Consider the following 57,671-nt stretch of genomic DNA (forward strand, 5'->3'; position numbering starts at 1 on the left):
TTGATGAAGCGTATATATCTGGAATTATTCTTGGTTTAATTTCAGCATTTCTGGCGGCTGTATTCACCACACTCAATAAAAAGTACATCATCGATGGGAGAGAAAAGGAAATGAGTTTCATCGAGCTTGGTTCAGCTTGGGTTTCGTTATCGTTGTTATTGCCATTGTTTTTTCTTTATGATCCGGTGAGTTCCTTTTTACCGGAAGCCATGGACTGGGTGTATCTTTTAATTCTTGCACTTATTTGTACGACTTTGGCTTACGTCTTAGCATTACGAGCTTTAAATCATATTTCTGCCTTTGCTGCCTCACTCACGGTCAATCTGGAGCCGGTGTATGGAATATTTCTGGCGATTTTTCTATTAAAGGAACACAAAGAACTTAACATCGAATTTTACATGGGTGTGGTCATCATTATCTCGGCGGTTACCCTTTATCCTATTTTATTGAAACGAAAAAAAAGCAAACGGATATGAACAAAACAGAGGAATTAAATACCTACTGTATACAAAACAGTTCAGAGGAAGCACAGTATCTAAGGGAACTAAGAAGAGAAACGCATCTTAAAACGCTTAGACCTCAGATGTTGTCCGGACCGTTGCAGGGTCAGTTGCTGAAAATGCTGGTTCAGTTGTTTAAACCTAAAAACATACTTGAAATCGGGACATTTACGGGTTATGCGACCTTGTGCATGGCGTCAGGTCTGGGTCTGGGTGCCAAAATTTATACCCTGGAACTTGAAGAAGAGTATGCTTATTTTCACCATAAGTATTTTGTGCTTTCCGGCTTGTCTGAACATATAGAATGTATCTATGGCGATGCCAATGCTTTTGTTGAAAACACTGACCTGGCGTTCGATTTTGTTTTTATGGACGCGGGAAAAAAGGATTATCAAAGTCAATTTGATCTATTGCTAAATAAAATGAATTCCGGCGGCATGATTTTAGCGGATAATGTGCTTTGGAAAGGGAGAGTGCTCGAGGAAAAGAAAGATAAGATGACTTCGCAGATTGATGAATTTAATGCATATGTACAACAACACGAAGCAGTTGAAAACGTCATTTTACCGATTAGGGATGGGATCAATCTTATTCGTGTTCTTTGATTTGTACACTTTAATGTTCAAGACAAAATTTTACATGAGATTTTGTCAAGGTATGGATGGCCTTATCCTGTAATTGCTAGCTTTCGAAACAGCTGTGCACCTTTAATAGAATGGCATACGTAAAAGATTAAGAAAAGTAAATGAGAGAAAATTATTCAACGGCAAGAAAAAACCTCTGGATAGCGCTCTCTGAATTGTATGTTGACAATGAAATTCAGGAATACGATCTCCAACAGATAGTAAAGGCTATTGATAAGGGGCAATTCACGCTCAAGGAAGCTAAACGAATTAACAGGGAAGAAGTCTTTTCGGTGTTAAAGTATAACCTCATGGGGATTGCTGGAAACTGGACCGGATTTGACCCGGAATGGTTAATTGGTCGGATTACTCATTACCTGGAATGGAAAGTTCTTTTCCTTAATTGGCCAAATTCAATATTGTATTTTTCCAGGAGGAAAATGTTTAGAAAGGAGTGGCAAATCATTGAAAGTAAACTGAATGAAGAGCGAATGCTTTAATTTTGGATATACTATTTTACGAATAATTATTAGACAAGATAGATTAATATTCAATTTCGATTTCTGAATCCGAAGAAACATCGTTATTTTCCATTTATGAAAATTTATATGTTATGCTTATGCATTTTCCTGGCGATATTTTGTGGTTGTAATTCTTCGGATATTGACATAAAAAACAATAGCAAACCCAATTTTGTATTTCTTTTTGCAGATGATATGACCTATAGTGCGGTAAGCGCATTCGGGAATGATGAAATTTATACGCCAAATCTGGATCGCATGGTTCAGAAAGGGGTCACGTTCACACACACTTACAACATGGGAGGATGGAATGGTGCCATATGTGTAGCAAGCAGAGCAATGATTATATCAGGACGGAGTATTTGGAATGCACGAGATTTTAAGCAAAATTGGGTTAATGGAGACACCACCGCCTATGAAAAAACATGGGGAAGGTTAATGCAGGAGGCTGGTTACGATACCTACATGTCAGGAAAATGGCACGTGGATGCCCCTGCTGATTCTGTTTTCCAGACTGTTCGAAATGTACGTGGAGGAATGCCCGGACATCAATGGAAACACCACGAGGTTCTTGCTGGAATGGAAGATGTTAAAAATAAAAAGAGAATTGACGGACGATTGCTTACAGTAGATGACGTTTTGCCTCTTGGTTACAACAGACCATTAAGCGAAAGTGACACGACTTGGCTTCCCACAGATACTGCTCAAGGCGGGTTTTGGGAAGGTGGTACGCACTGGTCCGAGGTGTTGAGAAATGATGCTTTAGATTACATTAACAGAGCCAAAGAGCGTGATAAGCCATTCTTCATGTACCTGGCCTTCAATGCACCGCATGATCATCGACAGTCCCCTCAAAAATTTATTGACATGTATCCCCTGGATCAAATTTCAATACCGAGCAGTTTTGCACCGGAACATCCATTTAAAGAGGCCATTGGAAATGAAAGAACATTGCGAGATGAAGCGCTTGCTCCGTATCCCAGAACAGAATATGCGGTAAAAGTTCATCTTCAGGAATATTACGCCATTATATCACATCTCGATGAACAAATTGGTTTAATTCTGGATGCTCTGGAAAATTCAGGTCAAATGGAGAATACATATGTTGTTTTTACCGCCGATCATGGATTGGCAGTTGGTAAGCATGGATTACTCGGTAAGCAGTCCATGTACGATCACAGCATCCGAGTACCGATGATCATCATGGGGCCGGATTTGCCTGCCAATCAAAAAGTACAAAATGACATTTATTTACAGGATGTGATGGCAACTGCCTTAGAGCTTGCCGAAATTAGCAAGCCTGATTATGTAGAGTTTAACAGTATAATCGGTCAGGCTAAAGGAGATTCTGAAGAAGGAAATTATGAAGCCATATATGGAGCGTATAGAAATCTTCAACGTATGATCAGGAAGGATGGTTACAAGCTAATCGTCTATCCTGAAGCCGACCAAATAATGCTGTTCAATCTGGAGGAAGATCCTGAGGAAACTAAAAATCTGGCATATGATAAAGATCATGAGGCCAAATTGCGTCAACTCATGGATGAACTATTAGTGCTACAGCAGTCTGTGAATGACGATTTGGACCTTAGTGCGATGTATAAAAAATAGAATACTTTGTGAAAATATAGATATTAAAATTAAGCAATAATGAAAAGAAGAGACGCGATAAATAATATGTTGATCGGCATGGGTGGTATCAGTATTGGCACTCAATTATTGGGAAATAAAACTTTGGCAGGTCATAACGGAAATGTTAATCATTCTGTATGTAGATGGTGTTATGGAGGTATTCCTTGGGAGGAATTTATAGAAGGAATTAAAGGTATTGACGGTTTAAAATCAGTAGAGCTTACTACAGTTGAAGAATGGCCAATGCTCATCAAGAATGGTTTAACTTGCGCATTAGGGACCGGACCTTTTGCTAATATTGTGGAAGGATTTAACGATCCAGGTAATCATGATAAACTGATTCAACCGTATTTGGGATTAATTGATAATGCTGCGGAATACGGAATCCCCAGTATAATAGTTTTCTCAGGAAATCGAAACGGTATGGATGATGAGACCGGGCTGGAAAATTGTGCGGTCGGCCTTGAAAAAGTGGTTAGGCACGCGGAGAAGAAAGGGGTAACTGTTGTCATGGAATTGTTGAATAGTAAGGTGGACCACAAAGACTATATGTGTGATCATACTGCCTGGGGAGTAAAGTTGGCAGAAAAAATAGGGTCAGATCGATTTAAGTTGCTTTATGATATTTATCACATGCAGATCATGGAAGGCGATGTCATTAGGACCATTAAGGATAATCATCAATATATTGCCCATTACCATACAGGAGGTAACCCGGGTAGAAATGAGATTGACGAAACCCAGGAATTGTTTTACCCTGCCATTATGAGAGCTATTGTCGAAACTGGTTATGATGGATGGGTAGCGCAAGAATTTATTCCCACCTGGGACGATAAGATGAAGGCTCTCAATCATGGAGTAAGGACGTGTGATGTGTAACTCATTCATCTTCGTTATTTCACAGCTCGTCTTATAATTTGTTATTTATTTCTAAATTCAACTAAAGATTTCAGGTTTTAGATATAAAACCACTATTTTTTCTGCGAATTAGGGATTGACCTGAAAATTCATTTCAATTAATAGAATCACTTAAATAAACTAAGCTTTGAAAAGAAGAGACTTTATGTACACAGCTGCCTTGGGTGCAGGCGTTCTTGCATCCCCGATACCGATCATAGGCAGAAATATTTTCAGTGAAGAACTACTAAATCCAGGCATGGATGTAGCCACAAAAAAAGCCATGGCTGATGTTGCGTTAAACACTGCTAGAGGTATGGGAGCTACCTACGCAGATGCCAGGATCGGAAGATATTTAAATCAATACGTTTTTACTCGTGAGAACATGGTGCAAAATACCGTGAATACCGAATCTTTTGGTATTGGAATCCGAGTGATTGCCAATGGTACCTGGGGCTTTGCATCTACCAATGATGTTACTCCGGATGGTATTAAGAAAGCAACAGAACTCGCTATTTCTGTAGCAAAAGCAAATTCAAAAATACAAACAGAAGAGATCATATTGGCACCTGTAAAAGGTCATGGCGAAATCTCCTGGAAAACGCCAATTGAAATGAATGCCATGGAGGTACCTGTGTCAGATAAAGTTGATTTGCTTCTGGAGGCCAATGCCAGAGCACTTGAGAATGGAGCAGATTATATTTCATCCGCATTATTTCTCGTCAATGAACAAAAGTACTTTGCATCTACAGAAGGTTCTTATATTGATCAGGATGTTCACAGAATCTGGCCTACATTGAATATTACTGCCATTGATAAATCGTCTGGAAAGTTTAAGAATCGCCAAGGATTAGGAGCACCAATGGGCATGGGATACGAATATATTATTCCGGATAAGGCTGAAGAAATTAAAGGAGCCGGTGATGTTGTCCTTTACCGTCACAGTTATGATATTGTTGCAGATGCCATTGCCGGTGCCAAACAAGCCAAAGAAATGTTGTCAGCAAAATCAGTCGAAGCAGGCAAGTATGACCTTGTTCTTGAGCCTAACCATCTGGGTCTCACCATTCATGAATCGGTCGGTCATCCGCTTGAATTAGATCGCGTTTTGGGGTATGAAGCCAATTACGCGGGAACCAGTTTTGCCACTTTAGACAAATGGGAAAGTGGAGACTTTAATTACGGAAATGAATTGGTTAATCTGGTTGCAGACAAAACACAAAAGCATTCTCTAGGTGCTGTAGGCTATGATGACGAAGGGGTGAAATGTAAGAAGTGGGATTTGGTGCGAGATGGTATTTTAGTCAATTATCAGGCTATTCGTGATCAGGTGCACATGATTGATCAGAATGAATCTCATGGCTGTTGCTACAGTCAGAGTTGGAACGACGTACAGTTCCAAAGAATGCCCAACGTTTCACTGGAGCCCGGCAAGGAGAAGTACTCCATAGATGATATGATCAAGGATGTAGAGAAAGGCATATATCTGGTAGGCAGAGGCTCTTACTCTATTGATCAGCAACGATATAACTTCCAATTTGGAGGAACATTGACCTACGAAATTAAAAACGGTGAGATTACAGGAATGATCAATGATGCGGCATACCAATCCAATACTCAGGAATTTTGGAATTCATGTGCCAAAATTTGCGATAAAGATGACTATCGAATGTTTGGCTCCTTCTTCGACGGAAAAGGTCAACCAGGTCAGGTTAGTGCGGTCTCCCATGGTTGTTCTACTACCAGGTTTAACGGAGTGAATGTGATCAATACTGGTCGTAATATATAATCAATAAATAAGAAAAAATGTCAATATATACTAAAGAGGAAGCCCAGGAGATCATTAATCGGGCACTCAAATTTTCTTCTGCTGATGGTTGCGAGATTAACCTTTCGGGAAATATTAGCGGAAATATTAGATATGCAAGAAATACGGTTTCAACAGCGGGTGTGAACTCTAATCAAAACATGACGGTTCAATCCAATTTTGGAAAGAAAGTAGGAGTTGCAACCATTGATGAGTTTGATGACAAATCGTTAGAGAAGGTGGTCAAAAGATCTGAGGAGCTGGCCAGGTTGTCTCCCGAGTCTCCTGAATTTATGGAACCTCTAGGACCACAAACATATGCTGAATCGAAAACTCACATCCAGAAAACTGCGGATATCACTCCGGACTTCAGAGCACAGGTTGCAGCGGCAAGCATAGATCCTGCAAAGAAAAACGACATAACAGCAGCTGGTTTTTTCGATGATTCTTCTGGTTTCAATGCCATGGCGAATTCTAATGGATTATTCGCTTATAACAAGAATACAGACATGAATTTCACGGTCACCATGCGTACCAATGATGGGACTGGTTCAGGTTGGAGTACGAGGGATTACAACGATGTCTCGATGTTTGACCCAGCAGAGGCTTCCATGATTGCAATTGATAAGGCATTGATGTCCAAAGAAGCTAAAGCCATTGAACCAGGTAAATATACCGTAATTTTAGAGCCTGCAGCTTCTATCGGTCTTCTCCAAAACATGTTTTTCTCGTTCAATGCCAGGAGCGCAGATGAAGGTAGAAGCTTTATGGCTAAAGAAGGTGGAGGAAATAAATTAGGAGAGAAAATAGTAGATGAACGGGTGACCTTATATACTGATCCATTTCATGAAAAAGTGCCTACTGCTACCTGGACTAGTGGAGGAATTCCCAGAAAAAAAATGATGTGGTTAGAGGATGGAGTCGTTAAGAATCTGGCGTATAGCAGATATTGGGCTAAGGAGAAAGGTGTAGAGCCTATTCCTTTTCCTAGCAATGGAATTATGGTGGGAGGTGATGCCAGTCTTGAAGATTTGATTAAGGATACACGCAGAGGAATTCTTGTTACCAGACTATGGTATATCAGAAGTGTGGACCCTCAGACTTTGCTATATACGGGCCTTACAAGAGACGGCACTTTTTATATTGAGAATGGTAAAATTAAACATCCTATCAAGAATTTCCGTTTTAATGAAAGTCCTATCATCATGCTGAATAACCTTGAAACTTTGGGTCAGCAGGTACGCATTGATGGGAATTTGATACCTTATATGAAAATCAGGGATTTTACTTTTACTTCATTATCAGATGCGGTTTAGGACGAATTGTAAATTTAGATGATGCTGTAGGCTTCTCAGATTGATTATGCATAATTACTTAAAGATTGATCGAAAGTAGCTGCGAATTTGATGAGCTAAATCTTATGAATTTAAATTTGCCAAATTTTTATTGCAGGATATTTGAGATAATTAAAGATTTGATGTTAATAATTCACACGAACAATTTATTAACTAAGCCCTTAAGGGGCTCCGAGCCCCTTAAGGGCTAGGCTTAAGGGCTTGGGGCTGAGGCTAGAAAGCTGAGGCTAGGGGAGGCTGAAGCTTGAAAGCTGGATCTAGAATGCTAAGACTGGGGCTGGGGCAAGCTGAGTTAAGCTAGAGTTAATAGCTTGTTGCGGAATAAAATTTTATGACAAAAGAAGTTCAGTACAATAATGAATTCTTCTTTACCAGACTGATGTACGAATCGGGAGATTGGGATGCGGATCAGCGGATGCCCTCTAATCTCCTGCATTCTATTGTGGAATATACAACCATTCCAGTCAATACGACCGAGAACATAGTTTCGCTCAGCAGTGAAAAAGTGTACCAGGCTCCTTTTTGCTACATGACCGGACATAAGTTAGTCGAGTTCACCTCTGAGGAGAAAAAAGTTTTTGAAAACTATGTCAGACGAGGTGGATTTGTTTTCGCTGATGATTGTAATCATGATATTGATGGACTCTTTGCCAAATCTTTCGAGCAACAGATGGCTGAAATATTTGGCCCTGAAGCTTTGGTGAAATTATCTAACGATCATCCCATCTATAATTGTTTCTTTGAGTTCGATGGTCCACCCACTACTTCGCAAGAATTAAATGGATGGGGAGATGACCTGGTGCATGAGTACCTGAAGGCTATTTTGATCAATGACAGGATAGGGGTGCTTTATAGTAATAAAGATTACGGATGTGAGTGGGACTATGATTTTAGAAATAAGCGATGGTATAAGACCGATAACACCAGGTTTGGGGTAAATATCGTCGTTCATGCATTAACAGGATAGAATGATGAACCAGGAAAGCGTTTCAGATCTGATCGGAAACACGGCCTTACTTAGGCAGAATATACATAAAGTGATTATCGGTCAGGACAAGGTCATCACTCAATTATTGGTAGGAATGATCGCTGGAGGTCATGTTTTGCTGGAAGGTGTCCCCGGTTTGGCCAAGACATTATTGGTAAGAACACTCGCAGAAGCTGTTTCAGGAAGCTTTAACAGAATTCAATTTACTCCGGACTTGATGCCTTCAGATATTCTTGGTACTGAAATTCTTCAAACCGATCAGCAAGGCAATAAATTTTTCAAATATTCACCAGGTCCTGTATTTGCAAATATAGTCCTGGCTGACGAAATCAATCGAACTCCCCCAAAAACGCAGGCAGCTTTATTGGAATTAATGCAGGAGCACGCAGTCACCTATGCAGGCAAGAGATATCCTCTGCCGGAACCATTTTTTTTATTGGCTACTCAAAATCCTATTGAACAATCGGGCACTTTTCCTCTGCCTGAAGCTCAGGTAGACCGGTTTCTACTCTATATCAAAGTAGATTATCCAACCGGCGAAGAGGAAGAACAGATTCTCGCTGCCACCACAGGAAATGCAAAAAAAATGGTCGACGCGGTATATAGCATGCAACAAATTTTGGAGCTTCAAAGCTTATGCAGACAGGTGACTATTGATCGAGAATTGGTAAAGCAGGTCAGCTCATGGATTCGTAGTTCCAGGCCACATGACACCAAAAATGAACAAGTCAAGAAATATGTTGATTGGGGCGCAGGTCCAAGAGCCGGACAGGCATTAATCCTGGCAGCAAAAGCCCATGCCTTGCTGGATGATCGATATGCCGTTACGCCTGATGATTTGAAAACCATGCTTTTACCTGCACTGCAGCATCGAATTTTACTCAACTTTAAAGCCATTTCAGAAGAAGTAAGAATTAGCGAGATCCTTTCATCTATAGTGAATGGGAACTAGAAAAGCTCAGATGATTGATCCTTCCACCATCCAGAGTCTCAAGAACTTTGAATGGATTTCAAAAATTCTTGCCAAAGGATTCATGCAGGGAAAGCATTCTTCCGGAAGACTTGGGCAAGGTATGGAATTTCAGCAATATCGAAATTACCTTCCTGGCGACGATATTCGGAATATTGATTGGAAAATGTTTGCTAAGACAGAAAAATTATACATCAAGCAGTCCATCATTGAAACGGAACATCACTACCACTTCATTATTGACAATTCGAGGTCCATGCTGTACGAAGAAAATGGATGGTCTAAATTAATGTTAGCAAAAATCCTGACCTCTTCCATGATGAGAATTGTTGCCAATCAAGGCGATCGTTTTAGCTGGCAAGCCAGTGAAGAAAATATGCCTCGTGGTAGTGGAATGAAGCATTGGCACTATGCCATTGAAAAATTGTATAATTTGACAACATCAACTACAAGCCTCAATCTTCATCCGGGATTTCTTAGAAATGCTACCATTATCTATATGTCAGACTTTTACGATCAAATTGAAGTCCTGCAATCGCAGTTTAAGCTGCTAAAGAATCCGCTGACAGAAGTCGTACTTTTTCACATATTGGGAACCAAAGAAAAATCACTCACATTCGGCAGAAACACCACATTTTTAGATTTGGAGTCTGGAGAAAAATTGAATGTCAATGCTGTAGCGACTCAATCACAATATCAGAAACGTCTTTTGGCACATCTCAATGCATTAAATAACATATGTTTAGCGCTCGGCATCCATCTTGAAGAGTGCCTCATGAACCGCTCAATAACCGAATGCTTGAGACAGTTTTTTCATGTCTATCAACAAAATAATGCATGATGGAGTGGGCCAACACATCAGCATTTTGGGGATTGACGGGTATAGCGATTCCGACCATTGTATTCCTTCTTAGCAAGAAAAAACAGACTATTATTCCGTTCGGGTCCATAACATTTCTTCAAGAGTCAGAATCCAGGACCGCCAGAAGTATTTTGCCCTCCCAATGGTTATTGTATTTATTGCGAATAGTGCTACTCACAATATTCGTCATATGGCAAGCAAAACCTCTATTCGAGCTTGAGCATCCTCAAAAGAGAGTAGTGGTAGAAAAGCAATTGTATGAAAGTCCCGAATGGTCAGATTTGGACTTAGATCTGCAAGTAGAACCTGACATAGTAGATCCATCGTCCTTGTGGTTGCTTGCTAGAAAGTATAATCAGTCTGGAGATTCTGTCATCATTTTCACCCGAGGCCTAAGAAAGGACTTCAAAGGTAGCAGTATACCGTTGAGTCGCACGATTGAATGGAAGACCATACCGTATAAAGATGCTTCTAGCCGTACGGATACCCTGGTCCATAAGGATCAATCTGTTGTTGTTGAAATTAAAAGTGACGAACAGGGTATTACATGGGAAAGTAACAATACTGCTAAAACAGTTAATGAAGAGCCTATAAAAATCAAGATACTGGCTTCTGGTGAAAGAAAGGATGAGGCCAATCAGGTTAGGGCTATCATCGATTCTTATCAACAAAACTTACCTCTGGCATTTGAGTACGTAGATGAGAACTATGACTTATTGATGCGAATAGATACGATCGCTCATCAAGAGTCCTCAACTTATTTTGATTGGTCTCATTTTGTTGGGTCGCTTCGATTACAGAAACACTATCATCATGCTTACAAAATTTCGGGATCTTTGAACCGGGAAAGCTTAACTGAGTCCAATTTTGCGGTTGATCTGGCTGCTGTAATACTCAATGAATATCTGAATCTCTCTGAACTCGACAGAACAGTTAAGAATGAACTTAATTTTCAAGATCAGGCGAAAGTAAAAAGAGCAAAAATTAAGAGTGCTGATCAAAGCTACATATGGATCAGTGCACTTTTAATCGTTTTATTTGTTGAAAGATATTTTGCATACCAATCAATTAAAGGATGAGGTTAGATAGTACCACAAGTCTCCTGAAAAGATGGCGCAACAGGGAAGTTGCGATGGCTTTGTCTGGCATCCTGTTGATTTGGATATTAGCCTATTTTTTAATCGGTGGCATTGAAATATTATGGTTGATGATAGCTGTGCCAATGCTAGGCAGCTTACTCATCTTGATATTTCTCTACAAAAATTGGCCTAAGAACCAACAAGTGGTCACCTTTTTACACCAAAAATACCCTACCTTAGAATACAGCTTGAGTCTTTTAGATCGCCCTGATGTCTCGCTCAATGATTTGGAAAGACTTCAAAAAAATATAGTACAGCAAAGACTAAATAGCATTGATACAGGCATTCCTTCCGGGAAAAGACTTTTAACCAGATTGGCTTCCATAGTATTGCTATCGTTTTTGCTTATGTTCACCCTTCCTTACGTACATGGTCAAAAAAGTAAAGTAGAGTCGAATAAAGAAAAGACGAAAACCCTCGTTTCAACCATTGACCCAAAACAAGATTCTGCTTACCTGGAGGATATGAGACTGTTAGTCAGCCCACCTGCTTATACGGGTTTACCGACTTATGTCAATAAAGATTTGCAAGGCACGGTTGCCGAGGGTTCCCAATTAATGTGGAAATATGATATACAAGGTCCGGTTGAGGTAGTAGAACTATATTACGGAGAGGATGAAAGAACACCCATCAAAAGTATAAAAGCGTTAAACAGTGCAGTTTACTATTATGCTTTCAATGATTCCGCAGGCCGCCGAACCCAATCGCCCTATTACAGCATCAGTGTTAAAGAAGACCAAAAACCGGAAGTAGGTATTTCAGGTATCGAAGAATATCAGAAGTTTCCTTGGAAAGATAATTATGATATTCATTTCAACATTAAAATAAATGATGAATATGGCGTGGAAGATGCTTTTCTTTCCGCAACGGTTGCTGATGGTGAAGGAGAAGCCGTTAAGTTCAGGGAAAAAACCTTTCCTTTAAAAAATCTGAGTGAGAGTACCTTCTCCTTTTCAACCAAAGCGTTAGAAATGGAACCAGGCAGCGAGCTGTATTTCTATGTGATGGCCAAGGACAATTGTCCATTTCGGATTCAGGTCACCAAGTCTTCCACCTATTTTATAGTTTTAGAAGACACTACAACGCGAGATTATATGGACCAATCTGGTATGCAAGTGGATCTGATGCCAGATTTTTTCAGAAGTCAACGGCAAATCATCATTGATACCGAAAAGCTGATCGCTGAAAAAGGACAGATTTCTAGACAGGAATTTAAACAAAGAAGCAATGAGTTAGGCTACGATCAGAAATTGTTAAGACTTAAATATGGACAGTTTCTGGGAGAAGAGGCTGAAAGTGGAATTGTCATCGAAAATGAAGTCGAGGCAAACCATGACGACCAGGACCACGACCACGACCATGACCACGGCGATGGAGATGTTGCAGGTCAAGTAAATGTTTTAGAAGAATATGGGCATGATCATGATCATGAAGCTGAGGAAGGCATGTTGCTTGAGGAAAACGGTACGAGAAATGAGGACCCTGCAAGACCTGATTGGGTTCAGGAGTTATCTCATAATCACGATAATACTGAAGTGAACACCTATTTTGAGATTTCATTGAAAAGCAAACTGAAGGCGGCATTATCGGTCATGTGGGACTCTGAACTACAGCTCAGGCTATATCAACCTAAAGAATCACTTCCTTATCAGTATGAGGCGTTAGAATATCTACAGGAAATTAAAAATCACGCAAGGGTTTATGTGCACCGTATTGGCTTTGATCCTCCTGTAATCAAAGAGAAAGAAAAGCGATTAAGTGGCGATTTAGAGGAGGTAGTATCCGCTGAGAATGAACGTAACTTTAATACTGAAGAACAGTTGGATAAAATCCAGGAAGCCATACAGATCGTCTCAGAGCGAACTGACCAACAATTAGAATTTCAAGAACCCGAATTGAAAGTACTTGAAGAGGCGGGTCAGGTCATGGCAAGGATGGCCATTGAGCAAATCGATTTACTTAAAGGCTTATCCTTATTGAGGGAAATTATCAATAAGAAGGCATTTGAAAATAAATTGGAAGCGGAGCGGCTTCTCAGATATTTCCTGCGTACATTGCCAGAAGAATCTTCTAATGTTGTGCCGGCCAGGCCCGTGATCCATCCCATCAACAAGGCAGCGATCGAAGCATTATGACCATCGTTTGGACATATGAATTGATCACGGTCACCACCGTTTTATTGCTCTTTCTCGTCATTTTTTCTACATGGTCTAATAAATTTTTTAGATCAATTTGTCTGATCATAGGATTATTTGGTTTGTGGCTGTCAATGGCTGATCCTACTTACGAATTGACGAAGTACAAACGTGCCACGGAGGTAGCCAACATTCCGGAGTTTTTAATATCAAAGCAGGCAGGTGAAACAGATACAGTCCTCATCTCGGGATTTGATCACCACCTGGAAGATCTTGACCTTCTGGATTCATTCCATGTAAAAGTCGATTCACAGTTCTACATACAGCCAGGGCTATTTGATATTCATTACAATGATCGCGTCATAGCATCCGAAAAAGTCAGTATTAATGGTAAAGTATATGGTGTGAGTGATGACACGTTCAATGTCATTTTGGAGTCACCAGATGGAGAACAGATAAAACCAAAGTTTGGCAGTACCGAACTTTTCCAATTTAGCGTTGAGGCCCCTGTTGCTGGATTATATGAATACAAAATGATGTTGATTCAGAACCTGGATACTGTTGTTGAACTACTACCTCTCCAAGTACTCCCCGCCAGGCAGCTTACCATGTTGATCTATACCAATCGGCCGGGTTTCGAATACAACTATCTGAAGAATTATTGGGTGGAGGAGGGACATGGTATCATCCAAAAAGTCAGAGTGTCTAAGGATCGATTCAACAGTACTTATATCAACGCACCTTCGCTAAGTTTTGATAGGCTCACAGAATCGGTGCTGCATGACTTGGATGTCATTTTAATGGATGTTGAGATGTGGAATTCTATCAATACGGAGGAAAGGAGAGTGGTGCTATCTGCAATAGACAATTATGGCTTGGGCTTGATTCTTAGTCCCGGTATCGAAGGAGCTCGTGCAAGAGACCTGCCATTCAATGAATTAGCTGATATATCAGCAGAGGACATTGATAACGTGGATTTGCAACGATTGACTTACTCCTTAGCTAATGAGTGGAAAACATTCGATTCGGGTTTTTCATTTGGAAAGGGTTATGGTAAGGTGGTCCTATTGAAGTGGGGGAGTACCTATCGATTGATCCTGGCTGATAAGGCTAAACTTTATCAGAATATTTGGTCAGAAGTTTTTTCTGAAGCTTATGTTCAATTTCAGGAAGGCTTTGTGGCTGAAAGCTCGTTCCCAACATTTGCACAGGATGAAGTGGAATTGAAATTATATCAGACGATGCAAGATGATAGCATCTTTCTGCTTGATCAGAAGCTTTCGTTAATGAACCTCCCGCTCTTGACTGGTGTGGCTTATGCTCATGTTGAACCCCAAATGGGATGGAACAAATTGACTCGAAGCACAGATAGAGCAGAAGATTGGTTTTATGCTTTCGACACGAGTGCCTGGAAAACCTGGCAGCAGCTGAAAGTAAAAGATCGACTATTACAACTTTCATCACAGGAAGGGAAAACCATTAGCGACGTATATATGCTACGTAAAACCTTGCCCTGGTGGTTGGGGTACATGCTATTTCTCATCGGATTCGGTTTGATTTGGGTCCTGGAGAAACTCACATAAACTGCTACAATTTACTCAGCAGACCTTTCTTATTGATCACATATGGAACGATCAAAATACAACACAAGAGGAAAACGAAAATGTAAATGGGGTCTGTATTTCCGCCCAAGCCAAAAAAGGAAATAAGGACATGCCAGATAGAGTCCATCGGCAATTCGTTTCTATTGATGGTGTATTCAAATCTATAACTGAGATAAAAAGTCATGAATAGATAGAAAATGAAGATGGCAAGTGGTGTCCTCCAGAGCTTATTTTTCCAGTCCATGGGACTGGCCAACATGAGCGCAATAATGAAAATGAAGGGAATGATGATGATCTCGTGGTGATTTTGATAGAGTAAAGCTTTTGGATTATTTCTACTTCGGTAACTCCTTACGAAAAGCTCTCTCCCATGTTCCCGCTTATCCCATACTTTAAATTCAATGTCCCAGTTGGGATTGGTTTCATGCCCTCCAGGACTGAATTCCGCAAAGACATGTGGATTAATGATGTTAAACAGGGGTGCTGCAACCGCAGAATAATAGGAGCAATGAACTGCTCTTACTTTAGTAATGGAAAATATAACGATCAGCGAAATAAAAATAGCCAGAAAAAGTACCACGAACCTGGTAATGGGACTACGCTTTAACATTAGGAATCAGTTCCGTTCTCTTCAACCATTGAACCCAGATGATCAAAGTAAATATGATGAATAATACCTGCCATACATCCACATGCATGATATCGAAAATGACATCATTGCCATACTTGCCTACTAGAAACAACGTACAAATACGGATGATGTTGATCACTGCTAAAACGGGTAATCCGATGCCCAGCCCCTTTAACTTGTGTCTCCATGAAGCTTTGAAAAACAAAACTGAGTAAAAGTACAATAACATTGGCGCAAGGGCGTCACATCCTTCTTTAATGGCAATGGAGAAACCGGATCCAGAGATGGTTCCATTTACCGAAGTAGTGCCTTGTCCAAAAATATTAAGAACCCCACTACTCACGATGGCATACGCGTTCAAAAGTTTCTGTGAGATGGGTGCAAACCACTCTTTATTGGTGAAGATAATCGAAACAATGGAGCAAAAACTTACCAAACCTATGTAGATCAACATTTGCTTTTTAAACGACCTGGAGAGTGTCCCTTTTTCTTGCTCTTTTTTTCTTTGTGCCAATGTTATTCTTGAAAAAGATGAATGAGATAGGCCAACAAGACACCGCTGATTAACCCGCCAGGAATATCAGCAGTCGTCATTTTATAGCCAAATGCCAATACGGATATCAACAACAGAAGAGCCAGAGCGAGCCAGACCTTAAGTACCAGAGCGATCAGCCTTTTTTTATGACCAGAAAACTGGAGTCCAAATAATCTAAAAGAGAATTGTTCTTTCTCATTCATTTTAAAGTCATGCTTTATGCAAATTTCGGCTTTTTGCTAGCGAAAATGAAAAAATAATCAAAAGTAATCCTAAAATAATAGCTCCCCACTGACCAAGGGTAGGTACCGTAAAATCTGCACAGGAATCAAAAGTGAGACTTGTAAAGAGTTCTCCTGTGTCCGTGGTATTGGTAACCAAAATTTGCGTGATATCTTCACTGGCAATCATACCCAGGAAAACAGGAGTATTACCATTAGAATTGATATTCGTGCTCCCTAAAGAACCGCTTGCTCCAAATACTTCAACGGTAAATACTGCGGATGCTGCAAAAGGTGTGATCAGTTCAAAAGAGACTGCGTTCACACTTGAAGTAAAACTAAAAATGGTATTGTCGGTAAAAGTATTGGGCCCTGCTGCATATGAAGGAGCACCAAGAGAACCAGTTCCTAACACAACATAATCATCTTCTGTTGGAGTCAAAGTAAATCCTGACTGGACATCACCTGGAGCGTAACATGCATCGTCACTCGTATCTGATATGCTTCCAAGGCAACCATCAGATATATTATTTGGACCAATTCTAGAACTGGTAAAATCTTCAGCAACCGGAGCATTACTTATCGAGCAACCATCATTGAACATGACCTGATCCATGTAAAAATCAACGCCAGATGCTGGAATGACGAGATTCGAAGACTGTATTTCGGTTCCCTGTATTCCGCTTGGAGGATCTTCCATTTGCATTAAATCTGTCCATGAATCTTGTGCAGTAGTTGATGAAAAATATAAAAATACAATCACCAAAGGTAATAGGGTTCGTTTCATTTTGCTTATTGATTTGGTATTCATAAGAAATACAATTCAAATTAAAAATACAATAATACAGAATAATATACTATTGGAAGATCTAATTGGCATTGAGTCCTTATAATAAATTACCAAGAATTGTGCCCAATCATAATGCAATGGAATTAGCAGCTGAAAGGTGAAGTCTTAAAACAACCCTAGAAATCCCATATGTGTTTTGATATTCCTGAAGTCTAAAGGATTGCCCATCTGAGACCCAACGGCTACATTGACCCCAAAAATACCCGCTGCCGTTTCCAGGCTAAAGCCTGCTCCCGCACCGTATGGCTGATCCCATTCAAACTCGTCCAAGTATCTGTTTTGCCTCACACCATAGTCCACAAATGCAGCTAAGAAGGAATTTCTACTCAGCAATAAACGATATTCAAGCGTCGCAACAGTATAAAACTCAGCAAATACGGACTCTTCATCGAAACCCCGCAGAAGTCGATTGCCACCTATGCGATAATATTCATTTTCGAAAATCCTGGTTTCCGCAAAAATCTTCTCTGCCCTCAAAGCTGTCTTAATAGTAGATCTGGTGGCTATTGGTAAGTAAAATTCCGTTTGCACATTAACTTTAAATTGATAGGTGCTAAGGTCAATGCTGTCGTACGCTTGCGAAAAATCAACCACATCACTTTCTAGATCAAGGATTGCATTCGAAGGAATGATGTTTTTCTGTCCTGCCGTTCCGCGCAACAATATCCGATAACCTTTTCTCGGGTTAAACTGATAATCCAAATTTTGCCAATTGCTTTGCAAACCAAAATTATTGGTCGATACATCTAGCCTGGAGGGGAGCTTCTGAGTCCTCACAATGCTTTGTGTATCAATCTCGATTAGCCTGCTGGTTTGAATATTGTAGAAGGCTTTGAGGAAATTATTGGCTTTCAATTGATATAAAACTCCGAAGCTAAAATTGAGATCGCGGTGCTTATTTTCATTGCGAAATAAATTGAATTCCGAATCAAAGCCAAAAGGGAAATCCAATAAAAAAGGATATTGAAAATTAAAATCAAATCGTTGGGTTTCTTGTTTCAGTCTCTCAAATTTTATAGCAAATTGCTCGCCTTGCTTCAACTTGTTCTGCACCTCAAAGTTGACATCACCAGTTATGGTGTATCGCTGCTCTTGCCCTGAATTAGGCTGAATTCCGATGATGAAATCGAATCTCGAGGCATTCTTCTCCTGCAACTTCAGATTGACAATAGCTGAATTACCTATAAATCTTACGGTTGGATCTGAAGTCAATTCCAGGAATGGAAGGTTATTGATTCGATTTTTAATTTTTAAGACCTCCGAAGTGTTATAAGGATCGCCGGGACGCATTTGTAAGTAGTTGTATAGATAAGCTTTGCTGATGTGATCGAGACCATAAAGGTTGAAGGTGTCCATGGTGACCAATCTTCCTTTATCAATGTCCAGGAACCCGGTAAATAACCCTTCTTCAACTGAATAGTCCTTCAATTGTATGTTGGCGAAGGGGAAACCATTGTTTTCCAGCACTTTAATGACTCGGTCAAACATTTTACCGATGAAGCTGACCTCTAATTTTTTTCCGGTAATATTCCTGGGTTGATAACCCGCTTTAGCAAGCACCTCCTGAAATTGATCTTCCAGTTCCAACTTTCCAAATTCGTAGTTGGGACCCCGATGAATTTTAAAGGTAGCCGTGGAATCTTCAAACTTTAACTCATCAATCGAGGCTTCTAGATAGGCGGAAGCCCGAAGCTCATTCACCACTTTGCGTAGATCAAGGATCAATGCCAGACTGTCCATTCGCTTATTTTTCCACCGCTTTTGCAAATCGGGATCTTCTGTTCCGGGTTGAATGAAATACCTGGTTTGCTGCCCACTGATAACATTGGCACACAACAAAAAACTGAATAGTATTAAGCCATAAGTAAATCTCACAATCCGCGTAAAATTGGTACTTTTGATGATTAGAACGATTACAATCGATGTCAGGCATATACATTCACATACCTTTTTGCAAGCAGGCATGTCATTACTGCAATTTTCACTTTTCCACCTCGACCAAATACATGGATGAGATGGTAGGAGCCATATGTCTGGAGATCAGCATGCGTAGAAATGAGTTAGATGGACAAAAACTTGAAACCATTTACTTCGGGGGCGGAACTCCGAGCTTGCTCAGTGCTCAAGCGTTAAACCAGATCTTTGAAATCATTTATAAGCATTTCTCAGTGATGGATGATGCAGAAATCACATTGGAAGCCAATCCGGACGACCTATCTGTCGAAACATTAAGTCATTTGTCAGATAGTGCCGTCAACAGACTTAGTATAGGCGTGCAGTCTTTTCATGACAGTGAATTGGTCTGGATGAATAGGGCTCATTCGGCTATCGAATCGATGCGCTGTATGGAGGAGGTCAGGAACTTTGGGTTTCAGAACTTTTCGATAGATCTTATCTACGGATTGCCACACTCATCCCATGAACTTTGGGCTCGCAACCTGGAAATCGCGATTGACCTGAATGTGCCCCATGTCAGCATGTATGCTTTAACGGTTGAACCCAATACCGCCCTTGGGAAATGGGTGGAAAAAGGGAAGGAAGAAGAGCCTAATGACGGATATGTGTCAACCCAGTTTAATATGGGAATCTCTGCAATGGAAGAGGCGAAATATCATCATTATGAAATTTCAAACTATGCGATTCCAGGTAAAGAAGCGATCCACAATTCCAACTACTGGCGATCCAGACATTATATTGGAATTGGGCCATCAGCGCATTCATTTACCGGCAAGCAAAGATCTATGAATGTTGCTCATAATGTGAAGTATATGAATTCTATCCTTGAAGGGAAGTTGCCATCAGAAAAGGAGCAAATAGATGATGTGACGAGGTATAATGAATATGTCATGACCAGATTACGAACTACCTGGGGAATCAATACTGATGAGCTGGATCAATATAAAGATCATTTTAAAAAGGAAGTAGAACAACTCATAAAACGTGGCTGGGTGAGTCAAGATGGAAAAATCTATCGGCTCACACAAGCTGGAAAGCATTTTGCAGATGCGGCAGCAGCTGAATTGTTTTTGGTCTGAACCAGGTCAATGAATGTCTGGTATACATTATTGTGCTTTTACACTGAAAAATAGATTTTAATGTAAATAATGCCTCTCAAATCACAATTTTGTTATTAGATAGACTTGATTTCAAGAATCTTATTACATTAGTTGTCATTATTCATCTAACAAAAATTTGATATGAAATTGCAAAGCTTAAGCAATCTGCTGTTGGTAGCAGGGTTGTTATTGTTTATCACTTCCTGTGAAAAAGAAATCGGTCTGACTTCTGCGAACGATGAAATCGCAAGCGTAAACAACGTACAAATTCCCGGAGAAAGAGTGTGTGGTATGGATGCTCATATGGGACAATTATTACAAGATCCTGCATACGTTAAAAGACATCTGGCCAAATTTGATCGGATAGAGACTGTGGTCACTAACAGAGCAGACTGCCCTAATAAAGTGATCATCCCTGTAGCCATACATTACCAGAGAATCAGAAACGCTGATATCAATTGTTTGAGAGATCAGGCCATGGATCAAATCAGGATCCTGAACGAGGATTACAGTGGGACGAATAGCGATATTAGCAATTGGAATGCCATTTCTAATCTATTCAATACAACCAATGGTGAGACATGTATCGAATTCTGCATAGCCACTAAAAATCACCCTGCAGGATATGGACTTGCGGAAGGCGATTTGGCAGTTACATTGAATGAAACCAGAGGAGATAGCGATAGAAACTGGAGTGGCTATTTGAATATTTTCGTCCGTGATATTCAATATTTAGGTTACTCACCTTTAGGAGGAGATGGAGACGGTGATGGCGTGGTCGTGGACAACAATGCCTTTGCGTCTATTTCATGTAGTGGTACTGAATTGGGAGGTACCTATAATCTAGGAAGAACTTTAACCCATGAATTAGGCCACTACCTTTTACTGGACCATATCTGGGGAGGTGGATGCGGTTCTGATGATGGAGTAGGTGATACTCCTGATTCCAGTGGACCTTACTATGGGTGCCCTGCAAATGGAGCTGCAACTTGCGGATCTACTGATATGCACATGAATTATATGGACTATACGGATGATGCATGTATGTACATGTTTTCAGCAGGACAGTCTAGCAGAATGGAAGGCTATGTTGCCTCAAGTTTGCAAGCACTTGCGGCCAATGCCTCCAATGTATGTGGAGAGGTAGGTCCTCCACCGCCACCTCCAGCTGATTGCAACACACCTACAGGTTTGAGTGCCAATGTCAATAAGAAAAAAGTGACTTTAAGCTGGGATGCACAGGCCGGAGCAACATTTGATGTTCGGTACAAAAAGACTAACGAATCTACATGGACTGTGGTATCCACTTTAGGAAGCAGTGTTACTTTGAATGGAGTGAAGTCAGGTAGTTATGAATTCCAGGTGAAGTGTAGCGAGTCGATGGAATATACACAATCTGTGAATTTCAACGTTTAGAATATATTATTGAATATGATTGAATCCGGTCAGGGAATCATTCCCTACCGGATTTTTTTTATGAAGCAAACTTATCTTCTATTTTTGAGTTTGATTGATGTTGAAGAATTAAATATCGAGACCCATTATGCTAAGAATCATTTGTATCCTTATTCTGCTTTACACCCTATTTTCATGTACTCCCAAAGTAGCTGAAGTTACAGAAGAAAAAACGGAACAAACTCGCCCTGTTTATGAAGGAAATTGCGCCAGCTTCTCTGACATCACTCCAGCACAGAAGGATCAAGCTGAAACGGCCTATGTACTTTATAAGGATTTCCTTAGAGCAAAAGATTATGATCAAGCCTACGATTATTGGAAAACAGCCATGAGGTTAGCACCTAAGTCAAACGGGACCATTCAATACCAATTTGATGACGGACTTCGAATCTTTAAGCACTATTATGATCAAACATCAGACTCTACAGAGATGAAGGAGTGGGCAGAAAAAGCAATGGATCTCTATGAACTTCGAGTGGAGTGTTTCGGAGATGAGGATTATCTGGCAGGTCGTCAAGCCTTCGATATGTTTTACAACTATAGACCATTTTATAGCGATCAGGAAATCTATAATCTTTTTAAACAGGCTATAGATGGACAAGGAGACAGCACAGGTTACTTTGTGGTCAATCCATTTACCAAGGTGTTGGTAGAGAATATTTTTGAAGAGCGTATCACTATAGAAGAAGGAAAGGAATATGCAAATAAATTGCTCGGTGTCATCAAATATGGTAATGAGCATTGTGAGGACAAAGAAAATTGCGATGCATGGGCCATTATTAACGATTATGCTCCTGCACGATTAGAAGCATTAGAAGGCTATGAAGCTTTTTATGATTGTGAATACTATATTGACAAGTATTATCAAGAGTTTTTAGACAACCCGGAAGATTGTGAAGTGATTGTAGGTCTGTTTGTAAAGTTGAGATACGGAGGTTGTGAGGAAACGCTCGACGAATTCACGAAGGTTGCTGAGGCCAGAAAGGCCAACTGTATGAAAGAGGCTCCTGAAGTTTCAACAGCAGGTCCCTTAAGACAAGCTTTTGATTTTTATAACAATGGTCAATTTAAAGAAGCTGTTGAGAAATTCAAGGAATTTGTAGAAGGATCCGATGATCCAGAAAAACGAGCAAAGTATAATTTACTGATTGCCAAACTTTATTACAGGGATCTTAAAAATTTCAGTCAGGCCAGAAAATATGCACTTGAAGCCGCCAGCGATAAAGACAATTGGGGCGAGCCTTACATGTTGATCGGGAAGTTATATGCCAGTAGCGGCCCTCTTTGTGGTCCCGGTACAGGATTTGATAGTCAGGTAGTGACCTGGCCGGCCATTGATAAATGGCAGTATGCGAAAAAAATCGATCCTTCGTTGGCAGCTGAAGCGAATCAACTGATCAATACTTATAGCGCCTATATGCCCAAAAAGGAAGATATTTTCTCCAGGAGTATTAAAGCTGGTTCTACATATACCGTAGGTTGTTGGATCCAGGAACAGACCCGAGTGAGGACAGCAAATTGATCTGCGGGAGTAGAGTACTAAACTATTCGTATTTCAAAAAAGCGTTGCATTGGTGCAATGACATTATGAAATAAGCAATCGATTATTTCAACACCTTGCGATAGATAATACCATTTCTTTCATCGATAATTTCAAGAATATAGACTCCATCTGATAAATCAGAAGTATTTATTTTTAGCTCATTGACTTGCAAATTGTCAATGCTTTTCACTTTCATGCCAGAGATATTGAATAAAGTGACCCTTGATAAGGCCCTGAGATCCGAAGTGACAAGCATAAAGTCATTAAAGGGGTTGGGTGAAATGGAAATGTCATTCTCATTCTCATAATTCTCTAGGTTGGAAGATGACTGCTCGACAGTCAATATAAATGAGGCCTCGTTTGTACCACCTCTGTTGTCTGTGGCGACGACCTTGATTTCATGCTGACCTATGGGCAAATTGTTTACTTCGTTGGGATTCGGAGAATTGGCATGTCCCCAGGTGTATGGGAAAACAGCTTCTGTTCTGATCGACTCCTCATTAACAAACAATTCTACTTGCTCTATGAGTCCATCATTATCGGTTGCCATAGCTTCAACATATAGTTCATATCCTTCTGTGACTATTGTATCTTGACTTGGTACCACGAAAGACACCGAGGGTTTTTGATTGGCTACTTCTCCGAACCTACAATTGGTCCAAACTTTAAAGTCATCAAAATATATGTAATCTGTGGTAGGAGAATGCCATACGGTATCATTTCTACTACCACCTCTATACGTGTGCATGATCAAAGAATTGATCTTCACATTATCTTTTCCAGCATTTCGAAATAAGATATCGTTCTGCTCGAAAAGCAATATGTCGTCTACATACATTTGCAAAATGCCGTCATATTCACCAGGCGTATTTAACTTAATATATTGTTTAATCTTATACCAGATGTCTTTTTCAATATCTCTTATAAAAGGGAGATGTCCTCCACAATTACTAGTACGATCCGGAAAGTAAGGATATACAATTAGATACGGAGGTTGTGTCCAGGCTCTATTTCTCCTCCACATTAAACGGGCAGAAAAAGCATTCTGAATAACATCTTGGTTTTGAGTGCAACCAGCTGGTATACTTGAAGAATTTGATATGCCTCCACCCAGTCCAGGAAGTTTTCCGCCGGTGGTCCAGACAAAGTTTGAATCAAACTTCAATCTGTATTCCAGGACTGCTTCTTCCACACCATCGAAAGAACTATCGAATAAGAATCCTCCACTTCTTGCACTGGCATCGTTTTTAAGGTATTGAGCCCTAAGCTCGCCATTGACCACTCGGTTTTCCTGAGGCCAATCCGGACTCAATCCACGGATCTCTCCAGAAGTTCTTGCTGAAACATTATCAAAATCATTTCTTACCATATCCACCGTATAAACTTTATTGCTATCCAGATATTGGTTAAAAGTTTGTGAGAAAAGTAGGGTAGTACTATCGCATTCTTGACTGTGCAGCAATGATACATTGACAAACAAGATGAGAATCAGGAAGTGTAAATAATGGAATTTCATATCAGATCTTTTGTTCTTGAATGATAATTTAGAAAGAAAAGAGATAGGGAAGTGGACTCATGATGCAATCTGGACTTTCGCATGACCGGATTTAGACTAAATTCTACCTTCTAGGGATAATCTCTATATCGTCTACTTGTGCCATAAAAAAAGGCGATGAAACTGCTTTCATCGCCTTACTTTACTAACCAAAACTCAATCTATATATTTTAATCAATCCTTAAGTCTTCTACATGAACACCTGGATACTTACTTTTATCAAATACGAATATGGCATCAGGGTAAGATTTATTGGGTATGACATCTGATAATTTCATGGTATACCTACTCCCATCTTTAGAGAACACCTTCATAGAATTCACTTTATTTTTTCCTTTGACCACAGATAATCTCATCTTAGAATACGGTGATGACTTGTCTAATGGTTTGAATTCTATTTCCTGGTTTCCGTTTGCCTCAGCTGTTATCGCATATGCATACTCACCGGTTTTATATAGATTTAAAAGTGAAGTGGGATCCATGAAACCACCAGCCGCTGCCACATCTGCATTACTTAATTGCACTTCATTATTATTCTTCATATGCATCCAGATCGATTCACCGTCAGAATATATAGACTGCATTTCCGTATCTACATAAAACTTATCACCCTTTTGTATTAATTTCCCCTTCTGCACTTCTTCACCCATGCCTGGAAATTCAATGTTCAATTCAAAATCCATTTCTACGCTTTCATAATCCGATAGCTGACTGGAAATTTTGTCTAAAATGGCCTCAGCTTTTGGATCTTTTATTGCCACTGCATTGTCCTGAGCACCGGCCGCTGCAATAAGGAAAGCTAAAAGAAACATTGAAATGAATAATTTCATAATTCGTGTCATTTTATACTATTAAGACGAAAATTATCTAGAATAAGTTTACTTATCGTTATTAAGAATATGTTAAAAGCCTGCTGTAAAAAAGCCGCTGAAATTACATCCAGCGGCTTACTACTATTATCATTCCCTGCTTTGCGAAGGCGAGGTGGTCGAAATATGAAGCTCAAGTCATGCAGTTCTCAAGACTTGGGCGACGTTAATTTATTTTAAGTGGCAGCATTGACAAATAAATTTCAACAATGCAATCTTTCTAGTTCTTTAATTTATCCATAAATGCGTCGAGTTCCTGTTCGCTGAAGAACAAAACCTCTCTTGGTTTCGACCCCTGTGCTGCTCCTACAATACCCAGTGATTCCATCTGATCCATGATTCTGCCGGCTCTGTTATAACCTAACGATAATTTCCTTTGAATCATCGAGGTAGAACCTGATTGACTTCCAACGATCAATTTTGCTGCTTCGTCAAACATAGGATCCAGGTCGGAGTAGCTGATGGCCTTTCCATTTCCATCTTCGTTTTCTCCTACAAACTCTGGCAACATATACGGCGTTTCATAGCCTTGTTGACCAGCTATATGTGTAATAACTTCTTCTACTTCCGGCGTATCGATGAATGCACACTGCAATCTCACATTATTTCCTCCTATAGATAGCAACATATCTCCTCTTCCGATCAACTGATCTGCGCCTTTAGAATCCAGGATGGTTCTTGAATCGACAGTCGAAGTCACTTTGAAAGCAAGTCGCGCAGGGAAGTTCGCCTTAATGAGTCCGGTAATGATCTTAACAGAAGGCCTTTGAGTAGCAATGATCAAGTGAATTCCAACGGCTCTTGCCAATTGGGCTAATCTTCCTATTGGCATTTCCACCTCTTTTCCAGCAGTCATGATCAAATCTGCAAACTCATCAATGACCAGGACAATGAAGGGTAAAAATTTGTGTCCTTCAAGCGGATTCAACTTCCGGTCCTGAAACTTCTTGTTGTATTCTTTAATGTTTCTTACTCTGGCTTTCTGCAGTAACTCATATCGATTGTCCATTTCTATGCAGAGAGAATTCAAAGTATGAATCACCTTCGTGGTATCTGTTATAATGGCTTCATCTTCGCCGGGCAACTTAGCCAGGTAATGCTTAGAAATATCATTGTAGATGGGTAACTCCACCCTTTTAGGATCGACGAGAACCAATTTCAGTTCAGATGGATGCTTTTTATAAAGCAGTGACATTAGAATGGTGTTGATTCCCACCGATTTACCCTGGCCGGTAGCACCTGCAATTAACAGGTGCGGCATCTTAGAAAGATCTGCAACGAATACTTCATTGGCGATGGTCTTACCCAATGCAATCGGTAATTGCATTTTCGTATTTCTGTATTTTTCAGAGTTGAGCACTTCTTTCAATGAAACAATCTGACTCTTTTTATTCGGAACTTCTATACCGATGGTCCCTTTGCCTGGTATAGGTGCAATGATTCTGATCCCTAGTGCAGCCAAACTTAAAGCTATATCGTCTTCTAGGTTTCTGATTTTGGAAATTTTCACTCCGGGTGCAGGAACAATCTCATAAAGGGTGACGGTAGGACCTATGGTTGCCCGGATCTTAGTGATCTTAATATTATAGTTGGATAAAGTTTCGATGATCTGGTCCTTATTGGCTTCCAATTCAGCTCGGTCGATCTCTGTTTTATGCTCGTTATAATCGTTCAGGAAATCTAAAACAGGCATCTTATAATTAGATAGGTCCAATTTGGGATTGTAGGGATCTCTGGTATTTGGCTTGCCAGGAATAGATTGAGAATCATCGGTTAATTGTCCAATGGCAGAACTGGTCGTCAATCCTTCACCATTGGCAGCAGTAATCTCTAATTCTGAGTCCAATGTTAAATTCGGCCGCGGACTGGAGTCTTGTACTGATTCAAACTCCAGTCCGTTTCCAAAATTTCTGGAAGTGCCGTCAGATAAATCGGTTTCTGCAACGACCTCAGATTCAATTTCTTTAGAAGAGGAAGATAGACCAGGTCTGAGGTAATCCTCAGCCTGATCTCCTTCTTGCGCCAGTTTCTGGGATGGAACTGCTTTCGCTTCTTTTATATTTTTAGCCCATTTCTGGGTCATCTTTTCAAGTGGGTTATGTATTCTGAATGGAATATTTATTCCTGCGAAGGAAAACGAAGGATTAAAATTCCATATGATATAGGCTGTGGTGATAAAAATGATCATAACCAGAAGTCCCATATTGCCTAGGAAATTACTCAGCCATAAATACGAGCTCTCTCCAAAGGCCCCACCCCATGTAAATTCAGAATTGCTAAAAGCAAATTCAAGACATAAGGAAAAGAAAAGTGAAATGAGAACCACATTTCCGGTCAATAACCAAAAAGGTCCAAGCCTTCTTCTTTTAATCAAATCATAACCAAGTCTTAACAGTAAAAAAACAGTGGTAACAGATGGTAGCCCATAGCCCCAGTAAAAGAAAGCATTGGATGTCACTGCTCCTAATCTTCCCAGCCAATTACTCACTCCTAAATCACCTTGGAACAGTACCATCCAGGAAAATTTCAGCACTTTATCCTGGTCTACCTTCCATGTAAATAAATAAGAAACAAAGGCTATGGCTAAATAAATGGCCACAAGCCAACAAAAAAGTCCGAAGAACTTTCTCCACCTCTCATCTTTCAGTTTTAGCGTCTTCTTTTTCTTTGATACGCGTCTCTTACGTGCCATAATCTGCTTTTGGAATGGAACTATACTACATTACTTAATTTGTGTCCGTTACGACAATGTAAAGTTATGATTTAATCATAAATATTATAATAAATTGTCAATTGTTTTTAACTATTTATTAACAGATTATATATAACAAATAATCGTAATATGTATTTACTTGACCTTCATTTTTGATTTTAAAGCAGTTAAAAATTTATTTTTTTGTCATATGACGATGACTGCCACTTTGAAATTAATTTTAAAAACTTTTCTTCCTTCCTGTCAAATCTATATTTTTAGATCTTTCAAATGGGGACTAAAATGAATCATCTCATTTTGGTCCATCAAAAGCCACATTAATGAATCCGACCATTATCATATGCGGTGCTGGAGGGATAGGTCGTGCTGCGGCACTCATCCTGGCCTGTAACCCAGCCATGTATCCAAAAGTCTATATTGGCGATATCAATTCTAAATCCCTGGGGGAAGCTATGAGTTGGATCACAGAAGGGAAGAATCGGGAAGTCAGCGTGAAATCTTTTATCATGCCGCTCACTGGTACAAACGAAGAAATAGATGATTTATTTGCCGAAGCAGATGTCATTTTAGACTGTTTACCTGGAAGTGAAGCACCTAGAATTGCAAGGCTAGCTGTAGACTCTAATGCTCACTATGCGAATTTGACAGAATATGTGGATGAAACGAATCAAATCATAGCATTAGCCCAAAGCGCAGATAAAGGGTTTTTACTTCAAACAGGGATTGCTCCTGGCTACGTTAATGTGCTTGGTCTCCATTTATATCAACAATTCCAAGCAAGCTATGGTGTGGACAAGCTGCAGAGTTTGAAAATGCGTGTAGGTGCTCTTTCAGCATCAGCTGGCCCGCCTTCTTACTATGCCTACACCTGGAGTACAATTGGGGTAGCGACCGAATATATGAAGGATACGAGCATTATAAGAGATGGACACAAAAAGTCAGTTTCATCTCTTTCAAACACAGAGCAAATAATCATTAATGGAGAACAATTTGAAGCTGACTATACTTCTGGAGGTTCAGCTAATTTGCCAGGTGCCCTCGAGGGTAAGGTTATGCAACTGGATTATAAAACACTGAGATATCCTGGCCATTACGAATGGGTCAAACGAAATATCGATCAATATAAGACACCAGCTGAGTTAGATGATTTTATGAGGCGTGTTGTTCCCACCGTTGAAAGCGATCGCATTGTCATGTACGCCAGTGCAATGGGTTTTGATAAAAGTGAGGTTTTGAGATGTATCGATAAGTCTTACGACATACCTCCTACACTTATAGGAGGACATACCATTAGAGCCATACAGGCTACTACAGCATCTTCTCTCTGCGAGGCTGCTTACTATTTATTAAGAAATGAAATCCAAGGAGTGGTTCTACAATCTGATATCGATACTAGCGCTTTTTTAAATGGACCATATGTATCTCGTATCTATGGGGAAATATCGTGAAACGGACCATTGACCTCAACTCACTACACCTCCTTTTGGGTTATATCCCAGGTATTCTACTTCTTGTTCTTGAAATACAATGCCGTAAGATGCTAATTCCTGAAGTATAGGTTTGTATACTTCCTTAGCGATTGGAATCTGAACTCCCGTGGAAGTAATTTCACCGTTTAATATTTTTAAGGTCGCTATGGCAACTGGCAGACCAACTGTGGCAGCCATGGCCGTGTAGGTCTGGTCTTCGCCTATTATAACCATATTACTATCAATCTGATGATTGGCACCATTAAGATGATAACCAAACTTATGATACATGACGATCATGTCTTTCTCATTGTCCTGGAGTGTCCATTTTTCCATTAGTATTTTCTGAAGTGCTTGAGCAGGAGTAGCATCGACGATGTCTATTTTCTTTTCTGTATTGAAAATATCTAATTCTAAAAGTTTGTCCCACATCAGATCGTCCTGATCGATTTTCAACGCATAACGGATCTTTAATTCTACAGAATCAGTTGGAGAATAGGGCAAAAATAGGTTGATGAATTCTCTGTAGGTCATTTCTTCCGAATTTGGAATAGCGTATGTATCATCTGTCATGCCCAGCTGGACAAACATGTTCCATGCTTTGCTGAAACCAACTCTACGCATCGTTCCTCTATACAGAGTCAGAATGTCTTCCAGGCCGTAGATCTTGCGATATTTGAGAGAATTTCTATTCGCATAGGCTTCGAATCTACCATAACCTTTGATATCTAAGAATTCCGTTCGCCTAAATAGCCTGTGGTATGGAATGTATTTATAGGTACCTTCCTGAATAAATTCTGCTGCGCCGCCCTGTCCTGCCAGCACCACATTTCTCGGATTCCATGTGAATTTATAGTGCCATAGATTATTATCTGATTCCGGGGCCACCAAACCCCCAGTAAAGGATTCGAACATCAGCATTTTTCCTCCTACATCACGAATCCGGTCGATGACTTGCATCGCGCTCATATGATCTATCCCCGGATCGACCCCGATTTCGTTCATGAAAATAAGTCCCTTCGACTTTACCTCTTGGTCTAAAGCTTGCATTTCGTTACTGACATATGAGGCGGTCACCAGATTTTTATGATACAAAAGACAGTCTTTCGCCACTTCAATGTGAAGACTGGCAGGGAGCATGGAAATGACAATGTCTGCTTCTTGAATGGCACGGGAGCGAAGAGCTTGATTGAATACATCGAATTGAATACCTTTTGCACGTGGATGACCTTTGGTAAATTTGTCAGCGCTTTCTTTGGACAAGTCACCTATGGTGATCTTTAAATCTTCCTTTGACGAATGATCTAATAGGTATTTAATCAAGCTGGTGGCCGATCTTCCGGCTCCAATTAATAGTATGTTTCGCATTGTGGCTTCACGAATTTTATTACGACGAAAGTAATAAAGTTCCGATAACAATTAATAGGCCTCGATAATTTGTAGTAATGACCATCAATTTGAGCCAGATGATACAGAATGGTGCAGGACTCTTTTTCATGAGAGATTTGCTATCTTTCTAAAAAAAAAGAAGCAATGAGCACGAAGCCATCCAGACGTCAATTTATTAAGTCCTCGGCAATTGCAGGAGGTGTATTCTCCATAGTCCCCCGATTTGTTTTGGGCAAGGGTTTTATACCACCTAGCGATAAAATAAATTTGGGTGTCATTGGGCTAGGCAAACAAGGAAACATTTTGGCTAATTTATTTACTCAGAATACTGAAGCACAGATTGTTGCAGGTTCTGATGTGTGGACAGGCAAGCGCAAAGCTTTTGAAGATTATGTCAACGAATTATACGCAGAACATCGTGGCATCTCTAACTACAACGGTGTGGATACCTATCTGGACTATCAGGACATGTTACAACGAAGTGACGTAGATGGGGTAATTATTGCCACACCGGATCACTGGCACGCTATTCAATCTGTGGATGCCATGAACAAAGGTAAAGATGTCTACTGTGAAAAACCGATGACACTTACCATTGCCGGAGGAAAAGACATGGTCGAAGCGGCTAACAGAAATGGGACCATCGTTCAGATAGGAAGCATGCAGCGGTCTTGGGATAGATTTAAAAAGGCACAAGAAGTTGTCAGTTCAGGAAAAATTGGAGAAATAAAGCGTGTATTGGTCAATGTAGGTGATCCAGCTGTTCCTTACGACTTAAATCCACAGCCCATACCTGAGGGCATTGACTGGAACAGATGGTGCGGACCTGCTCCTAAGATTGGTTATCACGACAACATTGCCCCCGCCATAGTCAAAACTTATCCAGATTGGAGGAAATATGAAGAAACCGGCGGCGGTATTTTGGCTGACTGGGGAGCACACATGTTTGATATCGCTCAATGGTGCTTAGACATGGATCATACCGGACCAGTAAAATACATTCCACCTACAGATCCTAAAGCAACTCGAGGCCTCAAAATGATCTATGTCAATGGTGTGGAAATGAATCACGAAGATTTTGGTAGAGGTTGGGGAGTGCGCTTTATAGGTACTGAGGGAATTTTAGATGTGAGTAGGGGATACCTTGAAAGCCTTCCAGCTAACATTTTGAATCCTGAAGGGAAGATTGATCCTATGGAGGCATATAGACACAGATGGAATCACTATCAGGATTGGCTATCTTCTATGAAAACCCGCTCTCAACCTATTTGCCCTGTGGAAGTTGGACATAGAACGGCGACCATCTGCAACATTGCCAACATAACTTATGATTTAGGTCGAACGCTGGAATGGGATCCGGTGAAAGAAGAATTTGTAGGAGACGAAAAGGCGAATGCCATGCAATCGAGAAAACCCAGAGCATATTAATTGGAGCTTGCTTGTCTAGCTATGGCCTGTTTTGCGATTTCGATGTCCTGAGCTACGTAATTTGTGATTTCATTCCAATCGACGAATCCCACTCGATTGGTCCACAGTGGATTTTTGTAATATTTCAGTGCTAATTCCGTGTAGGTTTTCCATTGATTTAGTGCTTTAGATAGCTCTTCTATGGCTTTGGTTTGATATTCAGGACCAACTTCTTCACGGTAAAGTGCCAAAAATGTAGCTCCAGCGATTTTATGAGCATAATACTTGCCCAAATGAGCAACAGCTCTGATATCATTGATGGTGTGCTCCAATTCTTGATCATTGGCGATCTCGATTCCAGCTAGAAGGTTTAAGGCATCTTTTGAAAGGAGATGGAGTTTTTGTGACACCTGCAAAGGTGTAGTCAAAGTTGTTTCTGAATTGGACTTAAGCAAAGTCACATATTCAGGGATGGATAGATTGCCTGATTCAGGATGAGTACTAAGGGTGATGAAACGATTGACGTCATGGAATCCACTTTCAGTTTCCGCTGGTGTAGGATGACTTTTCGAACCTTCAATATACCATTGAAAATCAAGTCTTCCCCAATGAAATCCTGTGGTCACCGGATAGATCATGGATGCACTCTGCCATGCTGTAAATAATACATCCTTGTCAATGGTTGGAAACTTATCACTCATCAAATCCTTCAATCTCTCATTTGAAATCTCAGGATCGTAACTTAGCCTGCCCCACATTAGCCATTGATACCAATGCTTTTTAATCTCTAATTGATTTTCTTCTGTAGGATTTTTAGTAAGAAAATCGCGGCCCCAAACCCATTGGTCTGAACCAAAATAAATACCTTTTGCAACCTCATGCGGAATGTTTTTAATAAATTCTCTGACGAAATCGGGTGCTCCCCAACGAAAATAGTAGGTATCATCATTCCTTAATCCCCAAATGGTCTTCATCCCCTGAATGTCCTCTACAAAGTTTGCTTGCTCGTGATAGGGTTGCGAAGTCGCACTATAAACATGAGCTTTGGCATACTTAAAACAATATAGAAATTCAATATTCTGCTGGTCGATGACTTCCCTAAATTTTTCAGCGATCTCTCTGGCACCGGTCTGGTGTTGTCTGTGAATGAAGGTGAACTTGCGATCAGGCATATCTCTTGCAGCATCAAGAACACCCTGGGCATAAGTATCAAACGCCCAGTCTTCCTTTTGTTCTGGGCTAGCACCTTTCATGTTCTCTCCAGTGGTCAATCCGATTCCGGCAAGATCGGGATAGGTCACAAACATTTGTTTGACACTCTTCCTAAAGTAGTCTTTCGTGATGTCGTTGTCAATTTCTTCCGTGATACCATATTTTTGCTCTGTTCCGTAGTCGAAAATGTTCCAGGTGATGAAATGGAAATCTATATTTCGCTTTCTGCCATAAGCCATCACTTCTCTCCAAAATTTGATTTTATCCTCCATTTTAAGATCGTAGAGTATTTCCGTATCGCCTAAAATTTCTGGACCATCCAGGCCCGGACCATTCAAATCGTACATTTCCTTCCATTGACCGGTTGATCTTAGCACCTGATCAAGTGCAACATTGTCATATCCAGGAACTTTGACCAGGGTAGGAAATGGATGCAGACTCCAAAGAGTTACATAATTGTATCTATATATAGCCAGTTGATCCAGATACTCTTTCCAGAATTCGATATCCCACATATGAGGCATATTCGATTGTGCTGCATCGCTGGCATCTGAATAACTGGGTGTCCTCACATCAAGTGGAATATTAAATTTGGGACCACGCATTTCCATGTAGGGGTTACTACTCGCCTCCCGGATATCTGATATTCCATAAAGCTTAATTTGTTCGGCCAACTCGAGACCTCCATACATTAAACCTGCCTCGTCTTTCGCTGTCAGAATCACTTCTTGATTTATGATTTTAATATCATATCCTTCGGCATTTAAATGTGAAGCACTTGTATCGAGTTTCAACTTTATTTTAGAAGGAGCATTGGGATGATCAGGTTTGCCATTCCTTTTTTCCAGTGATGCATTTATTTGCTCAATGGCAAAATCAACACGATCATCCTGAAATGGATTTACAATCGATACATTATAGACACGGTTGCAAGAAAGTAAGATGAAAGTGGCAAGTACACAAAAGCTAAAGGTATATCTCATTGTGGATTAGAAAGTTTATTCCAATAAATATAAACTTAAAAACTTATTCGATTTCACCCCTTAGATACATAGCGATGGCTTCAGCTTTGTTGTTGACCTGTAAGACCTGATACAGTTTTTTGATATGGCATTTCACTGTATGTTGAGATATATATAAATCTTTTCCGATCGCCTTATAGGTTTTGCCATCTACAAGTCCATTCAGGATTTCTTTTTGCCGCTCGGTAAGAATGGTCGTTTTCTGAAGTTTACCTCCCATTAGATATTGAACGATTTCACGTGCAATGGAAGGAGACATGTATGATCCACCATTGGCCACAACCCTGATGGCTTCAACGATCTCATCAAGGCTGGATTTTTTAGAAAGATAGGAGCAAGCTCCTGAGCAAATTGCTTTCAAAATCATATGCTCTTCTTCGTAAGTAGTGAGCATGATGATGTCTGTATTGGGCAATTTCTCTTTTATCAATGGAATTCCTTCTATACCGGAAAGGCCAGGTAAGCCAATGTCTAAAAGCAAAATGTCCACAGAAAAATCGGGATGCACATTCAAGTGATGAAGAAAGGATTCCATCGAAGCAAAAACTTCCATCACCTCGAATTCTTCATGACGGGCGACAAATTTCATGACATTCTTTCGAATGACGTTATTGTCTTCTATCATTGAAATCTTAACTGCAGCCATACTAGTATTTATTGAATATAGGTTACGTAAGTTAGCTATATTCTATTGTTCTGATTTCTCTAACAAAATTTTTATTTCTGAGAGCGCTACGCTCACCTCCTTTACTTGATTTTCAAGATAGGTTTGTTGAGAACGCAATTTTGCAATTTCAGCTCCTTGCTGTTCAATGATCTCTTGTTGTTCTTTAACTGCTTCGACCAATACCGGTGATAGTCGGCTGTAGTCCACGGATTTATAACCTGCGGAGTCTGTAAGGACCATGGAAGGAAATATCTTTTCGATCTCCTGAGCGATGAAGCCAATTTGATTTACAGAAGTAAAGTTCTTTTCCGGATATTCATCTGTTTTCCAATCATAACTGACTCCTCTAACCGACATTAAGGTATTTAAGCTATTTTTTAGAGGCTGAATGTTTTGTTTGAACCGATAGTCTGAGCTACAGGTTATCTGCGTAACTGTAGCCACGGATGCACCAATGGTACCGCAAACGGTTAAGTGTCCACCTATCGTAGCATCATTCGTTATAATTGCATCATTACCAATTTCAACATTCTTCTTTATCCACATGTTTCCATCATCAGAGAATCTAAAAAGATCGTTACTATTGGTTAATGTGCCATTTGCACCTCCTCTGAAAACAAGATCTGGCGTACCATCCATTAGCATTTCGAAGTCAAAGCCAGCACCGTTGCGTTCAAGTCTCAAAGTAGGAGTCTGGGTTGCAGCTAATGTGAGCTGTTTAGATGGATTTATCGTGCCAATGCCCACATTACCTCCTAAAATGACGGCTTCAGATGAATTATAGTTGAGATAGATCTTACCATTAACATCGATTGTATTGCCATCTAGTAACATGGTTCTTTGATCGTCATTAATTTGCAATCCAGCAGTAATTCCGTCATTTTCTTTCCCATTGATTACCAATCTTTTTGAATCAAACTCTCCAAAAATAAGTGGACTTGAAGTAGAGGAATTAGCGATGTATAACTTTTCAGAGCCCATTTCATTTTTTCCGGCTTCGAAGCCTATAAAGATATTTCCACTGCCATTAACATTAAGACTGCCTGCCTCATATCCTATCCCAATGTTGTTACTTCCTTTGTTTTTCCACATAGACAAAGAGCCAATCGCGAGATTATTACTTCCATTGACTATATTGCCTAAAGCCAGTTGCCCAATTGCCAAATTATGATTTCCATCAACATTTCTCAAGAGTGATTGATCCCCAACAGCAAGATTGCTTATGCCTGAAACATTGGAATTGAGTGAATAGAATCCTAGAGCGAGATTGTTTATGCCGCTACCATTATTATATAGACTTTCTTGCCCAATTGCCAAATTTTTAGAGCCACTGACGTTGTTTTTCAATGCGGATTGTCCGATAGCAAGATTATATTGTTGCTGATTATTGTACAATGATGAATCACCGATCGCAATGTTGTATGAACTGAGTGTATTTGAATTCAAGCTTTCATTTCCTATGGCTATGTTAAAGTCTCCTACAGTATTTGAATAGGCTGCCTTTTCACCTATGGCAATGTTTTTGGTTCCTGAAATATTTTCATGTAGTGCTGATCTTCCTATTGAAATCAACTTGTTACCGCTAGTATTTTTATAAAGAGATTCATACCCAATACCGATATTATCAGACCCTTCATTCACTTTTAACGAAGACAATCCTATCGCAATATTACTGCTCCCTATTCCTTGGGTCATCGCCTCCTCTCCTATGGCAATATTTCCACCACCTCCATGCATTGTCAGAGTAGATCTTCCTATACCAATATTCCAGTTGGCTGCACAGTCTTTTCCCGCATTTCTACCTATGTAAAAACTACTGACATCGTCAGAAAAGCCTAGGTTGAGGCTATTGTATTGCGTTTTTTGGAAATAGAAAGTATCGTTGCCTAGTGTGGCATGTTCGACATTCATACTGATTTTCGACTGCCCCATTGCAACATTGACATAAACAAAAAGAGCTACTATAGAAAGCGTTAATTTAATTTTCATGTTTAGGATTTTGTGATTCTAGACTTGTTTCAAAAATACAAGAAGGGTGAATGGTCTCCTATAACCCGATTGGGTTGTTTTGCTTGATTTTAGGTCAATGTTGCCATCTCTCAAAAAAATATCATAAATTCCATGGATTAATCATTTAAAGTTTGTCTAAATTTTTTTTACTCACATTACTATTGTTGCTAGGGGTACACTGTACTTTTCTATTGGCTCAAGAAACTAGCCCAATTGAAATTCCATTACGATATGATGTCAGCTTGGTCTCTCCAGCAGAATTGTCTTCCTTCACAACCATCCAAAATACTATGCAGGACAGCCTCGGCTTCTTATGGATCGGTACAAACGAAGGGCTTCATTGTCTGGACGGCAAAGATATAATCACCTATAACACAAGCCAGAATACAGGGAAAATCGGTGTAGTCTCAAAGGGTGAGGGTTTTTTTCGAACCTCTTTAGGCAAGCATAACATCTTGTGGATCATGGAGAATACTTCGGGAGACATTATAGGTTTCGATGTGATTAAAAGGAAAGAAGTCCGCAGAATTCAAATGCAGGATTACAGTTTTGGTGGCTTGCAAACTTTAGAGAATGCCGAGACCTACTTCGTCTATACCGATACCCTAGAAGTCACCTGGTTAGCGTGTCTCACATGCAATGATGCGCCCAGAAAAAAGTTATTGGAAGACAAGACGGTTACCAATTATGTGGCTTTTCGAAATGAACATTGGATTCATGCTTCGTCTGTGTTTTATCAATATAGTGAAGATGGAGAATTAATTAAAGCGTACACAGATTTGGAGGATCACTACCTTAATTGGACATATGGGGATTCATTAAGTTTTTATAAATTTTTAAAAACTGATCCTAAAGTTTATGATCCGGATTTACAAAAAATAGTTCGAGATTTTATGGTACCTCAGAAATTCAAAGACAACAGTTACCATCATTTTGTCAAAGGAAATGAAGTGTGGCTCACAGACTTACATCACGATTTCTATATATGGAATCGTGAAGATGATAATTTGCAAAATTATACTGACCAAATTAGTGAGCTACTTAAGAACAGCGCATATGCTGGCTTATCTGGCGACTTTAGGTACGAGTTAGAATTAGACGATGGCTCTATATTGTATTCTAAATTCAATAGCCTGATTCGTTTTACCAGGAAGAAAGTGAATGACGAATTATACCGAGAGTCTTTATACTCTAATCAAGCCATCACGAGTATGAGGGGATTGGCCGAAGACGAAAGAGGCAGTATTTATGCAGCTTATTATACTGGTGTGGATGTCAAAAATAAAAATGAGACTGTATTTCGTCCATTTAAAGATACCCGCACAGGACCAAGGGAAGCTGAACGAACGTATTCATTAACATATTGGACAAACAAGTTAATCTGGGATTTTGCAGTTTTCGACTTGGCAACAGGAGATCAATCTCATATCATGAAGGATGTTTATGGCCAGCATGTTAACCATGCTATCGAGTCAGATACATTGTGGTTGTATGAATGGTATGCTAATACACTCGTGAAATATAATGCCAATGGGACATACGAGTTGGTCACTGATAGTTTGATTTCTGAACCGCCAGTCGTTTCGGACATGAAAGTAGATGTGGAAAGCAGGCATCTCTGGTTTGCTACCCAGTATTATGGCATCATGATATTTTCTAAAGATGGCCAATTAGTGAAACAATATGATTTGAGTGCACTTGGCTTGCCAGCTATGAAGAATAATATATATTTCCTGGAGTTTGAGGGTGACTCTCTGTGGTTTGGTACCGAGCTTGGAATTGGTTTGCTGGATCTGAAATCTCAGAAGGTAGCTTTATTTAAAAATCCAACTGCCAGTCAGACCGGAAGTGAAACTTTACGTAAGATGTATTCGATGCTGAAAGATGTTGAAGGGAATTTTTACCTGGGAACAGATCATGGTATTTGTTACTTTGATAAGAAAAACTTGCGATTTAAAAACTTAATACCGAGACATCCCTTAGCGAATATTGAGTTTAATAGAAATTCAACGCTTAAGGCATCAAATGGCAAGTATTATTTCGGAAGTATAGATGGGCTTTATGCTTTTAGACCTGATCAACTCAAATTTGAAGATAATTTAGAGGTACCTAAGCCGTTCTTATCATCAGCTGTTATTTACAATAGGAATGAGTCTGAACCCAGGATTTTTGGCGAAGAATTGAATGAAAGGGGACAAATTGACTTAAAGGCTTCTGACACCGATTTAATATTAACCATAGGAGCACCTTCATTTGAACACGAAGTTTTTTACAGGTATAAAATTCCTGGTGTTAAAAATGAATGGAGTAATTATTCGAGTGATAACAAACTGGAATTCATTTCATTCCCTAGTGGGAAGTATGATGTCAATGTTAGAACATATTTAAAACCTGAAAGTGAAAATTTCGAGGAAGTAACATTTGAGATTTGGAAACCTGAAGTATGGTATAAAAGATTATGGGCTCAAATGCTCTTTTTGCTATTGATTGGAGCCTTGGTATATTATTTTGTTAGCGCCAAATATGTTCGCGAGATTAATAAAAGAAAAGCTGATGAACAGTTACGAACCAAATTGTCCAGTGATCTTCATGATGATGTTGGAACCTTGCTTTCCGGAGTGGCTCTACAATCAGAATTTATGTCTTACGAAGTAGATGCTGCTCATAAGGATGGTATGAATGAGATTAGTGCAATGAGTCGTGAGGCCATGGAAAGAATGAGAGATATCGTGTGGGCAATGGATTCGAGAAAGGATAAGTTTGCAAATCTCATAGACCGAATGAGGGCTTACGCTGAAAGGAACTTATCTAAAAAGGAGATTGAATGTAGATTTACAGTGGAAGGCATCGAAAAAAACGGACAAATTAATCCTGAAGCAAGACAAAACATATATTTGATATTCAAGGAATCCATAACAAATGTGATTAGGCACTCTAATGCTGACATGGTGAAGGTTTATTTTGGGAAAATAGGGAGAAATCTCACGCTGAGAGTAGAGGATAATGGGTCAAATGTCGAGCTATCACCAACGGATGGTGCAGGTCTATCGAACATCAAAATGCGCGCTGAACGAATTGGAGGTTTTGTAGAATTTTCAAACAATGAGGGTTTTAGAATGAAGTTGCAAGTGCCAGAAAACATTTAAATCATACACTATTCATTTGCTCATGAAAGGTAATTTTGAAAGATCCATAGGACCATGCCGTAAAGAGCGTTTATTTGATTCCAATTTTATGATTTCCAACAAATTACAGTAACTTCCGGTTTCGTTGGTTTCTACTGTAGTATCGCAGATATAAGCTGGCAAGATTATTAAATCACTAGCCAATATCCATATCATGACCACGTACAATTTCTTAGTAGAATCCAAGAAGCCCTTCTCAGAAAGTGTCATTTGGCAAATGAATAGAGAATTTTACCAACAAGCCGGAATTGCAGCTTGGAGCGAGAACATTGTGCCCCACCAAATGACCAGTAATTCTTTAGTTGGTAAAACCTATGCGGAGTTAATTTTTGCATTTTTAAAAGATTTAAATAAGAAGAAAGGCAGTCAGGAAATAGTCTACATTCTTGAACTGGGAGCAGGTCATGGACGCCTCGCTTTTCATGTGCTAAAACACTTAGAAGCACTGGAAAAATTGTCGAATGAAAGAATCCTGAAATACTGTTATGTACTTAGCGACATTGTAGAAGAGAACTTATCTTTTTTCCTTAATCATCCTCAATTCGAAAAGTACTACAAGGCTGGTAAAATAGATGTAAGTTATTTTGATGCTGTGAACGGGGATAGATTAGAGCTTCGTTATTCTGGAATTTCTATTCATCCTCAGAGCCTGAGCCAACCCATCATTGCCATCGCTAATTACTTTTTTGATTCGATTCCAACTGATCTTTTTTATATCAAAGACAAGGTAATATCTAAGTGCTCATTGTCTATACAGTCAAACATTGACCCCCAAAAAATCAGGAAAGAAGGTCGATTTAAAGAAATGGAAATGACTTACCATAAGGAAATAGTCAATGAAACCGTCTATGAAGATCATAGGCTCAATGAAATACTGAATGCTTATAAATTCTTATTATCAGATACCCACTTGTTCTTTCCTCAAAAGTCTATCCAATGCCTGGACAACCTGAAGTCTCTTTCCAGCGCAGGGCTAATGTTGCTGACAATGGATAAGGGATATCATCAAACCACAAGATTGGATCATAAAAGTTCACCCGATATAGTAGCTCATGGAAGTTTCTCGCTTTGGGTCAACTATCATGCCTTGGGTGCATATTGCGCACAGGAAGGCGGAATGAGTTTGTTTCCCTCCTTTTCAAATTTTCACTTAGAGCTAGGATGTCTTTTATTCGGATCCAAAAGTGATCCTTTTTTTGAAACCAAGGCTGCATATGAAAAGTTTGTCAATAATTTTGGGCCAGACGACTTTATGACTATTAAAAAGCTTGCGTATACCCATATTGCGACTTTGAATCTTAAGGAATTAATCGCCCTGTTTCGTTTAAGCGCTTATGATTCTAGCTTCTTTATCAAACTCTTACCCAGGGTGAAACAACTTTCACTTTCTTTAACATTGGAAGAAAAGGAAAGACTGGTGGAGACTTTGAATGCCATCTGGAATATGTACTTTCACATCAATGAAAGCTTTGATCTTGCTTTCGAACTTGGTGGAATTTTTTATGACGTTGGACACTACTCGAACGCCCTTGAATTGTTCCAATATTCCATAGTTCATTACGGAGACAAGGTTGATAGTTACCACAATCAAGCACTTTGTTTCTATCAATTACGGGAAGATGATGCCTTTTTAAAGACAGTAAATCATGGAATAACTCTTTTCCCTGAAAACATTGCACTTAGCAAATTACTTGACTTAGAAATTTAATACCTTGGCACTACAAGATGGAATTAAGAACGGTCAATGTTATCAGATATGTCACTCCGCTTAGAGAAGGAGGATCATTACCTGCAATCGTCGAAGCAGACGATGGGTTTTTATATGTTTTAAAGTTCAGAGGAGCAGGACAAGGGCGAAAGGCACTCATATCAGAAATAATAGGAGGAGAGTTAGCTCGGTCTATGGGTTTGCGTGTGCCAGAAATAGTATTTATGAATTTGGATGATTCCTTTGCGCAAACGGAACCCGACGAAGAGATTCAGGACTTGCTGCGATTTAGTGTGGGACTGAACCTGGGGCTTCATTATCTCTCAGGCAGTTTAACTTTTGATCCTCTTGCAACTGAAGTGGATGCTTTAGAAGCTTCACTAATCGTCCTTCTGGATTCAATAATCACCAACATAGACCGAACTGTTAAGAATACCAACCTCCTTTACTGGAATAGGGAAATTTGGCTAATTGACCATGGTGCGAGTCTATATTTTCATCATAACTGGGATTCATGGGAGGATCATCGTCAGAGAACTTTTCCGCTGGTAAAGGATCATGTGTTACTTAGCAGAGCATTGGCTTTGGACCAGGCAGCCTCTATGATTAAAGAGACTGTTACAGTGGAGAATATTAGGGAAATTATCGCACTCGTGCCTGATGATTTTCTAGCAGATGGCGAAGAGCGATCGGTTTATGAAAAAGTCTTGTTGGCCAGGCTTCAGAATCTAGACGCATTGGTGGAAGAAGCGAAAAAAGCGAGTTATGGAAGTATTTGAATATTCCATTATAAGATATGTGCCTCAAGTAGAACGTGAGGAGTTTATTAATATAGGGGTGATTGTATTTTCTAAAAGATTTCAGTTTCTTGATGTCAAATATCAGGTGGATACCCATAAGGTATCGGTTATAGGGGAAGAAGAGCACTTACCCCTCATTTCAAATTACATGAACTCATGGAAGCTGATTTGTAAGGGAGATGAGTCGGGTGGTTCAATTGCCAGACAGGATATCGCATATCGCTTTAGATGGTTGGTAGCAGCTCGGTCAACCATTATTCAGGCATCCAGGCCGCACCCCGGAAGGTGTAACGATCCTGCTAAAGTTCTTGAAGACCTGTTCAGCAAATATGTCAAGTAAGGTCACTAAGGCTTCGCATGTACTGCTTATCATTGTGATCGCGCAGTTTCTTTGTACCTCTCTTTGGTTTGCAGGAAATGCCATTGTAGATGACCTCATCACACAGCATGGATTTGCTTCCAATGCTGTCAGTCATCTGACCTCGGCGATACAATTGGGTTTTATTGTAGGTACTTTAGGTTATGCCCTATTGAATATTGCAGACCGGTACTCTCCTTCTATCGTATTTCTGGTGAGCGCTTTTCTGGCAGCAGTCTGGAACATCATGTTGACTTTAGAAGTATTGAGCTTTGAATTGGCTTTAACTTCACGATTTTTTACAGGTATCTTCCTTGCTGGGATTTATCCCGTGGGCATGAAGATCGCTGCAGACTATTTCGACAAGACGTTGGGGAAGTCATTGGGTTTGTTGGTTGGTGCATTGGTGGTGGGCACCGCACTTCCTCATTTGATTAAGAGCAACCTCGGCAATTTGCCATATAGGTTTGTGATTTACGCTGTTACGACGTGCGCCATTACAGGTGGCTTGATGATCGGAATTTTCATTGCGGATGGGCCCTTTAGAAGACCTAGTCAAAAAGTAAATTTAGGACTAACTTTCGCTGCCTTCAAGAAAGCTGAATTTAAGAGTGCCGCATTCGGTTATTTTGGACATATGTGGGAACTGTATTCTTATTATGCTTTTCTGCCGGCCATACTAGTTTACTGGTCTGCCATCCATGATGTGACCATCAATATTTCGTTTTGGAGCTTTGTTTTAATTGCTTTAGGAGGATTGGGTTGTGCGATTTCTGGATTTTTAAGTAATATTTTCCAACCTCAAAAACTGGCCACATTTGCCTTAACAGTGTCGGGGCTGATTTGCTTGTTGACACCCTTACTTTTTGGGATTTCTATGCCAATGGTTTTCTTGGGACTTATGTTCATATGGGGCACAACTGTAGCTGCAGATTCCCCGATGTTCAGTACTCTTGTGGCTCAAAACGCCATTCCAGAACTCAAAGGAACAGCCCTGACCATTGTAAATTGCATTGGTTTTGCACTGACTATTGTCAGTATACAGTTGCTCAATTGGCTGAGTAATTATATTCCTTTTCCATTTCTTTTTGTTGTGCTTGGCATCGGGCCGATCTTTGGTTTAATAAGTTTATGGCGTAAAAGAACCAGCTAGAAAGGGGGTACAAAAAGGGGACATTACAAATAAAAGGCCATTTTACCTTCAATGCGGATGTAAAAAAGCTAGCTTTATTAAATGAAGTTTGGCACTCTTTTATGTTTCGTGGTTATTTACATGTTTGCGAACAAGGCATGTGCTCAAGGTCAGTATGCAGTATTGGATAGTCTTATTTGGCATTATTACGATGGCCGATTTGAAAATGCAGAGAAATGCATTGCTAAGCTACGTGTTCTGATAGACTCATCCGCAGAACTTGGGTACGAGTGGGGTGAAGTGAAGGGCAGACTTTTGCTGGCGGAAACTTATCAGGTCGCAGGAGAGATAGATAGTGTAATATTTTATGCCAATGAGGGAATTGCGCTTTCTGAAGAGTATGGACTGAAAAAGCAGACTGCAATCGGGTATAGTTTTAGGGGTCGAAGTTGCCAGGATGCCGGATCTTATGCTAAAGCAAACATTGACCTACAAAAATCCCTGAAACTATTTCAGGAAATTCAGGATACGTTTAATATTTACTATACCCATCTAGACATCGGTTGGCTCAACATGCTCTCTGATGAATTGGATTCAGCATTGGTCCACTCACTAAAATTCTTGAATTATGCTGAAGAAATAAAGGATACATCTCTTCTGGGAGTGGCTTATAATAATATGGGAACCATTCATAAGAAGTTGAGGAATTATGAAAAAGCGGAGTCATTCTATGAGCAGGGCTTGCAACTGATGAATGGAACAAAAGATAGTGAATATCAGCATTCCGCCTTCTATAATAATCTGGGACTGCTGTATAAGGCTCAAGATAATTTTAAGGAAGCGCTGATTCAGTTCGCAAAGTTAGAAGAAATCAGCACCCATTTCGGAGATGAGCGGGGTGTGCTCAATTCATGTATTAATAGGGGAAGTGTGCTGAACGTCATGGAGCGATACCGAGATGCTGAAGAATCACTGAGAAAGGCTCTGGAGCTGGCAAAGAAGTTAGGTATGCGACACAATCTTCCTGATATCAATAATCAGTTGGCTAAAAGCTTGATTGGTCAAGGGAAATTGGGCGACATTCAAAACTTAATTGATCAAGCCTTACGGTTGTCCCGTGAGATAGGGCTTCCAGAGCGAGCAATGGAAAGCTATGAAGTCCTGCGTGATTATCACTTGAAAATGGGAAATGATCAGAAGGTGATCCAAGCCATGGACAAGGTGCAGGTTTTAAAAGATAGTCTTTATGAGTCGCAAAGGGTTCGTCAGGTCAATGAACTTCAAGAAAAATATGAGGCGCAACGACGTGATTCCAAAATTCAAGCTTTAGAGTCTGAGGCCGAGTATGTGCAAAAAAGAAATAGAATGTGGCTGATATTATTTGGAGTGGTTGTGGCTTTTGTATTGGTTTCAGGATTTCTGCTTATTCGATATTATCGAGAGAGAAAAGTTTTATTGGAGACGGAGTTGGCACTGGAAGAAACCAAAAAGGAAATGGCAGAATCAGCTTTGGCTTCCAAGTCTCGGGAGTTGAGTGCCAATGTCTTACAACTGATTAAGAAAAATCAGTTCTTAGTAGAGCATAGAGACGATCTCAAAGAATTAGAAAAATTGAGTTCGGCGGAAATGGCTGATTTGCTAAAACGTCAGATTCATAAAGTTGACGTAGCACTGGGAGATGACGAGTTCTGGCGAATATTCACGAAAGAATTTAAATCTGTACATGGTGGATTCTTACAAAAGCTTAGGGCAAATGATCAGCCTTTAAGTAAGTCTGAGCTGAGAATGGTAGCCTTGTTAAAGATGAACTTAAGCTCCAAAGAAATCGCCAATATTCTAAATATCACCAGCGAGGGGGTGAAAAAGGCGAGACAAAGATTAAGGAAAAAATTAGAGATTGATTCATCAGTCACTTTACAGGAATATCTAATAAATCTATGATTATGAAATCGAATATCCCATTTCTCTTGAGCGTGGTACTAACTACAATTTCTTGTAGTTTCGGACTATCACAGACCCCACCTCCATGTAACCTTTGCAGTCAGGCGGATGTGGATAATTATTCTGGGGTTTTTTTGTCATCTATCAGTATCAGTGGGGAAGATATAACGAATTTGGATGGCATGTCAAGTGCAACGGTTGGAAGTGGAAGCGCTTATTACATATATAACAATCCACGGCTTAAAAGTATTGAAGGCTTAAGCAGTGTTATTAGCAACAGTCTTGGAACATGGTATTTTATTAATAATGACAGTTTAAAAAGCATTGACTTACCAGTCGGATCAACAGGTTTAGAAATACGAGATAATGACATGTTGGATTCAGTTCGGATCATAGATTTTAGTATTGAGCTTAACGTCAAAATTTCAAATAATCTTTATTTAAAATCGATGGTATTAGGAGAAGGTCCCAGTAATGTTGTGAAAAGTATAGAGGTGTCCAGTAATTCTTCTCTGAGGAATCTAGATGGCCTATCCACTCTGATAGATGTAACTGAAAATATTTCGATTCTTAATAACCCAAGTCTTGCTGAATTTTGTGGACTAAGACCACTATTGATAACTGAACCCACCCTTCCATTAAATATAAGTGGTAACTTATTCAACCCCAGTAATACTTATATCATTACAGATGGAGAGTGTGGAAATTTCATAACGAATGGTAGCGGATTTGCTACTTTGCAAGAGGCTTTAGCTGCCGCCACAGACTATAGTTTCATCAAAGTCACCAGAGATGTCACGATCTCAGATGCTACAGCATTTCCCGGTGGTCAGAACCTCACTTTGGTAGTAGAACCACTTAGAACGTTGACCCTCGATGCCCCTTTCACCAATGAAGGCATCATTATCAATCATGGAACAATTAGAATGCTGAATGGGAACATATTTACGAACATCGGACCGAGTGTGATGACCGGAAATTTGATTTTGGAGGAATAGCTGCAACTTTGGCAATGACTTTTTAATGAGATCTAAAGTCAAAGATTTATTTCATGAGTAGGTTCAAGATTTTTAGGTGCCAATGATGTGGCAAAAGCGAATCCATCAATAATCTTCTCAAAAAAAGTAAAATAATCAACGAATCTTTTGCGCAACCAATCAATTGCGCTTATATTTGCAACCGTACAGTTGCTTATAATTGGTTAGAAGAGAGTTTAAGAAATGAAAAAGAAATGGATCATTCAGATGCTCAGATGGCTATTTGCCTTAACAGGTGCCTTTCTTTCACATTGGTTTGAATCTCAATTCGATATGGGGATATGGGCAATGATAACCTTATCCCTATTGCTTGCTTCGTACTTTATTGGAAATAGAACAACTGCTTCACAATGACAAGAAGAGACGTCTTTCAAGCAATAGCCGATCCCATAAGGCGAGAAATTCTCGATTTATTGTCGCAGAAAAATCTGTCTGTCAATGAAGTTGCTGAGCATTTCGATATCACCAGGCAGGCCGTTTCAAAACAATTAAAAATACTTGACGAATGCGGATTGGTGAACGTCACTAAACAAGGTCGTGAGCGATACTATTCCATCGAACCAAAAAGTTTAATTCCGGCCTTTCTCTGGATTGAACAATATCAAAAGCAATGGGAAGAAAGAATTGACTCATTTGAAGATTATCTCCAACAACTAAAATCAAAAAAGAATGATCGATAGCAACGAGTACATGAATAGAACAGTACAAATCAAAAGGATCTTGAATGCGCCAATCAGCTTAGTTTGGGAAGCCTGGAGTGAACCTGAACATATCGTCCATTGGTGGAATCCTAAGGGATCAGATACCCAAATCGAAAAGCATGATTTTAAAGTTGGGGGCGAATGGAAATATACCATGCTCATGCCCAATGGAAAACCATTCATAGCTGAAGGGAGATATGTTGAAATAATCTACCATGAAAAAATTTGTTCCGTCGCAGACTTCAAACCGATGACTTCTAATGTAGAAATACAGGCATTGTTTAAGTCCTTAGGTGACCAAACTGAATTTACATTTAACGTCATTCATCCTACTGTAGAATACAAAATTCAACAGGAAAAAATGGGGATTCAAAATGGATGGGGTTCTGTATTTAATAGGTTAGAAGAATATTTAAAACTTACAATAGATTAATGATGAAATCGATGACATGCAAACAATTAGGAGGAGCTTGCGATGAAATTTTCCATGCCGAAACGTTTGGAGAAATGGCAGCCCTGAGTAAAAAACATGGTGCAGAAATGTTTAAAATACAAGATGCTGCCCATATGGAAGCAATGCGTAAAATGCAAGAGCTAATGAAGTCTCCTGAATCCATGCAAAAATGGTTTATGGATAAAAAGGCAGAGTTTGAGGCACTACCGAAAGATTGATGTACAGAGACAACACCTAATGATTGAAGATATATGAGTGTAGTATGGAATAAAACACTAAGATCGCAAACTCAACCGTGAATGGACAGAATTCTTCAGAGCCCGGTATCGTATTTGTTTTTTTAGTATTCAGTAAAGGTTATTTGTATTATCTTACAGTATAAACCAATTCTGAATGCGCTACCTCATAGCAGCCATCATTGCTTTTTCAAGCTATCATTTGCTCACACCCTCGCAAGAGCCTACTATTGCCTTCATTAACTCACTTTCCACTGATCAAAAATCCAAGGCGATTTTTACCGTAGATCATGAAAGAAGAACCGATTGGCACTACTTACCTGCCGGTTCCTATGAACGGCCTGGGATCAAATTAGCTGACCTGAAACAACATCAGAGGGAAAAAGTCTTTGATATTTTACGAAGTGTTTTGTCCGAGAAAGGTCTCGAAAAGTCAAAAGCCATCATTGACCTGGAAAACGTTCTGGCAGAGTTGGAAAATAATTATACACATCGAGATCCGGATCAATATTCCATAGCCATATTTGGCCATCCATCAAATCAAAATCCCTGGTCCTGGAGTTTTAGCGGTCACCATTTGTCCTTACATTTCACTTACGCTGATGGTCAGATCAGTGCTACACCCAGATTTTTTGGTGCCAACCCTGCTACAGTTCTGGAAGGCCCCAAGAAAGGCTTAAGGGTACTGGCTAAAGAGGAGGATTTAGGAATGCTACTGCTTCATTCCCTGGATGAAGATCAAAAGGAGATAGCCATTATTTCTGAGGAACCTTATTGGGAGATATTGACAAAAAATGATTCGAAAGTTGATCCATTGCAGAGGCAAGGAATTGGTATAAAGCAGTTGACAGGAGATCAGCGTAAACTGCTTTTAAAGGTATTGGCTGAATACTTGTCTTCCCTGAAGCCAACATTGGCAGAGGATAGAATGAAAATTATTCAGAACGAAGACTTAATCTTTGCCTGGGCAGGAAGTACTGCATTAGGAAAACCATATTATTACAGAATTCAGGGGGAATCGTTCCTGATTGAATTCGACAATGCCCAAAATGGAGCAAATCATATTCATACCGTATGGAGAGATTTTGACGGTGATTTCGGGCAAGACCTCCTGTTGGAACATAGAAAAAAACATAAACATTGAAAGCAAAATTTTATTTAGCTAGCTTATTCATTTCGATCACTTTTTTTGTCAATGGTCAGCGTCAGTACAATATAGTCTGGCTGGTCGCGGAGGATCAGTCGTCTCAATTTTTTCCAATGTATGGAGATACTACCATAGCATTACCAGCTTTGGAGTCGTTAGCATCGGAAAGTATCATTTACGACAATGCATTTGCAACAGTACCAGTCTGTGCACCTGCTCGATCTTCCATCATCCTTGGAATGTACCCCATCGCCACCGCGACACACAATATGCGAACTTATAATAGTTATAGACCAGAAGGCGAGCCTACCATTAATGTGCCATCTTATTCTCCTGTAATGCCTCCGGGAGTGATGGAATTTCCCAAATATCTGAGAGCAGCAGGGTATTACTGTACCAACAATGCTAAGGAAGATTATAACATGCGCATTACGGACGGAACATGGGACGCTAGTTCGCAGGAGGCACATTGGGAAAATAAAACTGAAGGTCAACCTTTCTTTTCCATATATAATTTTCATGAGAGCCATGAATCAGGCATCTGGAGATATGGAGATGATAGCCTATTTGTAAATCCTAATGAAGTCAGCGTTCCTCCCTATTTTCCCGAAGACCCTGCTATTCGACACGATCTGGCAGTAAATTATAGCAATCTGCTAAGGATAGACCGCAAGATTGGGCATATCATAGACCAACTTAAGAAAGAGGATCTTTACGATGATACGTACATATTTTTTTATGGAGATCATGGTGGGCCTCTTCCCAGGCACAAAAGGTCGCTCAAGGAAACAGGTTTAAAGGTTCCACTCTTTGTCAAATTACCTAAAGCTCTATCTAAAGGATCAGTAAGATCCCAGGAGATGTTAAGTTTTGTTGATTTAGCGCCTACCGTATTATCAATTGCTGGAATCGAAACACCAGAAAATATGCATGGGCGAGCTTTTTTAGGTCAATTTGCCGGAGGAGAACGCGATTACATTTTTGCCTCTTCGGACAGATTTGACGCGGTATATGATCGCAGTCGTTCTGTCAGAAGTGAAAGATGGAAACTCATTTTAAATTATAGAACTGATGTACCTTATGCTTTACCAGTAGAATATAGAGAGCAAATGTCGATGATGCAAAGATGGAGAGCTTTAAGTGAAGCAGGCGAATTGTCAGGTGCCCCGGCACTTTGGATGCGCGCTGAAAAAGATCCCATTGAATTTTATGACTTATATACGGATCCATTTGAGCTGAATAATCTGGCAAATAATTCATTTTATCAGCAGGAAATCAAAGAACATCGTCGGGTTTTAGAAGATTGGATGGCAAAACATCAAGATTATGGAGCCATTGACGAACAAGTTTTGATGAAAAAATGGAAGAAAATGTCATCAGAAATTAAGTTGAAAGCTCCACAAGAAGTAATTAAAGGTCAACAAGTCAGTTTTATCAATCCGAATGAATATGGACACTTGATTGTGAGCAAAAGCGAAGGGAAGTGGGAGCCTTATGATCAAAGCGTGAAACTTTCTAAGGATGTAAAATTAAAGGTAGTCCACATCGGTTTAGATGATTCACCTATAGTATCTGTGCAATAATGATCTTGTTATAAATTATTTAAATCGATGTTAATTTGTCTTAATTTTCAGCAAGTTTGAGGCGAGTTTTATAAATTAACCTAAAATATCAGAAACAAGATGACTCATAAAATTTATCTGTTTTTTGGATTATTAATGATTGTTTTGAGCTCTTGCAGCCCAAGATTGACTCCTTTAACCCAAAGACTATATAAAGAAAATGGATGGTCAGAACGAGATTTACAATCCATACAGTTTTATTTATCGGATGATATTGTGCTGACCAGGGCAATGAAAGAAGGTGAATCCGCTATTAAAGATGGAAAGGTAAAAGTGGTCGCAGGTCGTGAAATCGAAGAAGTGAGATTTCCTAAAGGTACGCCCGGGGTATTATTGTTTATTCCGAAAACCAATAGATTTGCCATTAGTTTTGAAGAGGGTGGGGACGACAAGTTTTTAATGTTTGGTCCAAACCAGCGATACAGTGGAAAGTACATGATGTTGGCGGCAGATTGGGAAAAGAACTTTGGGACGGTAAGTTACAATGACAGGGTATACAGAACCGATAGTGAGAGTGCTTATGCCGCGTTACTCATTGATCTGAAGGCGATCAGGAGAACGACGATTAAGAGTAAGACCGCGAAAGGCCGAACGGTTAACTAGCTAATGTAGTGAGAACAGGACCTCGGACTTGAGCCTGAAATCTGCTTATTGAACACGATCCTGGAGTTTAGTCATAAAGATCAATGTGAAACAGAAACACGCACCTGAGCTCCAGAAGTCGAAAAGTTGAATAATATTAATTAATTGATATTGTTATTGAGGGGTAGCCGGTGAATCATTTCGGCTACCTTTTTTTCTTAAGCAAATTCCAAAAGTAAAAAAAAGGACAATTGTCTAGAATTAATAGACATTTGTCCTTTTTTCTTTGGCTTTATATCCTTTGATCTGGAAATTTGTCCCTCAATAGAAGACAAATGTGCAAACCACGCATGTTACTACCTTTGCTTCTTAATCTACTCTGGGTGTGATTATAATCGCTCTGAATTCAACTGGGCCATGATCTCCCTGAAGAACGATAGGTCCCGGCTCGCCTTCATTGCTGTCCAATGCACCACCGGTAATACCCGGTATGGCCTGATCCTGGATGACTGTTTTACCATTGGCAACAATAGTCACTCTATTGCCTATCAATGTGATATCATAAGTTTGCCATTCCCCAGCTTCTTTGGCTGCCATTTCAGACGGCGTTAAAAATCCATATATGCCTGCAAACAATATATCAGATGGCTCTGAACCTGCATTGTCAGCAATTTGTACTTCGTAGCGACCGCGCAAGTATATACCAGAATTACTGCCCTCCGGATATCTAAATTCCGCATGAAGTTTAAAATCGTTGAAGGATTGGCTGGTCACCAGGTTGGCTCCTGCTTTTTCATTCACGAGAACGCCTTCCTCTACCTTCCACTGACTTGCCATTCCTATTGGTAGCCAGCCTTCTGTATTTTTACCATTAAATAATTTAATTTCTTTGCCCCATTTTGGATTGGCCGTGTACTTAAATTTTGGTGCTCTAAGCCCTGTAAAATAATACACATCACCATCACTATAGCTTAGACTTCCTTTTAAGGTATCTCTATTGTCAGTGATGTATCCCTCAAAATTCAGCATTCCGTCTCCCTCTTCCCATTGCTTAGGAATAGAAAAGTAGAATCGGTCACCACTCATTTTCACTTCTGAAATCGGTCTAGCACTTCCTGAATAGTGTACAAAGCGGCCTACATAAGTTTTAATACCTGACTTCTTAATTTCGAGCCAGGAGGGCAATTCCTTTCCATCATTGATAAAAGTAAGATCCCATTTTCCTACCATGGGATTTTCATCCTCTTGAGCGCTGACACTCAATCCAAGTGCTGTAAAAATTAAAACGATCAGTATTCTCATTGTATAAACTTTATTTTTCCCAACTACTTATCGATTGTCTTTGTTTGCAAGCGCATTGAAGGCAAATGAGCTAGAGAACGATAAGAGCTATGTTTTTATGAATTGAGTCCAAATATAATTATTCAGAAAGCAAAATGTACATTATAGACGAATCTTTTAGTGCACTTGTCCCTCATTTAGGAGACACCCATTTTCTGCAATAGAATTCTTGATGATTTTCTCATCCAGAAGGTCCAATTTGTTCTGAAAAATATTCGTCATTCGAAATACACCATTGACATAAACAAGCTCACCAGGTTGGTAGCCAGTTCGCATAGTTGTCAATAAGCTTATTCTGAATTGAGTTTGAATCTAACAACCCTGGTTAAGAGTGATTCTTAAAATCAAGGATTTAATAAGAAATGAAAATCATGTCATGTATCGTGTTGGGCAACGATAAGTCTGAAGACCACTTATAAAAAAAGGGAAGCAATTTTGAAATTACTTCCCTTTATAACTTACTAACTCAATCTTTCAAATTTATTGAAATACAACTTCTTTATCTCCGATAAGCTTTCTCATATTGATGAGTGCATATCTCATTCTTCCCAATGCTGTATTTATACTAACGCTTGTCAATGCAGCTATTTCCTTAAAGCTCATATCTGCGTAGTGTCTTAAAATTACAACTTCTTTTTGTTCTGGTGGCAATTGATCCACTAAAGCTCGGATTTTGCCGTGTGCCTGACTTTTAATCAGTGAATCTTCCATATTTTCATCCGGAGATTCCAGCACATCAAAAATATCAAAGGTTTCAGAAGCTGAAACTTTACTTCTTCTCTTGCTTCTTCGGAAGTGGTCTACACACATATTGTATGAGATCCGCAGTGCCCATTGAAGAAACTTACCTTCATGGTTATACTTACCTTTTCTAAGGGTATCGATTATTTTGATGAAAACATCTTGAAAAATATCATCCGCAAGTTCATGGTCCTTGACAAACAAATAAATGGAAGTGTAAATCTTTTGCTTATGGCGTGTCAATAAAACTTCGAAAGCTTTATCATTACCGTCGAGATACTGTAGAATTAGATCTCTGTCTTCTAGTTTCTGTACATTCATATTCACTAAACTTATTAAAGTCGGTTAAGGAAATCTTATTTTTTAATTCAGTGTATATGTCTGTATCTTATATGCTAGATTTTAATTTGCAATGATTTTAAGAATGCTCAAATATAGATCTTCAATCCTAATATTCAAAAATTCTTCTGCAATTTATCATAAACTTTTTATCAAAGCCATTATTTAATAATGGTTAACAGATTTTTAACGGAAATACTACCTTTACCGTTTAACGCCATTCAATGATAAAAGAACACGCAATTACAGAAATTTCAAATAAGGATAATCTAGATTATCAAAAATATATACACATAAAGGGTGCCAATTCTAACAACCTGAAGAATATTGAGTTGGTCATACCCAAGGAAAAGCTAATAGTCGTAACGGGTTTGAGCGGATCGGGAAAGTCTTCATTGATTATGGATACACTGTATGCTGAGGGCCAAAGGAGGTACGTTGAATCCCTTTCTTCTTATGCCAGACAGTTTCTGAATAGAATGAAAAGACCCAAGGTGGACTTCATCAAAGGAATTTGTCCTGCCATTGCAATCGAGCAAAAAGTAAGTTCTTCAAATGCCAGATCAACGGTTGGAACTTTAACAGAAATTTATGATTATTTGAGGCTCCTTTTTGCCAGGATAGGAAAAACAATCTCTCCTATTTCAGGGAATGAAGTTACAAAGCATCAGGTTTCGGATGTTGTTGAGTTCATTATGGCGAAACCTGAAGGTTCGAAAATTTCAATTTACATCCCCTTTCAGTCCAAGTATGATGACCGAAATATTAGGACTGAATTAGAAATGTTGTTAAAACGCGGCTATTCCAGGGTTAATGTAGCAGAAGAACTCCAATACATAGAGGATATCTTGGAACGAGATGAGGAATTAGATCTTAGTGTGGTTTCAGAAGCAGCATCGGAGTACAGAATCTTGATCGACAGATTTGCAGTTTCTGATGAAGAAGATAATAAGAAACGGATTGCAGACTCCGTTTTAACAGCGTTTGCTGAAAGTGAGGGTAACTGTATTGTTCTTGATCATTCGAATCAAGAAGAAGTATTGTACAATAATCGCTTCGAATTGGACGGGATTGAATTCCTGGAACCGACCCATCAGCTTTTCAATTTCAACAATCCGTATGGCGCTTGTAAAGTCTGTGAAGGCTATGGCAAAATCTTGGGAATTGATCCAAAGAAAGTGATTCCCAATGAGAGTTTGTCCGTTTATGAAGGGGCGGTAGCTGCCTGGAAAGGGGAGAAGAATGGAATGTGGAGGGACCAATTTGTTAGTGCTGCGCATCTTTTTGATTTTCCCATACACCGACCTTACCATAAGCTTTCAAAAGAGGAAAAGAACATTTTATGGAAGGGGAATAATTACGTGATGGGTATCAACGCATTCTTTGAAGAGTTGCAGGAAAAGACCTATAAAATACAGAATAGGGTCATGTTGGCTCGATATCGTGGCAAAACGACTTGTAATCATTGCGGAGGTGGACGCCTTAGAGAGGAAGCGTCTTATGTGAAAATCGCTGGGAAGGATATCATGGAAATTGTGGATTTTCCTATTTCTGAGTTAAAAGCATTTTTTGACAGTCTAGAGTTGAGTGACTATGACGAGAAGGTAGCCAGGAGAATATTATTTGAGATCAATAATAGGTTGGAAATCATGTTGGATATAGGCTTGGGTTATTTGTCAATGAACAGACTTTCCAATACGCTTAGTGGAGGAGAAACACAACGCATCAATTTGACGAGAACCATTGGTAGTAATCTAACAAATTCACTTTATATTTTAGACGAGCCTAGTATTGGACTACATCCGAAGGATACAGCTCAGTTGGTCGCTGTCTTGAAGAAGTTGAGGGATTTGGACAATACGGTCATTGTGGTAGAACATGAGGAAGAGGTGATTATCAATGCTGACTATATAGTAGATATAGGACCGCTTGCCGGAGTCAATGGAGGTGAAGTGGTATACTCAGGGACATACGATGAATTCAGGCAGGGCGGAAATGAATCTTTAACGGCGGCATATCTCAACGGACTTCGAGAAATTGAATTGCCACTGACCAAGCGGAAAGTGGTCAATAAAATACAAGTGGTCGGTGCTCGTCAACACAATTTAAAGAATATAGATGTAACCATCCCATTAAATGCCATTACGGTGATCACCGGTGTTTCCGGTTCGGGAAAGACCAGCCTGGTCAAACACATTGTCTATCCGGCATTAAAGAAGCATTTGGATGAACCGGTAGGTGCCATGTTAGGTGACTATACAGACCTAAAGGGCGATTTGAGTCAGGTCACAGCAGTTGAAATGATCAATCAAAACCCGATAGGCCGATCGTCCAGGTCTAACCCGGTTACTTATGTGAAGGCTTATGATGCCATTCGAAAGCTATTTGCAGATCAACAGGCTTCTAAGATCAAGGGATTGAAGCCAAAGCATTTTTCTTTCAATGTCGAAGGAGGTAGATGTGAGAATTGTAAAGGAGACGGTGAAATAACGGTTGAAATGCAGTTTTTGGCGGATGTGAAGCTGATTTGTGAAGATTGTAAAGGTCAGAAGTTCAAGCAGGATATTTTAGAAGTGGAGTATAAAGGAAAGAGTATTGCTGATGTTCTGGAGTTAACCATTGACGAGGCGGTAGAATTTTTCGAAGAGCATAATGATATCATTAGTAAGATAGGACCGCTACAGGAGGTGGGATTGGGGTACGTGCAACT

At 39.7% G+C, this 57,671-nt stretch carries 47 protein-coding genes (2 of these 47 cut by a window edge); 32 read left to right on the forward strand and 15 right to left on the reverse strand.

Translation table 11 applies throughout. The annotated features are described in order from the left end of the window. The 13 genes from L2567_RS04650 to L2567_RS04710 form a co-directional block, all read left to right on the forward strand. Positions 1-476, forward strand: partial view of a DMT family transporter gene (locus L2567_RS04650; RefSeq protein WP_235296559.1) — the 3' portion only. 415 nt of this gene lie to the left of the window's left edge; the window shows 476 of its 891 coding nt (coding positions 416-891); its start codon lies beyond the left edge, outside the window; its stop codon occupies positions 474-476. Beyond that, positions 473-1,105: an O-methyltransferase gene (locus tag L2567_RS04655; RefSeq protein ID WP_235296560.1), complete on the forward strand. Its 633-nt coding sequence runs from the start codon at positions 473-475 to the stop codon at positions 1,103-1,105. The genes L2567_RS04650 and L2567_RS04655 overlap by 4 nt, the downstream gene beginning before the upstream one ends. Positions 1,106-1,245: 140 nt before the next feature. Further along, positions 1,246-1,623 carry a DUF7079 family protein gene (locus L2567_RS04660; RefSeq protein WP_235296562.1) on the forward strand — a complete coding sequence of 126 codons (378 nt, stop codon included), beginning with the start codon at positions 1,246-1,248 and terminating at the stop codon, positions 1,621-1,623. Between the two features lie 96 nt (positions 1,624-1,719). Then, a complete protein-coding gene (locus L2567_RS04665; RefSeq protein ID WP_235296563.1) occupies positions 1,720-3,255 on the forward strand; it encodes a sulfatase-like hydrolase/transferase in 1,536 nt (511 codons plus the stop codon). A gap of 39 nt (positions 3,256-3,294) precedes the next feature. Beyond that, on the forward strand, positions 3,295-4,155 hold the full coding sequence (locus L2567_RS04670) for a hydroxypyruvate isomerase family protein (protein WP_235296564.1): 861 nt from the start codon (positions 3,295-3,297) through the stop codon (positions 4,153-4,155). Between the two features lie 166 nt (positions 4,156-4,321). Continuing rightward, positions 4,322-5,962: a TldD/PmbA family protein gene (locus L2567_RS04675; protein WP_235296565.1), complete on the forward strand. Its 1,641-nt coding sequence runs from the start codon at positions 4,322-4,324 to the stop codon at positions 5,960-5,962. Between the two features lie 17 nt (positions 5,963-5,979). Next, positions 5,980-7,296, forward strand: coding sequence for a TldD/PmbA family protein (locus L2567_RS04680; RefSeq protein ID WP_235296566.1), 1,317 nt, complete (start codon positions 5,980-5,982; stop codon positions 7,294-7,296). A 370-nt stretch (positions 7,297-7,666) separates the two neighbouring features. Continuing rightward, a complete protein-coding gene (locus L2567_RS04685; protein WP_235296567.1) occupies positions 7,667-8,302 on the forward strand; it encodes a DUF4159 domain-containing protein in 636 nt (211 codons plus the stop codon). Position 8,303: 1 nt separating this feature from the next. Further along, positions 8,304-9,275, forward strand: coding sequence for an AAA family ATPase (locus L2567_RS04690; protein WP_235296568.1), 972 nt, complete (start codon positions 8,304-8,306; stop codon positions 9,273-9,275). Continuing rightward, positions 9,265-10,134, forward strand: coding sequence for a DUF58 domain-containing protein (locus L2567_RS04695; protein ID WP_235296569.1), 870 nt, complete (start codon positions 9,265-9,267; stop codon positions 10,132-10,134). Before L2567_RS04690 ends, L2567_RS04695 begins: the two co-directional genes overlap by 11 nt. Further along, positions 10,134-11,234, forward strand: coding sequence for a BatA domain-containing protein (locus L2567_RS04700; protein ID WP_235296570.1), 1,101 nt, complete (start codon positions 10,134-10,136; stop codon positions 11,232-11,234). Before L2567_RS04695 ends, L2567_RS04700 begins: the two co-directional genes overlap by 1 nt. Next, on the forward strand, positions 11,231-13,429 hold the full coding sequence (locus tag L2567_RS04705; RefSeq protein ID WP_235296571.1) for a hypothetical protein: 2,199 nt from the start codon (positions 11,231-11,233) through the stop codon (positions 13,427-13,429). Before L2567_RS04700 ends, L2567_RS04705 begins: the two co-directional genes overlap by 4 nt. Beyond that, a complete protein-coding gene (locus L2567_RS04710; protein ID WP_235296572.1) occupies positions 13,426-15,012 on the forward strand; it encodes a hypothetical protein in 1,587 nt (528 codons plus the stop codon). The genes L2567_RS04705 and L2567_RS04710 overlap by 4 nt, the downstream gene beginning before the upstream one ends. A 4-nt stretch (positions 15,013-15,016) precedes the next feature. On the opposite strand, the gene L2567_RS04715 is transcribed toward L2567_RS04710, so the two are convergent. From L2567_RS04715 to L2567_RS04735, 5 genes are all read right to left on the reverse strand, one after another. Next, entirely contained in the window at positions 15,017-15,643 is a 627-nt protein-coding gene (locus tag L2567_RS04715) for a hypothetical protein (protein WP_235296574.1), read from the reverse strand. Continuing rightward, positions 15,630-16,178 carry an archaeosortase/exosortase family protein gene (locus tag L2567_RS04720; RefSeq protein WP_235296575.1) on the reverse strand — a complete coding sequence of 183 codons (549 nt, stop codon included), beginning with the start codon at positions 16,176-16,178 and terminating at the stop codon, positions 15,630-15,632. The genes L2567_RS04715 and L2567_RS04720 overlap by 14 nt, the downstream gene beginning before the upstream one ends. Positions 16,179-16,180: 2 nt before the next feature. Further along, positions 16,181-16,402, reverse strand: coding sequence for a hypothetical protein (locus tag L2567_RS04725; RefSeq protein ID WP_235296576.1), 222 nt, complete (start codon positions 16,400-16,402; stop codon positions 16,181-16,183). Positions 16,403-16,409: 7 nt separating this feature from the next. After that, entirely contained in the window at positions 16,410-17,207 is a 798-nt protein-coding gene (locus tag L2567_RS04730) for a hypothetical protein (protein WP_235296577.1), read from the reverse strand. A gap of 168 nt (positions 17,208-17,375) precedes the next feature. Beyond that, on the reverse strand, positions 17,376-19,145 hold the full coding sequence (locus L2567_RS04735; RefSeq protein WP_235296578.1) for a BamA/TamA family outer membrane protein: 1,770 nt from the start codon (positions 19,143-19,145) through the stop codon (positions 17,376-17,378). Between the two features lie 47 nt (positions 19,146-19,192). Here L2567_RS04735 and hemW point away from each other — a divergent pair, with 47 nt between their 5' ends. The 3 genes from hemW (at position 19,193) to L2567_RS04750 (ending at position 23,303) form a co-directional block, all read left to right on the forward strand. Continuing rightward, on the forward strand, positions 19,193-20,305 hold the full coding sequence (hemW, locus tag L2567_RS04740) for a radical SAM family heme chaperone HemW (RefSeq protein ID WP_235296579.1): 1,113 nt from the start codon (positions 19,193-19,195) through the stop codon (positions 20,303-20,305). A 162-nt stretch (positions 20,306-20,467) separates the two neighbouring features. Further along, on the forward strand, positions 20,468-21,742 hold the full coding sequence (locus L2567_RS04745) for a M43 family zinc metalloprotease (RefSeq protein ID WP_235296580.1): 1,275 nt from the start codon (positions 20,468-20,470) through the stop codon (positions 21,740-21,742). Positions 21,743-21,869: 127 nt separating this feature from the next. Next, positions 21,870-23,303, forward strand: coding sequence for a tetratricopeptide repeat protein (locus L2567_RS04750; protein WP_235296581.1), 1,434 nt, complete (start codon positions 21,870-21,872; stop codon positions 23,301-23,303). Between the two features lie 82 nt (positions 23,304-23,385). Here the strand turns inward: L2567_RS04750 and L2567_RS04755 are convergent, their stop codons facing one another. The 3 genes from L2567_RS04755 to L2567_RS04765 form a co-directional block, all read right to left on the reverse strand. Continuing rightward, positions 23,386-24,840, reverse strand: a complete 1,455-nt coding sequence (locus L2567_RS04755) for a polysaccharide lyase (RefSeq protein WP_235296582.1) — start codon at positions 24,838-24,840, stop codon at positions 23,386-23,388. A gap of 209 nt (positions 24,841-25,049) precedes the next feature. Beyond that, complete coding sequence (locus L2567_RS04760) at positions 25,050-25,709, reverse strand: LolA family protein (protein WP_235296584.1); 660 nt, start codon at positions 25,707-25,709, stop codon at positions 25,050-25,052. Positions 25,710-25,968: 259 nt separating this feature from the next. After that, positions 25,969-28,440, reverse strand: a complete 2,472-nt coding sequence (locus L2567_RS04765) for an FtsK/SpoIIIE family DNA translocase (RefSeq protein ID WP_235296585.1) — start codon at positions 28,438-28,440, stop codon at positions 25,969-25,971. A 341-nt stretch (positions 28,441-28,781) separates the two neighbouring features. Between L2567_RS04765 and L2567_RS04770 the strand changes: the two genes are divergently transcribed. Beyond that, positions 28,782-29,909 carry a saccharopine dehydrogenase family protein gene (locus L2567_RS04770; RefSeq protein ID WP_235296586.1) on the forward strand — a complete coding sequence of 376 codons (1,128 nt, stop codon included), beginning with the start codon at positions 28,782-28,784 and terminating at the stop codon, positions 29,907-29,909. A 15-nt stretch (positions 29,910-29,924) separates the two neighbouring features. On the opposite strand, the gene L2567_RS04775 is transcribed toward L2567_RS04770, so the two are convergent. Beyond that, entirely contained in the window at positions 29,925-31,298 is a 1,374-nt protein-coding gene (locus tag L2567_RS04775; protein ID WP_235296587.1) for a saccharopine dehydrogenase family protein, read from the reverse strand. 165 nt (positions 31,299-31,463) lie between these two features. Here L2567_RS04775 and L2567_RS04780 point away from each other — a divergent pair, with 165 nt between their 5' ends. Beyond that, positions 31,464-32,747: a Gfo/Idh/MocA family protein gene (locus L2567_RS04780; RefSeq protein WP_235296588.1), complete on the forward strand. Its 1,284-nt coding sequence runs from the start codon at positions 31,464-31,466 to the stop codon at positions 32,745-32,747. On the opposite strand, the gene L2567_RS04785 is transcribed toward L2567_RS04780, so the two are convergent. From L2567_RS04785 to L2567_RS04795, 3 genes are read right to left on the reverse strand one after another with little or no spacing between them, the layout of a single operon-like run. Continuing rightward, complete coding sequence (locus L2567_RS04785; protein WP_235296589.1) at positions 32,744-34,921, reverse strand: glycoside hydrolase family 20 zincin-like fold domain-containing protein; 2,178 nt, start codon at positions 34,919-34,921, stop codon at positions 32,744-32,746. The two genes, L2567_RS04780 and L2567_RS04785, sit on opposite strands and share 4 nt — an antisense overlap. A gap of 43 nt (positions 34,922-34,964) precedes the next feature. Beyond that, positions 34,965-35,606 (reverse strand): response regulator, encoded by a 642-nt coding sequence (locus tag L2567_RS04790; protein ID WP_235296590.1) that lies wholly within the window; start codon positions 35,604-35,606, stop codon positions 34,965-34,967. A 42-nt stretch (positions 35,607-35,648) separates the two neighbouring features. Continuing rightward, positions 35,649-37,616: a tail fiber domain-containing protein gene (locus L2567_RS04795; RefSeq protein ID WP_235296591.1), complete on the reverse strand. Its 1,968-nt coding sequence runs from the start codon at positions 37,614-37,616 to the stop codon at positions 35,649-35,651. Between the two features lie 152 nt (positions 37,617-37,768). Here L2567_RS04795 and L2567_RS04800 point away from each other — a divergent pair, with 152 nt between their 5' ends. From L2567_RS04800 to L2567_RS04860, 13 genes are all read left to right on the forward strand, one after another. Beyond that, positions 37,769-40,783, forward strand: coding sequence for a sensor histidine kinase (locus L2567_RS04800; RefSeq protein WP_235296593.1), 3,015 nt, complete (start codon positions 37,769-37,771; stop codon positions 40,781-40,783). Positions 40,784-40,976: 193 nt separating this feature from the next. Then, complete coding sequence (locus tag L2567_RS04805; protein ID WP_235296594.1) at positions 40,977-42,530, forward strand: SAM-dependent methyltransferase; 1,554 nt, start codon at positions 40,977-40,979, stop codon at positions 42,528-42,530. Positions 42,531-42,547: 17 nt separating this feature from the next. Then, the gene (locus L2567_RS04810) at positions 42,548-43,309 is read left to right on the forward strand and encodes a HipA family kinase (protein WP_235296596.1); all 762 of its coding nucleotides are present in this window, start codon (positions 42,548-42,550) and stop codon (positions 43,307-43,309) included. Next, positions 43,296-43,670, forward strand: a complete 375-nt coding sequence (locus tag L2567_RS04815; RefSeq protein ID WP_235296597.1) for a DUF3037 domain-containing protein — start codon at positions 43,296-43,298, stop codon at positions 43,668-43,670. The genes L2567_RS04810 and L2567_RS04815 overlap by 14 nt, the downstream gene beginning before the upstream one ends. Beyond that, the gene (locus L2567_RS04820) at positions 43,660-44,841 is read left to right on the forward strand and encodes an MFS transporter (RefSeq protein WP_235296598.1); all 1,182 of its coding nucleotides are present in this window, start codon (positions 43,660-43,662) and stop codon (positions 44,839-44,841) included. The genes L2567_RS04815 and L2567_RS04820 overlap by 11 nt, the downstream gene beginning before the upstream one ends. Before the next feature lie 81 nt (positions 44,842-44,922). Then, a complete protein-coding gene (locus L2567_RS04825; protein ID WP_235296599.1) occupies positions 44,923-46,761 on the forward strand; it encodes a tetratricopeptide repeat protein in 1,839 nt (612 codons plus the stop codon). A gap of 2 nt (positions 46,762-46,763) precedes the next feature. Continuing rightward, positions 46,764-47,759 (forward strand): hypothetical protein, encoded by a 996-nt coding sequence (locus tag L2567_RS04830; protein ID WP_235296600.1) that lies wholly within the window; start codon positions 46,764-46,766, stop codon positions 47,757-47,759. A gap of 389 nt (positions 47,760-48,148) precedes the next feature. Then, positions 48,149-48,478, forward strand: coding sequence for an ArsR/SmtB family transcription factor (locus tag L2567_RS04835; protein ID WP_235296602.1), 330 nt, complete (start codon positions 48,149-48,151; stop codon positions 48,476-48,478). Then, entirely contained in the window at positions 48,468-48,932 is a 465-nt protein-coding gene (locus L2567_RS04840) for an SRPBCC family protein (RefSeq protein WP_235296603.1), read from the forward strand. Before L2567_RS04835 ends, L2567_RS04840 begins: the two co-directional genes overlap by 11 nt. Beyond that, complete coding sequence (locus L2567_RS04845) at positions 48,932-49,171, forward strand: hypothetical protein (RefSeq protein ID WP_235296604.1); 240 nt, start codon at positions 48,932-48,934, stop codon at positions 49,169-49,171. Before L2567_RS04840 ends, L2567_RS04845 begins: the two co-directional genes overlap by 1 nt. Positions 49,172-49,346: 175 nt before the next feature. Beyond that, a complete protein-coding gene (locus L2567_RS04850; RefSeq protein WP_235296605.1) occupies positions 49,347-50,333 on the forward strand; it encodes a DUF3500 domain-containing protein in 987 nt (328 codons plus the stop codon). Further along, positions 50,330-51,919 (forward strand): sulfatase family protein, encoded by a 1,590-nt coding sequence (locus L2567_RS04855; protein ID WP_235296606.1) that lies wholly within the window; start codon positions 50,330-50,332, stop codon positions 51,917-51,919. The genes L2567_RS04850 and L2567_RS04855 overlap by 4 nt, the downstream gene beginning before the upstream one ends. 99 nt (positions 51,920-52,018) lie before the next feature. Further along, on the forward strand, positions 52,019-52,561 hold the full coding sequence (locus L2567_RS04860; protein ID WP_235296607.1) for a hypothetical protein: 543 nt from the start codon (positions 52,019-52,021) through the stop codon (positions 52,559-52,561). A gap of 348 nt (positions 52,562-52,909) precedes the next feature. Here L2567_RS04860 and L2567_RS04865 read toward each other — a convergent pair whose 3' ends face one another. From L2567_RS04865 to L2567_RS04875, 3 genes are all read right to left on the reverse strand, one after another. Then, entirely contained in the window at positions 52,910-53,842 is a 933-nt protein-coding gene (locus L2567_RS04865) for a 3-keto-disaccharide hydrolase (RefSeq protein WP_235296608.1), read from the reverse strand. Positions 53,843-53,998: 156 nt separating this feature from the next. Continuing rightward, positions 53,999-54,157 carry a hypothetical protein gene (locus tag L2567_RS04870; RefSeq protein WP_235296610.1) on the reverse strand — a complete coding sequence of 53 codons (159 nt, stop codon included), beginning with the start codon at positions 54,155-54,157 and terminating at the stop codon, positions 53,999-54,001. A 204-nt stretch (positions 54,158-54,361) separates the two neighbouring features. Further along, positions 54,362-54,943 (reverse strand): sigma-70 family RNA polymerase sigma factor, encoded by a 582-nt coding sequence (locus tag L2567_RS04875; protein ID WP_235296611.1) that lies wholly within the window; start codon positions 54,941-54,943, stop codon positions 54,362-54,364. Positions 54,944-55,185: 242 nt separating this feature from the next. On the opposite strand from L2567_RS04875, the gene uvrA reads away from it, so the two are divergent. Further along, positions 55,186-57,671 carry the 5' portion of an excinuclease ABC subunit UvrA gene (gene uvrA, locus L2567_RS04880; protein WP_235296612.1) on the forward strand. 358 nt of this gene lie beyond the right edge of the window, so 2,486 of the gene's 2,844 nt are visible here — the first part of the coding sequence; it begins with the start codon at positions 55,186-55,188; its stop codon lies beyond the right edge, outside the window.

The organism is Portibacter marinus, from assembly GCF_021533195.1.
GTDB lineage: Bacteria > Bacteroidota > Bacteroidia > Chitinophagales > Saprospiraceae > Portibacter > Portibacter marinus.

Excerpts from the sequence above, each read along its gene's own strand:
- L2567_RS04655 (WP_235296560.1), top strand. The coding sequence starts at position 473 with ATGAACAAAACAGAGGAATTAAATACCTACTGTATACAAAACAGTTCA.
- L2567_RS04660 (WP_235296562.1), top strand. The coding sequence starts at position 1,246 with ATGAGAGAAAATTATTCAACGGCAAGAAAAAACCTCTGGATAGCGCTC.
- L2567_RS04665 (WP_235296563.1), top strand. The coding sequence starts at position 1,720 with ATGAAAATTTATATGTTATGCTTATGCATTTTCCTGGCGATATTTTGT.
- L2567_RS04670 (WP_235296564.1), top strand. The coding sequence starts at position 3,295 with ATGAAAAGAAGAGACGCGATAAATAATATGTTGATCGGCATGGGTGGT.
- L2567_RS04680 (WP_235296566.1), top strand. The coding sequence starts at position 5,980 with ATGTCAATATATACTAAAGAGGAAGCCCAGGAGATCATTAATCGGGCA.
- L2567_RS04685 (WP_235296567.1), top strand. The coding sequence starts at position 7,667 with ATGACAAAAGAAGTTCAGTACAATAATGAATTCTTCTTTACCAGACTG.
- L2567_RS04690 (WP_235296568.1), top strand. The coding sequence starts at position 8,304 with ATGATGAACCAGGAAAGCGTTTCAGATCTGATCGGAAACACGGCCTTA.
- L2567_RS04695 (WP_235296569.1), top strand. The coding sequence starts at position 9,265 with ATGGGAACTAGAAAAGCTCAGATGATTGATCCTTCCACCATCCAGAGT.
- L2567_RS04700 (WP_235296570.1), top strand. The coding sequence starts at position 10,134 with ATGGAGTGGGCCAACACATCAGCATTTTGGGGATTGACGGGTATAGCG.
- L2567_RS04705 (WP_235296571.1), top strand. The coding sequence starts at position 11,231 with ATGAGGTTAGATAGTACCACAAGTCTCCTGAAAAGATGGCGCAACAGG.
- L2567_RS04710 (WP_235296572.1), top strand. The coding sequence starts at position 13,426 with ATGACCATCGTTTGGACATATGAATTGATCACGGTCACCACCGTTTTA.
- L2567_RS04715 (WP_235296574.1), bottom strand. The coding sequence starts at position 15,643 with ATGTTAAAGCGTAGTCCCATTACCAGGTTCGTGGTACTTTTTCTGGCT.
- L2567_RS04725 (WP_235296576.1), bottom strand. The coding sequence starts at position 16,402 with ATGAATGAGAAAGAACAATTCTCTTTTAGATTATTTGGACTCCAGTTT.
- L2567_RS04730 (WP_235296577.1), bottom strand. The coding sequence starts at position 17,207 with ATGAAACGAACCCTATTACCTTTGGTGATTGTATTTTTATATTTTTCA.
- hemW (WP_235296579.1), top strand. The coding sequence starts at position 19,193 with ATGTCAGGCATATACATTCACATACCTTTTTGCAAGCAGGCATGTCAT.
- L2567_RS04745 (WP_235296580.1), top strand. The coding sequence starts at position 20,468 with ATGAAATTGCAAAGCTTAAGCAATCTGCTGTTGGTAGCAGGGTTGTTA.
- L2567_RS04750 (WP_235296581.1), top strand. The coding sequence starts at position 21,870 with ATGCTAAGAATCATTTGTATCCTTATTCTGCTTTACACCCTATTTTCA.
- L2567_RS04755 (WP_235296582.1), bottom strand. The coding sequence starts at position 24,840 with ATGAAATTCCATTATTTACACTTCCTGATTCTCATCTTGTTTGTCAAT.
- L2567_RS04760 (WP_235296584.1), bottom strand. The coding sequence starts at position 25,709 with ATGAAATTATTCATTTCAATGTTTCTTTTAGCTTTCCTTATTGCAGCG.
- L2567_RS04765 (WP_235296585.1), bottom strand. The coding sequence starts at position 28,440 with ATGGCACGTAAGAGACGCGTATCAAAGAAAAAGAAGACGCTAAAACTG.
- L2567_RS04770 (WP_235296586.1), top strand. The coding sequence starts at position 28,782 with ATGAATCCGACCATTATCATATGCGGTGCTGGAGGGATAGGTCGTGCT.
- L2567_RS04775 (WP_235296587.1), bottom strand. The coding sequence starts at position 31,298 with ATGCGAAACATACTATTAATTGGAGCCGGAAGATCGGCCACCAGCTTG.
- L2567_RS04780 (WP_235296588.1), top strand. The coding sequence starts at position 31,464 with ATGAGCACGAAGCCATCCAGACGTCAATTTATTAAGTCCTCGGCAATT.
- L2567_RS04785 (WP_235296589.1), bottom strand. The coding sequence starts at position 34,921 with ATGAGATATACCTTTAGCTTTTGTGTACTTGCCACTTTCATCTTACTT.
- L2567_RS04790 (WP_235296590.1), bottom strand. The coding sequence starts at position 35,606 with ATGGCTGCAGTTAAGATTTCAATGATAGAAGACAATAACGTCATTCGA.
- L2567_RS04795 (WP_235296591.1), bottom strand. The coding sequence starts at position 37,616 with ATGAAAATTAAATTAACGCTTTCTATAGTAGCTCTTTTTGTTTATGTC.
- L2567_RS04805 (WP_235296594.1), top strand. The coding sequence starts at position 40,977 with ATGACCACGTACAATTTCTTAGTAGAATCCAAGAAGCCCTTCTCAGAA.
- L2567_RS04810 (WP_235296596.1), top strand. The coding sequence starts at position 42,548 with ATGGAATTAAGAACGGTCAATGTTATCAGATATGTCACTCCGCTTAGA.
- L2567_RS04815 (WP_235296597.1), top strand. The coding sequence starts at position 43,296 with ATGGAAGTATTTGAATATTCCATTATAAGATATGTGCCTCAAGTAGAA.
- L2567_RS04820 (WP_235296598.1), top strand. The coding sequence starts at position 43,660 with ATGTCAAGTAAGGTCACTAAGGCTTCGCATGTACTGCTTATCATTGTG.
- L2567_RS04825 (WP_235296599.1), top strand. The coding sequence starts at position 44,923 with ATGAAGTTTGGCACTCTTTTATGTTTCGTGGTTATTTACATGTTTGCG.
- L2567_RS04830 (WP_235296600.1), top strand. The coding sequence starts at position 46,764 with ATGAAATCGAATATCCCATTTCTCTTGAGCGTGGTACTAACTACAATT.
- L2567_RS04835 (WP_235296602.1), top strand. The coding sequence starts at position 48,149 with ATGACAAGAAGAGACGTCTTTCAAGCAATAGCCGATCCCATAAGGCGA.
- L2567_RS04840 (WP_235296603.1), top strand. The coding sequence starts at position 48,468 with ATGATCGATAGCAACGAGTACATGAATAGAACAGTACAAATCAAAAGG.
- L2567_RS04845 (WP_235296604.1), top strand. The coding sequence starts at position 48,932 with ATGATGAAATCGATGACATGCAAACAATTAGGAGGAGCTTGCGATGAA.
- L2567_RS04850 (WP_235296605.1), top strand. The coding sequence starts at position 49,347 with ATGCGCTACCTCATAGCAGCCATCATTGCTTTTTCAAGCTATCATTTG.
- L2567_RS04860 (WP_235296607.1), top strand. The coding sequence starts at position 52,019 with ATGACTCATAAAATTTATCTGTTTTTTGGATTATTAATGATTGTTTTG.
- L2567_RS04865 (WP_235296608.1), bottom strand. The coding sequence starts at position 53,842 with ATGAGAATACTGATCGTTTTAATTTTTACAGCACTTGGATTGAGTGTC.
- L2567_RS04870 (WP_235296610.1), bottom strand. The coding sequence starts at position 54,157 with ATGCGAACTGGCTACCAACCTGGTGAGCTTGTTTATGTCAATGGTGTA.
- L2567_RS04875 (WP_235296611.1), bottom strand. The coding sequence starts at position 54,943 with ATGAATGTACAGAAACTAGAAGACAGAGATCTAATTCTACAGTATCTC.